The organism is Neoroseomonas marina, from assembly GCF_012927745.1.
GTDB lineage: Bacteria > Pseudomonadota > Alphaproteobacteria > Acetobacterales > Acetobacteraceae > Neoroseomonas > Neoroseomonas marina.
In genome coordinates, this window is the sequence record NZ_JABBKX010000013.1 from 1 (window position 1) to 55,016 (window position 55,016).

Below are 55,016 nucleotides of genomic sequence, written 5' to 3' on the forward strand. Positions count from 1 at the left end.
CCAGCGAAACCCCGCTTCCTCAGCGGGCCAACGAACCTAAGGCCTCAACCCCCGTCCGTCAACCCCGCCCCACCAGCGGCGTGGCGGGCTTTTACGGGCCTCCTCGAACCATGTCAAACGGGTTTCATGCGGTTTCGTGCAATGCGCTGGACGCATAGGTCGGACTCTTGATCATTCGTCGAATCGCTTCGGCAGCATTACGCCCTTGTCATTCGGACCCGATCCATGCCCCCTGCGCTCTCGCGATCCTAAGCCAGGGAGCCACGTCGACCATGCGGCCACTTCGCGCCAGAACCGCGCTCGTCCTGCCTTTCCTCACGTTCTGCCTCGCCTCCAGCCCCGCCTTGGCCACCCCGCAGGACGCACCTCAGGAGTCTCCGGCGGCCTCCGAAGCCGCCGACTCCGCCCCGACGGAGCGCGTGCTCGTCGTTCGGCGGGGCGACACCCTCGCGGGCCTTCTGGGTAGCGCCGGCATCGATGCCTCCGCCGCGCATGCGGCCATCGCCGCCCTCTCCAGCCTCTACCGGCCCTCGGGGCTGCGTCCGGGCAACGAGGTCGCCATTCGACTTTCGGCCGGCGATGCCCCCGAGCTGCTCGAGATCGAAGTCGAGCCCCAGCCCGGCCGGACCGTCCGCGCCTTACGGCAGGCGGACGGCACCTGGCGGGCCGCCGAAACCGTTGCCCCCCGCAGCCGCTTCCTTGTGCGTGCCGAGGGAACCGTGGATGGGGGCCTCTTCCCGGCCATGACGACGGCGGGCATCCCGCCGGGCCTTGCCTTGTCGCTCATCCGCATCCTGGGTCACCAGGTCGACTTCCAGCGGGACCTGCAGCCCGGCGACCGCTTCTCCATCCTGTTCGATCGCTACCGCGGCAGCGACGGCGACATCCTCGGTCACGGCCAGGTCCTCCAGGCGACGCTGACCCTGTCGGGCCGCAGGCTGGCCGTCTGGCGGCACAAGGATCGCGGCGGCGCCTATGACTGGTATGATTCGGACGGCCGCAGCCTTCGCCGCTCCTTCCTGCGCACGCCGCTCGACGGGGCTCGCGTTTCATCGGGCTTCGGCATGCGGAGCCACCCGGTCCTGGGCTTCAACCGGATGCATCAGGGCATCGACTTCGCCGCGCCGAGCGGCACGCCGGTCTATGCCGCCGCCGATGGCGTCGTGGCGTCGGCGAAGCGCGAAGGCGGCTACGGCCTGATGGTCCGGCTGCGCCACGCCAACGGCACGGAGACACGCTATGCGCACCTCTCGCGCTTCGGCCGCGGCATCACCGGCGGCCGCCGCGTCCGCCAGGGTGACGTGATCGGCGCAGTCGGATCGACCGGCAGGTCGACCGGTCCACACCTGCACTACGAGGTCATCGCGCGGGGCCGCGCGGTGAACCCCTCGCGGCATGTGCAGCCCGCGACGCGCCTCGCGGGCGCCGAACTCAACGCCTTCCGCACGCGCCAGCGTTCGCTCGACCGCATGGCGACCAACCTCCGCACCCGCGAAGAAGTCGCGATGGCGCCGGATTGAGGCGGACAGGGCCGGCGCGCATCGCGCCGGCCCGTCGTTGCTTCAGGCCGCCGCGGCCAGACCCGGCCTCACTTCGAGGCCATCCTGGGACGCCGTCACCCCGACCGTGTCGCCATCCTTGATGCTGCCTTCCAGCAACAGCCCGGCCAGCCGGTCCTGCAGGTTCCTCTGGATGACCCGCTTCAGCGGCCGCGCGCCGTAGATCGGGTCATAGCCCGCCTCGGCCAGCCACTCCCGCGCCTTCTCGTCCAGCTCCAGCGTGACCTTGCGGTCCTCCAGCAGCTTGCGCAGCCGCTGCAGCTGGATGTCGACGATCGAGGCCATGTCGCCGCGCGCCAGGCGCCGGAACAGCACGATCTCGTCAAGGCGGTTCAGGAACTCGGGCCGGAACCGCTCGCGCACCGCCCGCATCACCGCCGGGCGCGCCGTATCGACATCGGCATTCTCCGGCAGTTCCGCGATCGCCTGGCTGCCGAGGTTGCTCGTCAGCACGATGATCGTGTTGCGGAAGTCGACGGTCCGCCCCTGCCCGTCCGTCAGCCGCCCGTCGTCGAGCACCTGCAGCAGGACGTTGAAGACGTCGTCATGCGCCTTCTCGACCTCGTCGAACAGGATCACCTGATAGGGCCGGCGCCGCACCGCCTCGGTCAGCGTGCCGCCTTCCTCGTAGCCGACATAGCCCGGCGGCGCGCCGATCAGGCGGGAGACGGCGTGCTTCTCCATGAACTCGCTCATGTCGATGCGCGTCATCGCCCGCTCGTCGTCGAACAGGTACTGCGCCAGCGCCTTCACCAGCTCGGTCTTGCCCACGCCCGTCGGGCCGAGAAACAGGAACGACCCGATCGGGCGATGGGGATCCTGCAGCCCGGCCCGCGCCCGCCGCACGGCCTTGGAGACCGCTTCGAGCGCCTCCTCCTGGCCAACGACGCGCTTGCGCAGCTCGTCCTCCATCCGCAGCAGCTTGGCGCGTTCGCCCTCGAGCATCTTCTCGACCGGCACGCCCGTCCAGCGCGACACGACCGCCGCGATGCCTTCCTCGGTCACCGCCTCGTTCACCAGCCGCGCATCGCCCGAACCCGCGTCGGCGAGCTTCTTCTCGAGCTGCGGGATGGTCGCATAGAGCAGCTCCGACGCCTTCGTCAGGTCGCCCTTGCGCTGCGCCAGCTCCACTTCGGTCCGCGCCTTGTCGAGCTGCTCCTTCAGCTTCTGGCTCTCGACGACCTTGCCCTTCTCCGCTTCCCAGCGCTGCGTCATCTCGCGCGAGCGCTCCTCGAGGTCGGCGAGTTCCTTCTCGAGCTTCTGCAGCCGGTCCCTGGAGGCCGCGTCCTGCTCCTTCTTCAGCGCCTCGCGCTCGATCTTCAGCCGCATCAGATCGCGGTCGATCGCGTCGAGCTCCTCGGGCTTCGAATCCACCTGCATGCGCAGACGCGACGACGCCTCGTCGATCAGGTCGATCGCCTTGTCGGGCAGGAAGCGGTCGGTGATGTAGCGGTTCGACAGCGTCGCCGCCGCCACCAGCGCGCTGTCCGTGATGCGGACGCCGTGGTGCAGCTCGTACTTCTCCTTGATGCCGCGCAGGATCGAGATGGTGTCCTCGACGCTCGGCTCACCCACGAAAACGGGTTGGAAGCGCCGCGCCAGCGCCGCGTCCTTCTCGACATGCTTGCGGTATTCGTCGAGCGTGGTCGCGCCGATGCAGTGCAACTCGCCGCGCGCCAGCGCCGGCTTCAGCAGGTTGGACGCGTCCATCGCGCCATCCGCCTTGCCCGCGCCGACCAGCGTGTGCATCTCGTCGATGAACAGGATGATGTCGCCTTCCGCCTGCTCCACTTCCTGGAGCACGCCCTTCAGGCGCTCCTCGAACTCGCCGCGGTACTTCGCACCCGCGACCATGGCGCCGAGGTCGAGCGCCATCACCTTCTTGTCCTTCAGCGCCTCCGGCACGTCGCCCTTGACGATGCGCAGCGCCAGGCCCTCGACGATCGCCGTCTTGCCGACGCCGGGCTCGCCGATCAGCACCGGGTTGTTCTTCGTGCGCCGCGCCAGCACCTGGATCGACCGGCGGATCTCCTCGTCGCGCCCGATCACCGGGTCGAGCTTGCCCTCGCGCGCCGCGGCGGTGATGTCCCGCGCGTACTTCTTCAGCGCGTCGAAGGATTCCTCGGCGTTCTGGCTGTTCACGGTGCGTCCCTTGCGCAGGTCGGCGACCGCCTTCTCCAACCGCTGCGGATCGGCCCCCGCGTCGCGGAAGGCGCGTCCGGTCTCACCCTCGCTCGCCGCCAGCGCGACGAGCAGGCGGTCCTGCGCGACGAACTGGTCGCCGGCCTTCGTCGCCTGCTGCTGCGCGGCATCGAGCACGCGCACGATGTCGGGGGTGAACTGCGGCTGGCCCGCGCCGCCGCCCGATACCTTGGGCAGCTTCGCGAGGATCGCCTCGAGCGCCTGCTTGACGCGCGCCGGATCGGCGCCGGCGGCGCGGATCAACCCGGCGGCGGCGCCCTCGGCATCGTCCAGCAGCGCCTTGGCGAGATGCGCCGGCGTCACCTGCTGGTGATATTCGCGAATGGCGATGGTCTGTGCGGCCTGCAGGAAACCGCGGGCCCGGTCGGTAAACTTCTCGATGTCCATGCGTCCCTCTCCAGAGCGGACAGGCGGTAGCCTACCCCCGATCGGGCAGCAGGCACGCCTCTATCGGACACCCATGTGGTATGCGTCCTTGATCTGCTTCAAGGGGCCGCCATGCGCATCGAGACGATCTATCGCTACCCGGTGAAGGGCCTGACGGCCGAGGCCATGGAAGAGGTGACGCTGACCCCCGGCGAGACCCTCCCCCACGATCGCCGCTTTGCCCTGGCTCAGGGCGACTCCCCCTTCGACGCGGCCGCCCCGGCCTGGCTGCCGAAGCGCAACTTCGCCTGTCTGATGGTCAACGCCCGCCTCGCCCTCGCCCACTCGGCCTTCGACGGCCGGACCGGCGAACTCGCCATCCGGACCCCCGGCGCGCCACCGTTCCTGGGCGACACGCGCAGCCCCGAGGGCCGCGCCGCCATCGCCGCCCACCTCGCCGCCTTTATGGGCGAGGAAGCTCGTGGCACCCCGCGCTTCGTCGAGGCTCCCGGCCATTCCTTTTCCGACGTCGCGAAGAAGGTCGTCTCCATCATCGGGTTGTCGAGCCTGCATGCGCTCGAACAGGCGACGGGCACGACGCTCGACCCGCTGCGCTTCCGCGCCAATGTCTACGTCTCGGGTGGCAGCCCCTGGGCCGAGTTCGACTGGATCGGCCGGGAGATCCTGCTCGGCCAGGCCAGGCTGCGCATCGTCAAGCGCATCGTCCGCTGCCCGGCGACCGAGGTGAACCCCGCCACGGGCGAGCGCGACGCCGAGCCGCCGCGCTGGCTGCGCCAGCATTTCGGACATGCCGACCTCGGCGTCTATGCGGAGGTGATCGCGGGTGGGCGTATCGCCGCGGGCGACGCGTTGCAGCTGCACGACGACGACGCGCCCTGAGCGCCCGCGTCCCTACCGGCCGGCCTTGCCCTCAGCCGAACAGGCGCCAACCCTTGCGGCCGCTGTCCAGATAGCCCTCCCAGGCCGGCGGCACCGGGAATGCACGTTTATGGGCCGCCTGCTCGGCCGGGCTCAGCGCCGCATCACGCTCGCGCACCTGGAAGAAGTGGGCCTCGCCGCCCACGCGCCAACCGATCGAATCGCTCGGCCAATCAGGCCGCACCATCCATGGCGGCGGGAATGCAGCCGGATCGAGGCTTCGGGACACGGGAAGGCCGCGACGGATCGTATCGCGCAGCCTTCGCCCGCATGCCGCCAGCCGGGCGACCGCACGCCCTGCCGCCGTCACGCGGGTGTGCCCGGATTGGGCTCACCCGAGGGCCGTGACACCCGCCTGGGCGGCGACCGATGTCGCCGCCGGCCAATCACGCGGGTTCGCGGGCCTCGCCCTCGGCGCCTTCCGCCTCGGGCATCTCGGTCGGCCCGGGGCTGGCCATCTCCACGGCCTCGCCCTGCGCCTCGCCCTCGCCGGGCTGCTCCTGCCCCTGGTAGCGCCGCTGCTGGGGCTGCTGCTGCTGGTGCTGCGCCGCCGCCTGGTTCATGGCGTTGAGGATGCGGAAATAGTGCTCCGCATGCTGGAAGTAGGATTCCGCCATCACCCGGTCGCCGCCGCTCGTCGCGTCCCGGCCGAGCTGCAGGTACTTTTCGAAAAGCTGCTGCGCCGTCCCGCGGAGCCGCATGTCCGGCCCATTCGAGTCGAAGACGTGGTTCCGGTTGAGAGGCTGGCGGTCACCGCCACCCCCACTCCCGCCGCCGCTATGGCGGAACTGCCCGCCGCCCCCGTGGCGATGGCCGCCACGACCGCGCATGCGCTTCATGTTCATCGGTGTGCTGTTTCGCTGTCTCGCATCCGCGCCGCACCGGCTGAAACGACCCCTTGAGAGGGCCGAGGGAGCCAGCACGCATCCGGTTTCGTTGCATCCACGCGGCCCCGGATCCTTCGGGCGGGAGGACCCGCCACGGGGCCGTCCGGATCTTGGGGAGGGTTCCGACCTTCCCCGGCCGCTTCCGCAACCTAGCCGCGACCGTCCGGGCAGCCAAACTGTTTTTTGGGGCCCTACTGCGCTGCCAGAACGAGCGCCCGCTCCACCCCGCCCAGGTCCTCCCGCGCGCCGAGCGACCGAAGCCCCTCCGCCGCCGCGATGGCCTCGACCGCCGACCGCTGCCCGATCCCGAGTTCCAGCACCGCCCGCCCGCCCGGCGCCAGCAAGGCCGGCAGCCGCGCCGCGATCCGCCGATAGGCGTCAAACCCGTCCGGCCCGCCGTCGAGCGCCAGGCGGGGCTCGTGCCGCGCCACCTCCGGCATCAGCCCGGCGATCTCGTCGGACGCGATATACGGAGGGTTCGACAGCACCAGGTCGAACCGCCCCGCCAGCGCCGAATCCCAGTCCCCCGCCAGGAAGGCCGCCCGCCCGCCCAGCCCGTTCGCCGCCGCATTCCGGGCCGCCAAACCCGCCGCCGCGGGCGAGAGATCGACCCCGACGCCCCACGCCCCCGGCGCCTCGGCCAGCACCGCCAGCAGCAGCGCCCCCGTCCCGGTCCCGAGGTCCAGCACCCGCCGAATGGCGTCGACCCGCGGAAATGCCGCCAGTGCCGCCTCCACGATGGCCTCCGAATCCGCGCGGGGGATCAGCGTGTCGCCCGAGACCTCCAGGTCCAGCGTCCAGAACCCCTGCCGACCCAGGATATGCGCGACGGGCTCATGCGCCGCACGCCGCCGCAGGGCCTCCCCGAAAGCCGCCGCCGCCCCGCCCGGCACGGCCGCCCGCGGATCGCGCAGCAGGTCCTCCTCCCGGCAGCCCATCGCATGGGCCAGCAACCGCCGCGCCTCGAGCCTCGGCGCCTCGATCCCCGCCGCCCGCAGCACCTGGCCCGCCTGGCACAGGAAGGCGCCGACGGACCCGCCAGGATCCGCGCAGCCGCTCACGCCGCCTCGGCCGCCAACCGCGCCGCCTGGTCCTCGGCGATCAGCGCGTCGAAGATGTCGTCGAACTCGCCCAGCATGACGCGGTCGATCTTGTGCAGCGTCAGCCCGATGCGATGGTCGGTCACCCGCCCCTGCGGGAAGTTGTACGTGCGGATCCGCTCGGAGCGATCGCCGGTCCCCACCTGGGACTTCCGGTCCGCCGCCCGCGCGCTGTCGGCGGCGGTCCGCTGCGCATCGTACAACCGTGCCCGCAGCACCTTCATCGCCTTGGCGCGGTTCTTGTGCTGCGACTTCTCCTCCTGCATCGCGACCACGATCCCCGTGGGCAGATGCGTGATGCGCACCGCGGAATCCGTCTTGTTGACGTGCTGCCCGCCGGCACCTGATGCACGATACGTGTCGATGCGCAGGTCGCCCTCATTGACCTGCACGTCCACCTCCTCGGCTTCCGGCAGCACGGCCACGGTCACCGTCGAGGTATGAATGCGCCCCTGCGTCTCCGTGGCCGGCACGCGCTGGACCCGGTGCACACCGCTCTCGAACTTCAGCCGCGCGAAGACGCCGCGGCCGGCGATCTCCGCGGTCGCGCCCTTCACGCCGCCCAGGTCGCTCTCGTCGTAGTCAAGTACCTCGAACCGCCAGCCGCGCCCCTCGGCATAACGCTGATAGGCGCGGAACAGCTCCGCCGCGAACAGCCCTGCCTCGTCGCCACCCGCCGCCGGCCGCACCTCGAGGATCGCGCTCCGCTCATCCGCCGCGTCGCGCGGCAGCAGCAGCAGGCGCAGCTCGCGCTCGAGCACCGGCACACGCTCCTTCTGCTCGAGCCATTCGGCCTCCGCGAGGTCGCGCATCTCCGGATCGGCCATCAGCGCCTCGGCCTCGTCGCGGGCTCGCTCGGCGGTGCGCAGCTCGGCGACCTTGGCGACCAACGGCTCCAGTTCCGCCAATTCCTTCGACAGCGCGCCGATCTCCGCACCCGGCGCGGTCTCCAGCGTGTGGCGGATTTCCTCCGCGCGCGTCAGCAGGCGGTCGAGGCGGGACGGAAGGCTCATGCGAAGCGGTCCAGGCAGGTCGGGGGAGGAGAACCTCCCCCGATCCCCCTCCCTTCTTTGGATACCTGGTTCCAAAGAAGGTTGAGGGGGGTGTGGGGGGAGAAGTTCCCTTCTCCCCCCACCTCTTCGATCCCCGCGATCACCCAAGCCGCCCCGGCACCTCCGACAGAGGCACCTTCTCCTGCGTCCCGGCATCGAGGTCGCGCAGCTGCGCCACCCCTGCCGCAATCTCCTCCTCGCCAAGGATCACGGCGGCCCGCGCCCCGATCCGGTTCGCCCGCTCCATCCGGCGCTTCAGGTTCCCGCGATAGGCGATCTCGGCCACCACGCCCTGCCGCCGCAGCGCCTGCAGCACGTCCAGCGCCGGCCCTTCCGCCGCGTCGCCCACGGGGATCACCGCCACGGGCCGCGCGGCCGCCGGCGCGACGGGCAACAGCATCGCCAGCCGCTCGATCCCCGCGGCCCAGCCGACCGACGGCGTTGCCGGCCCGCCCATCTCCTCGACCAGGCCATTGTACCGCCCGCCCGCCATGACGGTGCCCTGGGCACCCAGCCGGTCGGTCACGAACTCGAAGGCCGTGTGGCTGTAGTAGTCGAGCCCCCGCACGATCCGCGGATTCTCGCGGAACGGCACGCCGAAACGCACCAGATGCGTCTTCACCGCGGTGTAGAAGGCTGCCGCGTCCGCCGTCAGATGGTCGCCGATCACCGGCGCTCCCGCGACGATCGCCCGGTCCTTCTCGTCCTTGCTGTCCAGGATGCGCAGCGGGTTCTTCTCCAGCCGCACGCGGCTGTCGTGGCTCAGCGCGTCCTGGTGGGCGGAGAAATACGCCACCAGCGCCGCGCGATAGGCCGCCCGGCTCTCCGCATCCCCCAGCGTGTTGATCTCGAGCACGGTGCCGTCTGACACCCCGAGCGCACAGAGGATGTCCCACCCCGCGGCGATGACCTCGGCATCCGCCAGCGGCTCGGCGGCGCCCAGCACCTCGAGGTCGATCTGGTGGAACTGCCGGTAGCGCCCCTTCTGCGGCCGCTCGTAGCGGAACATCGGCCCGGTCGCGAAGACCTTGCGCGGCAGGTTGGTCTGCGTGAGCCCGTTGCTCACCAGCGCCCGGCACAGCCCGGCGGTGTATTCCGGCCGCAGGGTCAGGCTCTCTCCGCCGCGGTCCTCGAAGGAATACATCTCCTTCGAGACGACGTCCGAGGTGTCGCCCAGCCCGCGCGAGAAGACGCGCGTATCCTCGAAGATCGGCGTCGCCCATTCCTCGAAGCCATAGAGCGCGCTGATCCGCCGTGCCGTCTCCACGACGGCGTGGTGGCGGCGGAAATCCTCGCCGATGAGGTCGCGCGTGCCACGGACGGGCTGCAAGGCTGTCATCACGGTATCCAGTCGAAAGGGCGTCTAGCGGCGCTGCGGCCGGGCCTGCTGCGTGCCGGGGCGGGCCGGAACGGGGCGAAGCACCTCGTCCCGCACCTGGTTCCCGACGCGAGAGGCCATGACCAGCGCACGCCTGTAGGTCTCCGCCTCGCCTTCGTCCAGGCATTGCGCAGCGTCGCCCAGTTCGACCAGCGTCCGCAGCCGGCCCATCCACTGGTCCAGCCATGCGAGCATCTGCAGCGCCTGGGGCCGCGCATCCGTCTCGAAGCCGGCGGACAGGGAACTCGAATGCTGCCGGATCACCAGCGACGCCTCGAAGGCGCGGGCGTTGATCTCGGTGCAGAAGGCCGAGCCTCCCCCGCTGCGGCCGGCCCCACCGTCCGTCGCGTCCTCGCCGCCGGTCTGCGCCGCCGCCGGTTGCACCAGGAGGAGGAAGCCCCCCAACAGGCCGGCAACGGGCGACCGGCGCCACAGGGGCGCCGCCAGACGACGCGGCGGTGGCGTCATTCGGCCGCCTGCCGATCTGCCTCGGAGGCCTCCGCACGCTTCGCCTCGGCCATCGCCTCGGCCTTGGCCGTCACCAGGCCGACGATGTGCTCCACCATCTCCTCGGTGCGGATGGTGTGGTCCGTCTTGCCGGCGGCATAGACCATGTGCGTGCCGGCACCGCCGCCTGTCAGCCCGATGTCGGTCATCAGCGCCTCGCCGGGCCCATTCACCACGCAGCCGATGATCGACAGCGTGATCGGCTCCGAAATGTGCGCAAGCCGTTCCTCGAGCGTCTCGACCGTGCGGATGACGTCGAAGCCCTGCCGCGCGCAGGACGGGCAGGAAATGATCTTCACCCCGCGATGGCGCAGGTGCAGGGATTTCAGCAGGTCCCAGCCGACCGCGACCTCTTCCTCGGGCTCCGCGCTCAGGGAGACGCGCAGCGTGTCCCCGATGCCTGCCCAGAGCAGCGACCCGAGCCCGATCGCGCTCTTGACCGTCCCCGCGCGCCGCCCGCCGGCCTCGGTGATGCCGATATGCAGCGGATGGTCGCAGGCCTCGGCGAGCTGCTGATACGCCGCGACGGCCAGGAAGACGTCGGACGCCTTCACGCTGATCTTGAACTCGTCGAAGCCTTCCTGGAGCAGGTGGTCGGCGTGCCACAGCGCGCTCTCGACCAGCGCCTCCGGGTTGGGCTCCCCGTACTTCTCGAGCAGATGCTTCTCGAGGCTGCCCGCATTCACCCCGATGCGGATCGAGCAGCCATGGTCGCGCGCGGCCTTCACGACCTCCTTCACGCGCTCCTTCGACCCGATGTTGCCGGGGTTGATGCGCAGGCAGGCCGCGCCCGCCTCGGCGGCCTCGATGGCGCGCCGGTAGTGGAAATGGATGTCGGCGACGACCGGGACATTCACCTCGCGCACGATCTCATGCAGCGCGGCGGTGCTTTCCTCGGTCGGGCAGGACACCCGGACGATGTCCACGCCTGCGAGCTCGCAGCGGCGGATCTGCTCGATTGTCGCCTTGGCGTCCTCGGTCGGCGTGTTGGTCATGGTCTGAACCGAGATCGGCGCATCCCCGCCCACGCGCACCTTGCCGACGCCGATCTGCCGCGACGCGCGGCGCAGGATCTGCTGGTACGGGCGATAGGACATGCAGGCCTTCCGATCTCGGGCAAACGCCCCTGGCAATATGGCCCGTGGTGCTGGCGGCCGGAAGGCCGGAACGCGCCTTTAGGGCCGGGCGCCCTGCGGTGCCGGACGTGGCGCAGCATCCGGCGTCGCCGGGCGGAGCTGCGGCGCAGCCGCCGCCGGTCCGGCCGCAGGCGCCGCCGGCGTCGTCGCCGCGGCCGCCGGTCCCGCCGCACGCAGGCGCTCGGTATCGAGCGCCAATCCGCGGCGCACGCCGGTCGCGCCGACCAGCACCGCGACGACCTGCCCATCCAGCAGAACGTCGAGGTTCTCGGCCTTGCCCGTGGTCAGGACCATGCCGTCGCGGGGCGGCACCTGGTAGGTGTCTCCGGCACGCAACACGCGGTCGAGCACGGTCTGGTTCTGCCGGCTGTCGCGCACCTGGACCCAGGTCTCGCCCCGCGCGCGCAGCACGACGCCCGCCATGCCCGGCGGGACGGGTGCCGCGGCCGGGGCGGGTGCGGGCTGCGCCGCAGGTGCGACGGACGCCGCCGGTCCGGCGGGCGCGGCCGCAGCCTGCGTCGGCGCGCCGGGCGTCCCCGGGGCGGCGGTCTCGCGCGGTCGCTGCGCCTCCGGCACGGCGGGATCCAGCCGCGCGGGCACCGGCGGCACCGCATCGACGACCCGGCTCCCGGATCCGCTCCAATTGTACCAGGCGACATAGGCGCCGACCGCGAGCACCGCGCCCACAGCCACCAAGGCGCCCGCCGGGACGCCGCGTGACGGCACGGGCTCCGGGAAGACCAGTTCGCCGTTCTTCGTCGCCGCCCCGCCTGTCACGTCGCGGAACCGCCGCACCGCCTCATCGGGATCGAGCCCGAGCGCGGCGGCATAGGACCGGACGAAGCCGACGGCATAGGCGGGGCCCGGCAGGTCCTTGATCCGCCCTTCCTCGAGCGCATGGATATAGCGCCGATTGATCCGCAGCCGTTCCGCCATGTCCTCGACGCTGGCGCCCAGCGTGAGCCTCGCTTCACGGAGGTCTTCCCCCACGCGGGCAGCTTCGGCGGCGGTCAGGTCGGGGCGGGGAGTCCGTTTCATGAGCTCTCGGTATCGACCCGCGGCTTCTAAACCTGCGGGCCGTGCCCGCAAAGGCCCTTGGCGCGGTCAGGCGCCCTTGTTGCGACGAGCGGCGATGGCCGCCGCCGCCTGGTCCACCAGCTCCGCAATGATCTCGGCGGCGGGCTGTTCCTTGGTCACCATGCCGACCGACTGACCGGCCATGACGGACCCGCTCTCGACATCGCCGTCGATCACCGCGCGGCGCAGGGCGCCGGCCCAGAAATGCTCGATGTCGAGCTGCGCGGCCTCCTTGTCGAGCTCGCCCGCCTTGAACCGGCGGATGGTCTCGGCCTGGTGCTCCAGGAAGCGCTTCGTCCCCTGGTTCTGCAGGGCGCGGACCGGGATCACCGGGAAGGCGTCATCCAGCTGGATCGTCGGCATGGCGTCGCGCGCCTGGCCGCGGATGAAGGCCTGCTTGAAGTTCGGGTGCGCGATGCACTCGCTCGCGCAGACGAAGCGCGTGCCGACCTGCGCACCCGCCGCCCCCATCTCGAGGTAGGACAGGATCGCCTCCCCGCGCCCGATCCCGCCCGCGACGAAGACGGGGACATCGGCGATGTAGGGCAGGATCTCCTGCGCCAGCACGTTCAGCGACACGGGGCCGATATGCCCGCCCGCCTCGGAACCCTCGATCACCAGCGCATCCGCCCCGCTGCGGATCAGCCGCTTCGCGAGCACCAGCGCGGGGGCGAAGCAGACGACCTTCGCCCCACCCTCCTTCGCCTTCTTGATCGCGGAGCCCGGCGGAATGCCGCCGGCGAAGACGATGTGCCCGACCTTCGCCGCGAGGCACACATCCACCAGCTGATCGAGCCGCGGATGCATGGTGATCAGGTTCACGCCGAAGGGCTTCTGCGTGAGCGCCTGCGTCCCCGCGATCTCCTCCGCGAGGCGGGGCGGCTCCATCGCCCCGCAGGCGATCACCCCGAAGGCGCCCGCATTGGACAGCGCGGCGACCAGGTGCCGCTCGCTGACCCAGGACATGGCCCCGCCCATGATGGCGTAGCGGCTGCCGAGGAACCCGGCGCCGCGCGCCATCAGGCGGTCGAACTCGGCATAGGCCCAGTCGGGCGCGCGGTCGGCGGCCTGGCTCACGCGGGGGCGTCCAGCCCGTAGGCGGTGTGCAGCGCCCGCACCGCGAGTTCCGTGTAGTCGGCCGCCACCAGCACCGAGACCTTGATCTCCGAGGTCGAGATGACCTGGATGTTGATCCCCTTCTCGGCCAGTGCCTTGAACATGGTGTTCGCGACACCCGCATGGCTGCGCATGCCGATGCCCACGACCGAGATCTTCGCGACCTCGGGGTCGGCCAGCACCGCCTCGTAGCCGATCTCCGGCTGTGCCTTGCCCAGCACGTCCTGCGCCCGTGCGAGGTCCGCCTTGCCGACCGTGAAGGTCATGTCCGTGGTGCCGTCGGCGCCGATGTTCTGGACGATCATGTCCACGTTCACGTTCGCCTTGGCCATCAGGCCGAAGACGCTCGCCGCCACGCCCGGCCGGTCCGGCACGCGACGCAGCGTCACCTTGGCATCGTCGCGGGAATACGCGATGCCGGAAACCACGGGCTGTTCCACGATCTCGTCCTCATCCACCACGAGCGAGCCGGGCTTGTCCTCGAAGGAGGACACGACCTGCACCCGCACGCCGAGCTTCATCGCCAGTTCGACCGACCGGGTCTGCAGCACCTTGGCGCCGACCGAGGCCAGTTCGAGCATCTCCTCGAAGGAGATGCGCTCCAGTTTCCGGGCCCGCGGCACGATGCGCGGGTCGGTCGTGTAGATGCCGTCCACGTCGGTGTAGATGTCGCAGCGGTCGGCCTTCACAGCCGCGGCGATCGCGACCGCCGAGAGATCCGACCCGCCGCGCCCGAGCGTCGTGATCCGGTGCCGCGTGTTCTCGATGCCCTGGAAGCCGGCGATCACCGGCACCTGGCCCGCTTCCATCCGCTCGATCAGCACCGCGCCGTCGATCTGCTCGACCCGCGCCTTGCCATGCGCCTGGTCGGTGACGATGGGCACCTGCCAGCCCTGCCAGGACCGCGCATCGACCCCGATGGACTGCAGCGCGATGGCGGTGAGGCCGGTCGTCACCTGCTCCCCCGTCGCGACGACGGTGTCGTATTCGCGCGCGTCGTGCAGCGGCGAGAGGTCCTGGCACCATTTGACCAACTGGTTGGTCACGCCGGACATGGCCGAGACCACGACGGCGACCTGGTTGCCGGCGTCCACCTCCCGCTTCACGCGGTTGGCGACGTTGCGGATGCGATCGAGATCGGCGACGGAGGTGCCGCCGAACTTCATGACAATACGAGCCATCGGCGGCGGTCGGTCCCTGGGGCCGGGCGGGGCGGAAAGGTCACGCCGGCGGCGCTGCCGCACGACGGGGCCGGACAGATACAGACCGCCCGGGGGCCGCGCAACCCGCGACGGGCCCCTCCCCCCTCGCCTCGGGGCGGAAAACCCGGCATGTGGTCCCCATCTCGACCGGATGCCCCCGATGACCGCTCTCGGCGCAGAGATCGCCAAGTTCGACGCCCTGGCCGCCCGCTGGTGGGACCCCGACGGCCCGATGAAGCCGCTGCACCGGATGAATCCGCTGCGCATCGGCTGGATCGCCGACCGCCTGGCCCGCCGTCACGGCCGCGACCCGAAGGCGCCGGACGCCCTGACCGGCCTCGCGATCCTCGATGTCGGTTGCGGCGCGGGCCTCGCCTCGGAAGCCCTGGCCCGCCGCGGCGCCCGCGTCACCGGCCTCGACGCGGCGGGGGAGGCCCTGGACGCCGCCCGCGCGCACGCCGCCGCCGCGGACCTTTCGATCGACTACCGCGAGGGCCTTCCGGAGGACCTCCCCGAGGGCGAGACCTTCGACGCCGTGGTCGCGCTCGAGGTCATCGAGCATGTCTCGGACCGCCAAGCCTTCCTCGCCGCCCTCGCCCGGGCGGCGAAGCCCGGCGCGCCGCTCTTCCTCTCCACGCTGAACCGTACGCCTCGGTCGTTCCTGATGGCGAAGCTCGGCGCCGAATACGTCCTGCGGATGCTCCCGGTCGGCACGCATGACTGGCGGATGTTCGTCACCCCGGGCGAACTCGGGGACGGCCTGCGCGCCGTGGGCTTCCGGGTCACCGACATCGCCGGCATGACCATGGACAAGCTCACGGGGCGCTGGCGCGCGACGCGCGACGTCGGGGTCAATTACATCGTGATGGCGGAGGCGCGCTGAGCCTGCCTCAGAACGAGAACCGCGCCCGCGCCGCGAAAACCTGGGAATTGTAGCCCGCGCCCGCCTGCCCGTCGTAGGAGACCTGGATCACCCCCGCGACCAGCGGCACCCGCACCCGGATGCCCCATTGCGCCGCCCAGCCCTCGGTCTGCGGCCCCGCCAGGTTCACCTGGCCCGCCCCCGGCACGGTCGCGAAGATCGCGTTCATCGAGGCATCCGTGTCGCCCCAGATGTTCATCGCCCGGACATAGACGCGCGGCTCCACGCGGAAGTTCCACACCTCGTATTCGTCGCGCCACACCGCGCCGAGCCACATGCGCTGTCGCTGTGCCGATCCCGAAAAGCCCTGCAACGCCAGCGGATTGCCCGTCTCGGTGAAGCCCTCGTTCTCGACCCGCGCATACTGGTAGCCGAACTGCGGCGTGATCGAGGTGCCGATCAGCCGCTTGAGGTCGAAGGAGAACTGCCCCCCGCCCGTCGCGGTCGTCAGCCCATAAGAGGCCGAGGCCACCCCGCCCACCTCCTGCGACCCGTTCCGCGTGCTGTTGTCGCCCCGGCCCATCACGCCGAGCAGCGCCACCGTGACGTCGCCCAGGCGATAGGCCCCGAACGGCCCGGTCTTCATCAGGTCGAGCCGACTCGATTCCGGCGCGAAACTGTCGTTGGTCGACATGTCGACGCGACTGACATCGGCAATCCAGCCCAGCATCAGCCCCGGCAGCGGCGCACCCGCGACACCGCCCGTCACGCCGCCGAAATCGCTCCGCGCCCCGGGCACGTACTGCCCCGGATTGGCGTTGAGGAATCCATAGCCGCCGTAGGCCTCGGCGAAGACCGTCCAGGGCCGGTCGCCGATGTCGAAGAATCCGGGATCGCTCGCCTCCCCCAGGATCCGGTCGGTCAGCCGGTCGAGGTCCTGCAGGGCGCCGATCCGGCCCAGGGGATGGGCGGTCCCGATCCGCACCACGGGCGTCCCGGTCACCTGGTAGAGGTCGGTCGTCGCGGTCAGGATCGTCTGCGGCGTGTTGGTGTTCACCAGGGTGAAGCCGCCGCCGATCGGCACATTCGCCACGTTCGCGTTGTTCTGGCAGCCCGCCGGCAATGCCCCGCCGCTGCCCAGCACCCCGGACACGCCCGCGCTGCCGCAGACACCACGATCCCCGATCGCGATGGCCAGCGGCTGGAAGGTGCTGGGGTTGGTCCCGGTGACCGTCACCTGGAACGGCGCCCCGTTGATCACCTGCTGCGTCGTTGTCTGCCCGACCAGCAGCGGGTTCGACAGTTGCACCCGGACCGGCGCGGCCGCGTTGGTGATGGCAACCCCGGTCTGCGCGACGGCCGACTGACCGGCCGCGCTGCCGATCGTGTCACCGAAGGTCGTGGTGAAGACCGTGCCCGGCTGGCCGCCGATCACCCCGTCGATGCGCGTGGTGGAGCCGCCATTCTGAAAGGTCTGCGTGACCGAGGAAGAGGTAAGGTCGAGCGGCGCCACCTGCGCACGGGCGCCAGGTGCGGCTGCGGCCAGCACCGAGGCCGCCAGCACCCCAGCCCGGAGCGAATCGCCGAATCGCACCACCTGCCGCCTCCTTCCCCAGAGCAGACCGAATCTCGGCTTTCGGGGGGCGCCGGCGCAAGCATCCCGGCGTGCGCGGGATCACGCGTCGGACGGGGGCACCCAGGGAATGCGCGCGACCTCGATGCCTTCGTCGCGCAGGGCCTCGGTCTCGGCGTCGGTCGCCTCGCCGAAGATGCCGCGGCGCTCGGATTCGCCGTTGTGCATGCGCCGCGCCTCCTCGGCGAAATCGGCGCCGACGTAGTCGCAGTTCCGTTCCACTTCCTGCCGGAGGCGTTGCAGCATGGCGCGCATCTGCGCCGGCATGGGCCCGGCCGCCGCCTGGCCGGTCGGCTGGCCCGAGGACTCCGCGGGCGCCCGGGGCGCCTCGACCGGCGGCGCCGGCATGGGCACCACGGCATTGCGGGCCGGGCGGCCCTTCTTCGGAATGGCCGGCGCCATCAGCGCGCGCGCGACCTCGGTCCCGCCGCAGACCGGGCATTCCACCAGGCCAGCCGCGGCCAGGGTGTCGAAGGCGGCGCTGTCCTTGTACCAGCCGTCGAAGGCGTGCTCCTCGGCCGTGCTCGTGCAGCGCAACTGATAGTGGATCATTGCTCCGTATCCTCGGCCCGCCGTCTCCGCGGCGCAGCCTCTCCCCTGGATCTGGCACTCATCGGCCGAGACTGCCAGAGGGCGGCTTACGCCGCCAGCAGGGCATCCAGCTTGCCGGCGCGGTCGAGCGCCGCGAGGTCGTCCGACCCGCCGAGCGCCTGCCCGTTCACGAAGACCTGCGGCACGGTCGTCCGCCCGCCCGAGCGTTCGGTCGCCTGCCGGCGCGCCTCGGACCCGTTGGGCGCGTAGATTTCCTCATAGGCGACGCCCTTGCGGTCGAGCAGCGCCTTGGCGCGCGCGCAATAGGGGCAGAAGTCCTGAACGTAGATCTCGATCTTGGCCATGCCGGAACAGTTGGCACGACGCCAGCCATGGTCAAGCCGCAGCCCTCAGGCTCAGCCATCCCTCAGGCGCGGATCGGGCACGCGCGCCACGGCGAGCACATCGACCGCCGCCGCCCCCGCCGCGAGCAGGACCTGCGCGCAGGCCTCGGCCGTGGCGCCCGAGGTCATCACATCGTCCACCAGCAGCACCTGCCGCCCGGTGACCAGCTGGCGGTCGTGGCGGCCCATGGCGAAGGCGCCATCGACCGTCGCCGCCCGCTCGGCCGCCCCCTTCTGCCCCAGAGGCGGGGTCCGCCGCGTCCGCCGCAGCAGGTCCGGCACGACCGGCCGTCCGGCGATCCGCCCGACGGCCTGGGCCAGCAGCGCCGCCTGGTCGTAGCGCCGCCCGATCAGCCGCCGCCAATGGGCGGGCACCGGGACGACAAGCTCCGCCCGCGCCAGCAGCCCCGCCCCGGCCCGGGCCATCTGCCGCGCCAGCGGCAGCGCCAGATGCGTCCGGTCGCCATGCTTGAAGGGCAGGATGAGCCGTTTCGCGCCCTCGTCGTAGCGCAGCGCCGCGCGGGCCTGGCGGAAGGCCGGCGGCCGGTTCCGGCAGCGCGGGCAGGTCCCCGCCTCGGTCCCGGCCTGGGCGGCATGGGCAAAGGGCACCCCGCAGCGCGTGCAGAAGGGCGCCGTGATGACCGATAGCCCCCCGAAGCACGACGGGCAGAGCGTGCCCTGCTGCGCCACCTCCGCCTCGCAGCCGAGGCAGCGCGGCGGCAGCAGCACGTCGAGCAGGCCGCCCCCCGCCCGGCGCAACCGGGCCGTGAGGCGCCCGAGGGGCTCCGGCTGCACCCCGCCCGTCAGACCCAGAGGCCGAAGGGCGCGTCCCCGTCCTTCTCGACCTCATGCACGAGGTCGATTTCCCAGGAGAGGTATTCGCGCATCGCCTCCTCGATCCCGGAATTGCGGTCATAGGGGCGGAGGTAGAAATCGGCGCAGTCCGCATCCGCCGGCACGGTGCGGTCGGCTTCGAGCGGGAAACCCGCCGCCTTCCACGCCGCCGTCCCGCCCGACAGCACCTTTACCGGCGCCTTGGCGAAACCGAGCAGTTCCTTCGCCGCCAGCCGCGCCTGCGCCTCCTCCGGCGCCGCCACCACGACCTGCCGGTCGCCCGCGATCTGCCCCGCGAGCCGGTCGAGCCGCGTCCGGATGCCCCACATCGCGCCGGGGATATGCCCGTCGCGGAAGTCGATGGACCGCGCCAGGTCCACCACCTGCGCCGCCCCCTCGGCCGCGAGCACGGCGAGTTCCGGCGCCGTCACGTGCGGAACCTTCACCGCATCGGCTTCCGGGCAATCGGCCTTCCAGAACCCCTCCTCGAGCCGACCGTCCAGGCCGTCGGCGAGGACATGGACCTCCCAACCCCCCAGTTGCCGGAGCCAGCCGCCGGTCATGCGCGCACGCACGCCGGTATCGTCCACCAGCACGATCCGCGCCCCGCGCACCGCCACCCACTGGTCCGTCGCCTGCACCAGCTGCCCACCCGGCGCCGAGCGGCTGCCGAGCAGATGCCCCGCCGCGTATTCCGCCGGGTCCCGGACATCGAGGACATAGGTCGTCCGCTTCGCATCGCCGCGCATCTTCTCGAGCTCGGCGCGCGTCGTGACCTGCACGCCGTTGCGGCGGGCAAAGCGGTCGGCCCGCGCGAAGGCGTCGTCGAGGCCCGTCGGCGTGCCCTCCGGGTAGCGCACGTCACGGCCACGGTCGCAGGCGAAGCCCGCGAGTTCCCAGCCCATGGTGCCGTTGCGCAGCGCCACGACCTTGTTCGGGATCCCCGCGCTGCGCAGCGATTCCGCGCCCAGGATGGATCGCGTCCGCCCCGCGCAGTTCACCACGACCGTCGTCTCCGGCCGCGTCACGAATTCCCCGATGCGATAGACCAGCTCGCCGCCCGGGACGTTCACAGCCGTCGGGATCGTCATGCGGCGGAATTCGTCGATCGGCCGGCTGTCGAGGACGACCATGTCGGTCCCGGCATCCATCATCGCCTTGAGCTCGCCCGGATCGACCGAGGGCGTCTCGTAGTGATGCTCGACCCATTCCCCGAACGCCTTGGACGGCACGTTCACGCCCGAGAAGGCGACATATCCGGCCGCCACCCAGGCCGGCGTCCCCCCGGTCAGCACCGAGACCTTCGTGCAGCCGATCCCCTCGAGATAGGCCGCGAGCCGCGCGGCGTACCCCTCCCCGCCATCGACGCAGACGACCGGCACGTCGCGCCGCGGCAGCAGGGTGCGGGCGCGCATCTCCATCTTCGACAGCGGGCAGGGCACCGCCCAGAACAGGTGCGACCTGCCGAACTCGCCTTCCTCGCGCGCGTCCAGCACCGCGAGTTCCTGCCCTTCCTGAATCAGGCGCTTGAGCGTCGCGGCGTCGATCTGGCTGGCCATGCTTTCCATCCCCTTGTCCAACGCCACCTGTACTCCCGCTTGATACGCGGCGGAACCGGGCGCATGTCGCGCCCAGCATGTCCGATCCCGTCCAGGTCTTCGACCGCCGACTTGTCCGCCTCCGCCGCGACCGCGCCGCGTCCACGATCGACCGGGTCGCCCCGGTCCTCGAGGATGTCGCAGACCGGCTGCTCGACCGCCTGGACGACACGACGCATCGCTTCACCCGGGCCCTCGACCTCGGCGGCCGCGGCATCGTGGCCCCGCGCCTCGCCGCGCGCGGCATCCCCTTCGTCGTCTCCGCCGACCTCGGCCCCCGCATGGCCGCGCGCGCCGGCGGCCTGCCCGTCGCCGCCGACGAGGAATGGCTCCCCTTCGCCGAGGGCGCCTTCGACCTCGTCGTCGCCGCCTTCTCGCTCCATTGGGTCAACGACCTTCCGGGTGCCCTGGTGCAGATCCGCCGCGCCCTCGCCCCCGATGGCCTCTTCCTCGCCGCCCTGCCTGGCCTGCCGACGCTCCAGGAGCTCCGCGGCGCGCTCGCCGAAGCCGAAAGCGAGATCCGCGGCGGCCTCGCCCCCCGCGTCTCTCCCTTCCCGGAACTGCGCGACGGCGCGGCCCTGCTGCAGCGCGCCGGCTTCGCCCTGCCCGTCGCGGATGCCGAGGACATCGACCTCCGCTACCGCACCCCGCTTGGCCTCATCGCGGACCTCCGGGCCGCCGGCGAGACCAGCGCCGTCCTCGCCCGCGACGCGCGCACCCCGCCGCGGGACCTCTTTCCGCTCGCCGCCGCCCGCCTGGCGGGGTCGGACGCCGGCATTCCCGCGACCTTCCGCCTGCTGGTCCTGACCGGCTGGTCGCCCTCCGCCACGCAATCGAGGCCCGCCCGGCCCGGCAGCGCGACGGCGCGCCTCGCCGATGCGCTCGGGACCGTGGAACGCAGCGCCGGCGAGAAGACGGGCCACTGACGCCACACACGATCGACCGCCGCCTTCCCCCGGCGGCCTCAGGTCAAACCGTTGGCGGCCCGGCACGACACCCGCACCGCTTGCAACCGCCGGGTGCGAAGCGCATCTTCGGCCCTTCAACGAACGCCGCTATCCGGACCGGACCCTCATGGATCAGCAGGGCGGCGAAGCCCGCCGCATCATCATCCATCGCCCCGAGGACTTCGAGGGCATGCGCAAGGCCGGACGCCTGGCCGCCGAGACGCTCGACATGATCGCCGAGCACATCCGTCCCGGCATCACCACGGGCGAGATCGACCGCATCTGCCACGACTTCATGGTCGCCCACGGCGCCGTGCCGGCGACGCTCGGCTATCGCGGCTACACCAAGTCGACCTGCACCTCGGTCAATCACGTCGTCTGCCACGGCATCCCGGGCGACCGCGTGCTGGCCGACGGGGACATCGTGAACATCGACGTCACCGTCATCCTCGATGGCTGGTACGGCGACACGAGCCGCATGTTCGTGGCCGGCACGCCCTCGACCAAGGCACGCCTGCTGATGGACGTGACCTACGAGGCGATGATGCGCGGCATCGCCGTCATCAAGCCCGGCGCGACGCTCGGGGATATCGGCCACGCCATCCAGACCTTCGTGGAACGGCATCGCTTCAGCGTGGTCCGCGACTTCTGCGGCCATGGCATCGGGCGCCATTTCCACGCCCCGCCGAACGTCCTGCACTACGGCCGCCCCGGCGAGGGCCCCAAGCTCAAGCCCGGCATGTTCTTCACCGTCGAGCCGATGGTGAATGCCGGCCGGCCGGAGGTGAAGATCCTCGACGACGGCTGGACCGCCGTCACGCGGGACCGCTCCCTCTCCGCCCAGTTCGAGCACATGGTCGGCGTCACCGAGACCGGCGTGGAGATCTTCACCCTCTCCCCCGCCGGCCAGCACCGCCCCTACCACCAGGGCTGACGAAACCCCTTCTCAACTATCGGTAGAATTCCCTAACCTGCCCGCGGCCGGCGCCATTCGCCGGCGCGGGACAGCATGGGCAGGAAGCCGGGGCTGGCCGAGGCATCGCCCGGCCTGCTCGCCATCATCGACAGCGACGCCGCCAGCACGGCCGAGGCCGCACCGCCCGGCCATCTCGGCCATCGTGCCCGCATGCGCGCCAAGCTGCTGACCGCCGGCGCCGACGCGCTGCTCGACCACGAACTGCTCGAGATGGTACTGTTCCTCGCCCTGCCGCGGCGGGACACCAAGCCGATCGCCCGCGCCCTGCTCGCCCGCTTCGGCTCCTTCGCCGGCGCCCTCGCCGCGCCGCCCCAGGAACTCGGCACCATCGAGGGCCTGGGCGAGGCCGGCATGGCCGCGCTCAAGACCGTCCAGGCCGCGGCGCTGCGCCTCGCGCGCGCCGAGGTCATCGACCGTCCCGTGCTGAACAACTGGGACCGCCTGCTCGCCTACCTGACCGCCGCGATCGCCCGCGAACGAATCGAACAGTTCCGCATCCTGTTCCTCGACACCCGCAACCGCCTGATCGCCGACGAGGCGCAAGCGCGCGGCACGGTGAACCACACGCCCGTCTACCCGCGGGAGGTCGTGAAGCGCGCCCTGGAACTGCAGGCGACGGCGCTGATCCTCGTCCACAACCACCCCTCGGGCGATCCGACACCCTCGCGCGCCGACCTCGAGATGACGCAGGAGATCAAGGCGGCCGCGGGCAGCCTCGGCATCGTGCTGCACGACCACCTGATCGTGGGCAATGGCCGCCACGTCTCGTTCCGCCGCGAGGGCCTGCTCTGAAGCACTTCGCGTCGGGACGCGGCGCGCACGCAGGTGCCGTTGACCGCAAGGCCCGCACATCGGCACCTTTCGCCCATGCGCAACGCGACCCCCGTTCTCGTACTGGCGGCAGCCCTCGCGGCCGGTTCCGCCGCGGCCCAGAAGCCGGGTGCGTCCGGGGGCTCGCTCGGCAACCTGCCGTCGCCCCCGCCGCCCCAGGCCTCACCAGGCTTCCGCCCCGGCCCCCAGGTCAACCTGCCGCGCGACAAGCCGCCGCCACTCGGCGCCACGCCGCGGCCCTTCGGGCAGGGCAACGACCGCCCGCCGGGGCCGGTCGCCTCCCTGCCGCGCGACAAGCCGCCGCCACTCGGCGCCGGACGCCCCGGCCCGCCGCGCCCCCCCGGCGAGCAGCGCCAGGTTTCCTCCGGCACCGGCTTCATCGTCGCGCCGCGCCAGATCATGACGAATCACCATGTGGCCGAAGGCTGCGCCGCGATGCGCGCACGGCTGAACTCCGGTCAGGAGATCGACGTCACCATCGTCGCCGTGGACGCCCAGCGCGACCTCGCGCTGCTGCGGGCCGAGGCGGATCCGGGACCGGCACTGATCTTCCGCCGGGCGACCGACGTTCGTCGCGGCGAGAACGTCGTGACCTACGGCTTCCCCCTCGCCGGCCTGCTTTCCTCAGGCCCGACGCTGACCACGGGTGACGTCTCCGCCCTCGCCGGGCTCGGCGACAACCCGCGCCAGATCCAGATCAGCGCGCCGGTGCAGCAGGGCAATTCCGGCGGGCCGCTCCTCGACCTGCGGGGTCACGTCGTCGGCGTCATCGTCTCCAAGCTGAACGCGCAGCGCATCGCGCAGGCGACCGGCGACATCCCGCAGAACGTCAACTTCGCGGTGAAGCACACCGAGGCCGTCGACTTCATGCGCGAACACGGCGTCCAGCCGGTCCTCGACGATGCCGGCACCGTGCGCACCGCCGCCGAGGTGGGCGAGCTCGCCCATGCCTCGACAGTCTTCCTGCGCTGCATGCGCTAGGCCGAAGCGCCCTACCGACCGCGGACGGCGTGGATGGCGCCGGCGGCGAAGGCCGGCGCATCGGCCGGCGCCGGCGTCCGCGCGGCCATCGTCACCTGGATCTTCACGAAGCGCCCCTGCGCGCCGCCGACGCACAGCGTCCGCGCCACGGGCGCGCGACCGAAGGACCCTTCCATCCGCGCGCAGCGCAAGCCCGCATCGGTCAGCGTGACGCGCTCCCGCTCGGTCAGGCGACGGCCGGTGCGGCCCGCGGGTGCCTCCGTCACTTCCATCACCGCGGCCGACAGCTCGCGATCGATCTCGGGTGCGGACGCGTCCTCGGGCGCCGCGCGGCCGCGGGTCTCATAGACCAGCACGGTCGCGACCGCCGCGCGGTTCGCCGTCGCATAGTCCATCGACAGGATGGGTCCGGGGCGCTGGGCCGTCTCGCCCAGCACGAAGCCGGCAATCTCCCGCGGCATGCGCGCCTCGATCTCGTCGAGGGAAGGCCGCTGCGAATCCATCACGCCCGCACAGGCCGCCAACAACACACCCGCCGCGATCGCGGCGCTCCGGGCCAGGCGTCCCGCCAGGGGGCGGCCAGGGCGACGCATCCGCGCCGCCTCGGCCAGGGCGGGGCCTTCCGCCCCGTTCGCTCGCTGCCTCATGGGCGCAGACATAGCGCACCCGGCTGAGGAAGAAACGTGGCGGGCCCGAGACACAACCAAGGCCGGGCCCGCCGGTCGCATCTCAGCTCGCCGGCCGGGGCCGCATGGCATCGCGGATGACGCCGGCCACGAGGGTGATGACGGAGGTGTATATGACCATCTGCATCACCGTTGCGCCGACCCACAGCCAGACCGGGAAGACGCCCGCGATGGCCGGCGCCAGGAACCCGAGCGGCAGGAACAGGTAGGCGTAGGCCTCGGGCACCTCGCTCGTCACCTGGTGCGTGCCTTCGTAGATCATGTTGAAGGCGACGTAGAGGATCACCAGCAGGCCGACCCACGCGATCCAGCGATGCTTGTTGAGCAGGTTGGCGATCAGCGTCGCCGCCACGCCCATCAGCACGACCGAGAAGGCGAGCCCGACGATGAGGATGTAGGGATGGTCCTTCGCCGCGCCGGCCACCGCCAGCACGTTGTCGAGGCTCATCGAGACGTCGGCGACCAGGATCTGGGTGATCGCCTGCCGGAGCGTCTTGCGCGGCGCCCCGGGCGTCGCCTGTCCACCCAGCGCGGCCGCGCCCTCGTGCTGCTCGGTCGAATCCGCGTCGTCATGCCCGCCGTCGCGCAGCTCGCGATACATCTTCCAGCAGACCCAGAGCAGCAGCACGCCGCCGGCCAGCACGATGCCGACGATCTGCAGCAGCTGCACCGTGATCGACGCGAAGGCGATGCGCATCACGGTGGCCGCGATGATGCCCCAGAAGATCGCCTTCTTGCGCTGATCGACCGGCAGGCCGGCCGCAGCCATGCCGACGACGATCGCATTGTCGCCGGCGAGGACGACGTCGATGAACAGCACCATGGCGAGCGGCTGAAGCCACTCGGGCAGCATTTCCAACATTTGGTCTCAGCCCCGCAACGCGTTGCAAGAAGTTAATCCCAAGCGCAATACCGGGGCGCCCGGATACCCGCAACCCTCAATGCGGCCCCGGCTTGCGCCGCGACGCGGCAGGCCCCAAACCCCGCCCCGTCAGTCCCTCCCCGGAGCCGCCCGCATGGTCCCGCGCTATTCCCGCCCGCAGATGGAGGCGATCTGGTCGCCCGCCACCCGCTACAAGATCTGGTTCGAGATCGAGGCCCTGGCCGCCGAGGCCATGGCCGACCTCGGCACTATCCCCGCCGAGGCGGCGCGCGCGATCCGGGACAAGGGCGCCCCCCGTGCGGCCGCGATCGGCGATGCCGAGGTCGCCCGCATCGACGAGATCGAGCGCGTCACCCGCCATGACGTCATCGCCTTCCTGACCTTCATGGCGGAGGGCATCGGGCCCGAGGCGCGCTTCATGCACCAGGGCATGACCTCGTCCGACGTGCTCGACACCTGCCTCGCGGTGCAGATGGCCCGCGCGGCGGACCTGCTGATTGCCGACATGGACGCGCTGCTCGCCGCCCTGAAGGCCCGGGCGATCGAGCACAAGACGACGCCGACCATCGGCCGCAGCCACGGCATCCATGCCGAGCCGACCACCTTCGGCCTCAAGCTGGCAGGCCATTACGCCGAGTTCATGCGCGGGCGCGAGCGCCTGGTCGCCGCGCGGCGGGAGATCGCGACCTGCGCCATCTCCGGCCCGGTCGGCACCTTCGCCTCCGTGGACCCGCGCGTGGAGGCCTTCGTGGCCGAGAAGCTCGGCCTCGCGGTCGAGCCGGTCAGCACCCAGGTCATCCCCCGCGACCGCCATGCCGCCTTCTTCTGCGCGCTCGCCGTCGTCGCCTCGGGCATCGAGCGCCTGGCGACCGAGGTCCGCCACCTGCAGCGCAGCGAAGTCCGGGAAGCCGAGGAATACTTCCACCCCGGCCAGAAGGGCTCCTCCGCGATGCCGCACAAGCGGAACCCGGTGCTGAGCGAGAACCTGACCGGCCTCGCGCGCCTGGTGCGCGGCTATGCCGTCCCCGCGCTCGAGAACGTCGCCCTGTGGCACGAGCGCGACATCAGCCATTCCTCGGTGGAGCGCGTCATCGCCCCCGACGCCACCATCGCGCTCGATTTCGCCCTGGCCCGGCTGACCGGCATGATGGAGAAGCTCACCATCTATCCCGCGCGCATGACCGCGAACCTCGAATCGCTCGGCGGCGTGGTGCACAGCCAGAAGGTGCTGCTGGCCCTCACCCAGGCGGGGATGAGCCGCGAGGACTCCTATGCCGCCGTGCAGCGCGCCGCGATGGCGACCTGGACCGCGCTCGGCACTCCGGACGGCCGTTCCTTCCGCGACAACCTGCTCGCCGACGCGACCGTCTCGGCCCTGCTGACGCCCGCGGCGCTCGACACCGCGATGGATCCGCGTCGGGACTTCGCGCAGGTCGACACGATCTTCCGCCGCGTCTTCGGCGACTCCTGAGCATTGGTAAAGAAATTGTGAGAATCGCGCCGTCTTTCCGCCGCAAGGCGTTACTACAACGTCGAGCCTAAGGAGGAGGGACTCACATGCGCCCCCTGACGTTCGTCGGTACGGTCGCCATCGCCGCGATGGCCGGCCTTTTCGCCACCCAGGGCCAGGCCGTGGCCGACCCGCCCTGGCGTGGCGGTGGCGGCCCGCCCGGCCATGGCTGGGGCCACCCCGGCCGCGGTTGGGGCCCGCCCCCGCGCCCGGTCTACGTGGCGCCGCCGCCGGTCTACTACGCCCCGGCCCCGCGCGTGTACTACGCGCCGCCCCCGCCGGTGTATTACGCCCCGGCGCCGCGCTACTATTACTACGCGCCGCCGCCTGTCTATTACGGCCCGCCCGGCGTCTCGCTGAACTTCCGCTTCTGACCCCCATTGCCGGCGGGCGCGGGCGACCGCAGCCTGCCGGCATGTGCACCGTCATCCTGCTGCGGCGGCCCGGCCATCCCTGGCCCCTGCTCCTCGCCGCCAATCGCGACGAACGCCTCGACCGCGCCTGGGATTCGCCGGCCCCGTGGTGGCCCGATCTTTCAGGCGTGACAGGCGGGCGGGACCGAACCGCCGGGGGGACGTGGATGGCCCTGGGTTCCACCGGCGTCGTCGCCGCCGTGTTGAATCGCCCCGGAAGCCTTGGCCCGGCGGCTGGCAAGCGATCCCGCGGCGACCTGCCCCTCGCCGCGGCCAGCGCCACGACCGCCGCCGCGGCCGCAGATGCCATCGCCGTCCTGCCCGCGGAGGACTGGCGCCCCTTCAACCTGGTGATTGCCGATTCGCAGGATGCCTACTTCATCCGCGGCCTGGGCATCGGGCGCCCGGAGATCCTGCCCCTCCCCGCCGGCCTCTCCATGGTCACGGCCCACGACCCGAACGACCTCACGAGCCCGCGAACACGCCGCCACCTCCCGCGCTTCGCCGCCGCCCCGCCGCCCGATCCCGACGCGCCCGACTGGACCCTCTGGTCCACCCTCCTCGCCGACGACGCCTACGACCCCGCGACCGGCATCGCCGAAACCCTCAACGTCCCGCCCGTCAACGGTTTCGGCACCGTCTGCTCGAGCCTCATGGCCCTCGCCCCGGACGGCCGCCGCCACTGGCTCTTCTGCCCTGGCCGTCCCGGAGAGGCGCATTTCGCGCCCGTCCCGCTCCCCGCCGCCTGACGCACACCAGCCCTGGCCGGGGGGCAATGGCCCTCCCCGCCCACGCTTGCTATACGCCCCCGGACACACCGCCAGGCACCCCGGCCCGGCGGCCCGAGGGATTCCAACCGCCATGGCACGTCGCCGACAGCTCTACGAAGGCAAGGCCAAGATCCTGTTCGAGGGCCCGGAACCCGGCACCCTCGTCCAGTACTTCAAGGACGACGCCACCGCCTTCAACGCGCAGAAGAAGGGCACCATCACCGGCAAGGGCGTGCTCAACAACCGCATCAGCGAATACCTGATGACGCGGCTGACCGAGATCGGGATCCCGACCCACTTCATCCGCCGCCTCAACATGCGCGAGCAGCTGATCCGCGAAGTCGAGATCATCCCCCTCGAGGTCGTCGTCCGGAACGTCGCCGCCGGCTCGCTCGCCACCCGCCTCGGCATCCCCGAGGGCCAGCGCCTGCCGCGCTCGATCATCGAGTACTACTACAAGAACGATCAGCTCGGTGACCCGATGGTCGCCGAGGAACACATCACCTGCTTCGGCTGGGCCTCCACCCAGGACCTGGACGACATCGTCGCCCTGACGCTGCGCGTGAACGACTTCCTCACCGGCCTCCTCCTCGGCGTCGGCATCACCCTCGTCGACTTCAAGCTCGAATTCGGCCGGCTCTGGGAGAACGAGGAGATGCGCATCGTCCTCGCCGACGAGATCTCCCCCGACAATTGCCGCCTGTGGGACGCCAAGACCGGCGAGAAGATGGACAAGGACCGCTTCCGCCGCGACCTCGGCAAGGTCGAGGAAGGCTACCAGGAAGTCGCCCGCCGCCTCGGCATCCTGCCCGAGGCCGGCGCCCGCGACATGAAGGGCCCGGAGAGCATGCAATGACCTCCGATCGTCGGAGGGCGGAGACGGCGCGCGGAGAGCGCGCTCTCCGCGTGGCGTCGAGCACCGGAAACGTGAATCGGATGTCCCATCGATGAAGGCGCGTGTCTATGTGATGCCCAAGGCCGGCGTCCTCGACCCCCAGGGCAAGGCCATCTCCCACGCCCTCGAAGGCCTCGGCTTCGCCGGCGTCAACGACGTCCGCGCCGGCAAGGTCATCGAGCTCGACCTGGCCGAGACCGACCCCGCGAAGGCGAAGTCCGCCGCCGAGGACATGGCCCGCAAGCTCCTCGCCAACACGGTGATCGAATCCTTCCGCGTCGAGCTCGCCTGACATGATCAAGGCCAGCCTCGTCGCGATGATGGTGCTCACCTTCCTCATCGCGACCGGGCTGCGCTGGCGGGAAGACCGCCTCGCCACCTCGCGCCCCACCCCCCGCCTCGACATCATCACGCGCGGCAAGCGCACGGTGAACCGCTGGGTCACCGCCGCCGCCATCGCCGCCGGCGCCACCATGATCGTCCTCGGCGGGATCCACTGGCTCCGCCTCGCCATCGGCTGACCCCAGGAAGCACGCCATGAAAGCCGCAATCGTCGTCTTCCCCGGCACCAACCGCGAACGCGACATGCGCATCGCGCTCAAGCGCGTCACCGGCCGCGACCCGCTGATGCTCTTCCACCGCGAGGAGTTGCCGAAAGGCCTCGACCTCGTCGTCCTCGCCGGCGGCTTCTCCTACGGGGACTACCTGCGCTGCGGCGCCATGGCTGCGCAGTCCCCCATCATGAAGGACATCAAGGACTTCGCCACGAAGGGCGGCCACATCCTCGGCGTCTGCAACGGCTTCCAGATCCTGATCGAGGCCGGCCTGCTGCCCGGCGGCCTGCTCCGCAACGCCTCGCTGCGCTTCCTGTCGATGGACTGCCACATGCGCGTCGAACGCGCCGGCACGGCGTTCACCTCCCGCTGGCAGAAGGGCGCCGTCTTCCGCGCGCCCATGGCCCATGGCGACGGCAACTACTTCGCCGACGACGCGACGCTCGACCGCCTGGAAGGCGAAGACCTGGTCGCCTTCCGCTACACCGACGAGAACGGCACCGTCACCGAAGCCGCCAACCGCAACGGCTCGGCCCGCAACATCGCGGGCATCCTCTCCCCCAACCTCCGCATCTGCGGCCTGATGCCGCACCCGGAAGACCTGGTGGATCCGCTGATGGGCGGCACCGACGGCCTGCCCATGTTCGAAAGCCTGGCGGACACCTTCGTCTCCGCCTGACGCCCCCAAAGGCGACGGCGGGCCGCCCTCCCGGACAGCCCGCCCGCCCGGCTCAGCCCTTCAGCTTCGCCGCGATGCCGGCCACGTGCCGGCCCTGGAACTTCGCACCGGCCAGTTCATTCGCGCTCGGCTGCCGCGACCCGTCGCCATTCGCGATGGTGCTCGCGCCATACGGCGACCCGCCCGTGATCTCCGAATTCGTCGTCTGGCCCTGGAAGGAATAGGGCAGCCCCACGATCACCATGCCGTGGTGCAGCAGCACCGTGTGCGTCGACAGGATCGTGCTCTCCTGCCCGCCATGCTGCGTCGCCGTCGAGGTGAACACGCTGCCTGCCTTCCCCACCAGCGCGCCCTTCATCCACAGCCCGCCGGTCTGATCCAGGAAGTTCTTCATCTGCGCCGGCATGTTCCCGAACCGCGTCGGCACGCCGAGGATGATCGCGTCGTAATCGGCGAGCTCCGCCACCGTCGCCACCGGCGCCGCCTGGTCGAGCTTGAACCCCGACGCCTTCGCGACCTCCTCCGGCACCAGCTCCGGCACCCGCTTGATCACCGCCTCGGCACCGGCCTCGCGCACGCCCTCCGCCACCGCGGAGGCCATCTGCTCGATATGGCCGTAGCTCGAATAGTACAGGACAAGGACCTTCGTCATCGCAGTCTTCCCTCGGATCGTGGTGCGGGCCCACGCCGTTCCCGGCCGGGCCTCGCGTCACCCCGGAATCTGCACCCCCGGACCCGCCCGCATCCAACGGAGGTCGCAAATGGCGACCATCACGCCTCGCAATGCAGCATGACCTTGCATGCTGGCCTACGACCCCATCGCACCCGGCCCTCAGGCCCGGCACCGGCCGCGGCCACGGGCTGTGACCGCGGCCCGCCCCGTCACCGCGTCGCCATCTCCAGGTTGTTCGGGTTCAACCCCAACGCCTGCGCCGTCACCGGATTGATCTGCCCGGTCGCCTCGATCCCGCGGCCCCGCTGGAACCGCTCCAGCGCCGCCTGCGTCCCGGCACCCCAGATCCCATCCGCCGGCATCTGGTAGAAACCGAGCGCCCGCAACCGGGTCTGCACATTCCGCACCGCCCGCGGGCTGAGCGGCACCGCGACCGCCGGCGCCGCCGCCGGTTCCGCCCCCACCGGCGGCATCAGCCGCGGCATCCCCACGCCGAGCGCCTGCGCCGTCGCGATGTTGATCGACCCCGTGACCGGCATGCCGCGCGCCTGCTGGAACCGGTCGAGCGCGGCCTGGCTCTCCGGCCCCCACACGCCATCGGCCGCACCCATGTAGACCCCGGCCTCCCGCAGCCTCTCCTGCACCGCCGAGGTCGCGGACGGCGTCAACGGCTGCACGAAGGCGAGCGGCGCCGGCGCCTGGGCCCACACCGGCCCGGCCGCCGCCACCGCGAGGATGAACGCCACGCCAACCACCCGAGACGTCCTGCGCATCGGTCTGTCCTCCGACTGTCCTGGGACCAGAACGAGGAGAACAGGGCCGGAGTTGCACGGGGCGGCGGAGGACCCGGCGACAGGGCGACGGCAACGACGACGCGACGCTCGACCGCCTGGAAGGCGAAGGCCTGGTCGCCTTCCGCGACACCGACGAGAACGGCACGGTCACCGAGGCCGCCAACCGCAACGGCTCCGCCCGCAACATCGCGGGCATCCTGTCCCCCAACCTGCGCATCTGCGGCCTGATGCCGCACCCGAAAGACCTGGTGGACCCGCTGATGGGCGGCACCGACGGCCTGCCGATGTTCGAAAGCCTGGCTGACGCGTTTGTTTCCGCCTGAGGCTGTGGTGACGCAGGGGCTCTGCCCCTGCACCCCGGCAGGAAACTCAGTTTCCTGCACCTTCGTTGTGTTCATCGTCCAACCCGCTGATAGCCGTCAGCATGGTTTGGCACTTCCCAAAGCATAAATTGGCCGATTATAATTTCACTCAGTCTCGCGCAGTCTGGATAAGCCCATGATTTCCGTAGCGTTTTTTAATAACAAGGGCGGCGTCGGGAAAACGACCCTCCTGTGTAATGTGGCCGCCTTTGCCTCTCTTCATTTGGGCAAGAAGATCTGCGTCGTTGATGCTGACCCTCAATGCAATGCGACACAGTACTTATTTGATGAAGCCACTTTGGAGAACATTTACGGACAAGATTGGTATACAATTAACAAATTTGTTCGCCCCATCACCGAAGCTGGCGCCTTAGATGAAAAGATACTTATAACAAAATCCCCTGAATTTTCTGTTGATGTACTCTGCGGAAGCCCTGATTTAGCATTGACTGAAGATTTCTTAGCGCAAGATTGGTCATCTGCCCGCAGTGGTGATATTAGAGGCATTAAATCTAATCTTTTTTTTGCGGAACTTCTTCAAAGATTAGCTGGATATGACTATGTTTTTGTTGATGCGAGTCCCTCTCTTGGGGCCATAAATCGATCCGTTCTTCTAACTTGTGACTTTTTTGTAAGCCCCATGTCGATTGATATCTTCTCACTAACTGCATTCAAGAATATCTCGCAGTGGATCTCCGAGTGGTGGTCGGACTGGTTACGGGGTATTCGGAATGTAAAGGACCAATCAAGACTTCCCGCCTTAAAGTATGGCCGATCAAGATTTCTAGGTTACGTAACTCAGCAGTATTTAGCAAAGCGCGACTCGGCAGGCGAGCGGCGCGGTGTCAAGGCGTATGAGGCAATCCGGAGCCAGATTGACCAAGTGATCATTGATTCCGGCCTAAACCAGTATATTTCAAATGAACCATTCGAGATCGGTACCGTTCCGAATCTCTTTAGCTTAATTCCGATGTCCCAATCGGCAAATAAGCCCGTGTTTGAACTTCGGGCCCCAGATGGAGTTGTTGGGGCGCACTTCGCGAAGGTCAAGGATGCATATGGCATTTTCGGAGAAGTAACAAAAGAAATACTAGAGCGCTGCAATGGTTGATTGGCCGACTCCTCTTGTTCGTGATATTGCGCGGCGCCGATGTGTAATAGTTGTCGGTTCGGGAGTTTCTCGTCACGCCAAGGGCGTTAACGGTGAAATTCCACCAACCTGGGATAAATTCCTTACGGAATGCAATACTGAACTCAGAGGCGGACCACAAAATCATATATCTGATGCAATTGCACAAGGCGATTTACTGCATGCTTGTGAATGGCTACACCGCGCATACGATGCGGAATGGAGCGCAAAATTACGCGCAAAGTTCAGCGCACCAAAATATGCAATATCTGATGTTCATCGACTCATCTGCCGCCTCGATGCCAGGGTAATTTTTTCATTGAATTTTGATGATATTATAGATCGCGCAGCCCAAGAGATATATTCCGGTACATCCATAAAGAAAACATATCAAGATCCCGATGTATCGGAGTTTCTTCGGGGAACAGAGCGTTATTTAGTTAAGGTTCACGGCTCTCTTGATAACCCAATTCACATGATATTTACACAGAAACAATATGCGCGCGCCAGAATTGCCGCCTCGGCGTTCTACAATGCATTTGACAGTGCCCTTATGACGCATACATTTCTATTTTTGGGAGCTGGATATAGAGATCCAGATATAAATCTTATATTGGAAAATCAGAATTTTACTTATAGTGAGTCATACCCTCATTATTTTTTATCTTCGGCAGGAATGCACGATGATCTGAAACTATCATTGCGTAGTAACAGAAATCTTCAGGTCATCGATTACGACAAGATTGATGATGATTACTCAGGATTCAAATTAGCAATAGAGAATTTGCTCGGTCTGGTTGAGGTTCAGCGAGGTCAGATTGCTTCGTCTCAGGAATGGTAGGCACGATCCCGCCCTTTGTCGGCGGGATCATCTTCCGATTTGGGTATGGGAATTTCTTGCTATTTTTTGTGCCCCGTGGTAACTAGGGCGGCATGCAGCCCCTCACCCCCACCCAATTCCACGCCCTCCTCCCCTACATCCTCCCCCGCTCCCCCGCCGGCCGTCAGATCGGCGACCTCCGCGCCCGTATGGACGCCATATTCCACCTCACTTCCACCACCGCCCCCTGGCGCGCCCTCCCGCCCGAACACGGCAAGCCCGACACCGTCTCCCGTTACTTCCGCCGCCTCACCCATGCCGGCCTATGGGAGAAACTGCTCGAAGCCCTCAAGGACAATGATCCCAAGCACCCGTTGAATGAGATCGCGCCCCTCATCTTCCGCGCCTGCCGCCGGGCCATCCGCCTCCGAGGGCTCAAATTCATCGCCCTCATCCGCCGCCTCGGCTTCCTCACCGCTTTGAACGGACCGCCCGAAAAGGTCCCGAACCCCAATTTGTCCGAAAACATGCGGCGCAACCTCCGCCTGCCGCCCGCACCGCAGAACAAGGTGCAGGACGGCATCTTCATCGGCCTCCTGCGATCCCTCCGCAGGCTCCATCGCCGCTGCGCCGGGGTCCGCTACCTCCCCCGCGCGCTCCGCCTGGGCTGGTCATGACAGGCCCCGCGGCGAAGCCTCTGGACAGCGCGGCCCGGCCGGTCGACATGGCGCACATGACCGCCGCCGCCCCCGTCTCCCTCGACCCCGCCCGCGCCGCCCAGCTCGCCGCCGAATTCGGCCTCAAGCCGGATGAATACGAACGCTGCCTGGCCATCCTCGGCCGCACGCCCTCCCTCACCGAGCTCGGCGTCTTCAGCGTGATGTGGTCGGAACACTGCTCCTACAAATCCAGCCGGGTCTGGCTGAAGGAACTGCCCACCAAGGCCCCCTGGGTCATCCAGGGCCCGGGCGAGAATGCCGGCGTCATCGCCATCGGGGATGGCCTCGCCGCCGTCTTCAAGATGGAATCCCACAACCACCCCAGCTGGATCGAGCCCTACAACGGTGCCGCCACCGGCGTGGGCGGCATCCTGCGCGACGTCTTCACCATGGGTGCGCGGCCCATCGCCAACCTCAACGCGCTGCGCTTCGGCGCCCCCGACGCGCCGCGGATGAAGCAGGTGATCGACGGCGTGGTCCGCGGCATCGGCGGCTACGGCAACTGCGTCGGCGTCCCGACCGTGGGCGGGGAGGTCAACTTCCACCCCGCCTACAACGGCAACCCGCTGGTCAACGCCATGACCGTGGGCATCGCCAAGGCCGACCGCATCTTCACCGCGGCCGCCACCGGCGTGGGCAACCCCGTGGTCTATGTCGGCTCCAAGACCGGCCGCGACGGCATCCACGGCGCGACCATGTCGTCAGCGGAATTCAGCGCGGACAGCGAGGAAAAGCGCCCCACCGTCCAGATCGGCGACCCCTTCGCGGAAAAGCTCCTCATCGAGGCCTGCCTCGAGCTGATGGCCACCGACGCCATCGTCGCCATCCAGGACATGGGCGCCGCCGGCCTCACCAGCTCGGGCGTCGAGATGGCCGGCAAGGGCGGCATGGGCGTCGAGCTCGTGCTGGACAACGTCCCCCAGCGCGAAGAAGGCATGACCGCCTACGAGATGATGCTCTCCGAGAGCCAGGAGCGCATGCTCATGGTCCTCAAGCCCGGCCGCGAGGCCCTGGCCGAGGCCATCTTCACCAAGTGGGAACTCGACTTCGCGGTGATCGGCCACCTGACCGACACCGGCCGCATCGTCATCCGCCACAAGGGCCAGGTAGAAGCCGACATCCCCCTCGCCCCGCTGGAATCGGAAGCCCCCCTCTACCGCCGCCCGACCGAGGAAACCCCGAAGCAGCCCGTCCTCGCCCCCGGCGCGGTCGCGAACCCGACCACGATCGAGGACGCCCTGCTGCGCCTGGTCGCCACGCCCGACCTCTGCTCCCGCCGCTGGATCTGGGACCAGTACGACAGCCTGGTGAACGGCCTGACCGTGAAGCGCCCCGGCGGCGCCGACGCGGCCATCGTGAAGATCGAGGACCACGACCGGGCGCTGGCCATGACCACCGACTGCACCCCCCGCTACGTGGTCGCGGACCCCGAGGAAGGCGGCAAGCAGGCGGTCGCCGAGGCCTGGCGCAACATCACCGCGACCGGCGCCCTGCCGCTCGCCATCACCGACAACATGAACTTCGGCAACCCCGAGAAGCCGCGGATCATGGGCCAGTTCGCCGCCTCGGTGCGCGGCATGGCCGCGGCCTGCAAGGCCCTCGACTTCCCGGTCGTGAGCGGCAACGTCTCCCTCTACAACGAGACCGAGGGCCGGGCGATCCTGCCCACCCCCGCGATCGGCGGCGTCGGCGTCATCGACGATGCGGCGGACGCGATCGGCCTCGGCATGCCCCACGGCGCCGACCTGATCCTCATCGGGGAAACCGAAGGCTGGCTCGGCCAGTCCCTCTGGCTGCGCGACATCGCCGGCCGCGAGGAAGGCGCCCCGCCGCCCGTGGACCTCGCCGCGGAACGTCGCAACGGCGACTTCGTCCGCGCCCGCATCCTCGCCGGCGAGGTTCTCGCCTGCCACGACTGCGCCGATGGCGGCCTGCTGGTCACCATCGCCGAGATGGCCATGGCGACCGGCATCGGCGCCACCCTCGCCGCCCCCGCGACCAAGGCCCCCGAGCACGCCTTCTGGTTCGGCGAGGACCAGGGTCGCTACGTCCTTGCCGTCTCCGACCCGGCTGGCATTCTCGCCGAGGCCGAGGCCGCCGGCGTGCCTGCCGCCCGCATCGGGCGTTCCGGCGGCGGGGCCTTGGTAATGGCCGACGGCCGGTCCATATCGGTTGCGGCTCTGCGGGAAGCGAACGAGGCGACGCTCCCCGCGCTGATGGGAGGGAAGGCCTGATGGCGATGCAACCGGCGGAGATCGAGGCGCTGATCAAGGCAGCCCTCCCCGATGCCGATGTGACCATCGAGGATCTCGCCGGCGACGGCGATCACTACGCGGCCAAGGTCGTCTCGGAATCCTTCCGCGGCATCTCCCGCGTGAAGCAGCACCAGATCGTCTACGCCGCGCTGCAGGGCCGCATGGGCGGCGTCCTGCACGCCCTCGCGCTCCAGACCTCCGCTCCGGAATAGGACCCCGACCCGATGTCCAACCCGACCTTCGACCGCATCCAGGCCACCGTCACGGAGAACCCCGTGGTGCTCTTCATGAAGGGCACCCCGGTCTTCCCGCAGTGCGGCTTCTCCGCCCGCGTCGTCCAGATCCTCAGCCACATGGGCGTGCCCTTCGCAGGCGTGAACGTCCTCGAGGACATGGAGATCCGCGAGGGCATCAAGGCCTTCACCAACTGGCCGACGATCCCCCAGCTCTACGTGAAGGGCGAGTTCGTCGGCGGCTGCGACATCGTCATGGAGATGTTCCAGTCCGGCGAGCTGGCGACCCTGCTCGCGGAAAAGGAAATCCCCCACAAGGCCGAGGCCTGATCGCTGCGCCGGGCGCTATCGCCCGGCCAGCTTGGCGACGTTGATCGCCCGCGCGTAGGCGAGTCTCGCCTCCGCGGGCGCGTCGCCCTGCACCTGCACCAGGATGCGGTTGTCCACCAGCATCTGGACATTGCCGTCCGTGCCCTGGATCGCGCGCTGGTCGCCGATCCGCACCAGCCGCCCCATCGCCCCGGCCAGCATCGGGTTCGACATCACCGCGCCGAGCTGCGCGATCATCGGATTGTCGCTCATCACCTGGATCTCGACCGACTGATCCTGCGCATTGGTGTAGCGACGCGAGGCGTTCGCCCCGCCGAAGAATCCGGCGGCACCCGTGGCGGAGGAGCTCGCCTCCTCGGCCGTCCAACCCGGCAGCGCATCCGGCAGCGCGGCGGCAAGGTTGGCTGCGGCGCGCTGGGCCAGCAGCTGCAGCGCTTCCTGCAGCGCCGTCTGCGCTGCCTGGATACGCCCGCCCTGATAGGCGCGCTGCGCCTCGGTGATCGCATCGGCGACATCGTCCGCCCGCGCCGGGCCGACGGCGAGCAGCGTGACGACGGTCGTGGCAAGCAGGATCGATCGGCGCATGGCGGCCCCCTCCGGTTGGTGGCGGCACCATAGGCGCACGGCGTCCCGCCACCCATGCGCGACTTCATGGCGCCGGGCCGCCGCGTGACGCAGGTCGCTCAGACCTCCCGCAGGATGCGCAGGATCTCCGCGCCGTAGCGTTCGACGCGCGACCGCCCCATCCCCGGCACCTCGAGCAGCGCATCGATCGTCGTTGGCCGCCGCGCCGCGATGCCGGCAAGGGTGCGGTCATCGGCCACGACATAGGCCGGGATCGACTGCTCCTGCGCGACGCCGCGCCGCCAGAGGCGCAGCGCTTCGAAGCACGGATCGTCGGACCCCACGCGCGCCTCGGCCGATCCGCCGCGACGCGGCGTCGGCTGGACCGCCTCCTGCCGCATCATCACCGGCGTCTCGCCACGCAGGACGGGACGCGCGGCTTCCGTGGCGACAAGCTCGCCGTGGTTCTCCACCGCGACGTCGAGCGCCCCGCGCGCGACGAGCTGTCGCGCGACGCCGCGCCAGGCGCTGTCGCTGAGGTCCTTGCCGACGCCGAAGGTCGGCAGCTTGTCATGGGCGAACTGCGCGACCTTGTCGGTCAGCCGGCCGCGCAGCACGTCCACCACATGGCCCACGCCGAAGCGCTGGCCGGTCCGCACCACGGCCGACAGCAGCTTCTGCGCCGCCACCGTGCCGTCGAACATCCGGGGCGGCGTGCGGCAGACGTCGCAGGCGCCGCAGTCGTCGGATGCGGGTTCCTCGCCGAAGCAGCGCAGCAGCAGGGCGCGGCGACAGGTCGCGGCCTCGGCGATCGCGATCATGGCATCGAGGCGCGAGCGCTCGACGCGCTTCTGCTCCTCGCTCGCGGGGCTTTCGGCGATGCGGTGGCGGGCGATCGCCATATCGCCGGCGCCGAACAGCAGCAACGCGCGGGCGGGCAGCCCGTCGCGCCCCGCGCGGCCGATCTCCTGGTACCAGCTCTCGGGGCTGCGCGGCAGGTCGAGATGCGCGACCCAGCGGACGTCCGGCCGGTCGATGCCCATGCCGAAGGCGATGGTCGCGGCCATGATGACGTCGTCGCCGCGGGCGAAGCGGCGGTGCGCCTCGCGCTTCGCACCCGCATCCATGCCCGCGTGGAAGGCGAGCGCGTCATGGCCGTCGGCGCGCAACCATTCGGCGGTGCTCTCGGTCTTGGCGCGGCTGCCGCAATAGACGATGCCGCAGCCGCCGACCTCGCGGATCAGGGCGCGCAGCTGGCCGCGCTCGCTGTCCCGCGGCGCCGCCGAGACGAAGATGTTCGGCCGGTCGAAGGAAGCGCGGAAGACCGGCGCCTCGGTGAGGTCGAGCTGGAGGCGGATGTCCTCGACCGTGCGCGGGTCCGCGGTCGCGGTCAGCGCCAGGCGAGGCACGCCGGGGAAGCGTTCGCCCAGCACGCCGAGGCCGCGATACTCGGGCCGGAAGTGATGGCCCCACTGGCTGACGCAATGCGCCTCATCCACCGCGAAGAGTGCGATGGGCATCTCGTCCAGCCGCTGCAGCGTGCCGTCGAGCGTCAGTCGCTCCGGCGAGACGTAGAGCAGTTTCAGCCGCCCGCCATGCAGGTCGCGCAGCACGGCGCGCGCCTCGTCCGGCGGCAGGTCGGAATGCAGCGCCGCGGCCGCGACGCCCTGCTGGCGCAGGGCGGCAACCTGGTCCTCCATCAGCGCGATGAGGGGCGAGACGACGACGCCGACACCCGGCCGGCAGAGCGCCGGCACCTGGAAGCAGAGGCTCTTGCCGCCACCGGTCGGCATGAGAACGAGACCCGATCCGCCCGCGGTCGCGTGACGGATGATCTCCTCCTGCCGGCCCCGGAAGGCCTCGTAGCCGAAGACCCGGCGGAGGACCTCCGGAGGGTCCTCCAGGAGGTCCATCACCCGGCGATGCGGATCTCGACGCGGCGGCTTTCGGTCGGCATGTCCTGGAACGGCACCGGGCCGCGCGGCACGATGCGGATGCGATCGCGCGCCACGCCGTTGGCGGCGAGCAGGTCGGCCACGTGCTGCGCACGGGCCTCGGACAGGGCGCGGTTGTAGGCCGCGCCACCGGCGGGGCCGGCAAAGCCGAGCACCGTCACCGGACCGGTGGCGGAGGTCGCCCGACGGGCGGCGGCCTTCACCACGTCCTGCGCCTCCGGGTTCAGCGTCGCGCTGTCTTCCATGAAGAAGACCGTGATGGCCGGCGACGCCGGCTCATTCGCGCAGGCGGCGGCCAGCAGGACGGGGGCGGCAGCGAAGAGGGAGCGGCGGCGCATCGGGGATCGACTCCGGTTCGAAGGCCCTTCTTGGTCGCGCGAAGGGGCCTGTGTCGTCAACCGTGAGTCGAGGCCTCTAGCGCGAGCAGGCGGCCCCGCCGAGGACGCAGAATGTCGCGCAATGCGGATGGTTGAGCGAAACGGGCCGCGACGCCTCGGCAAGGGTCGCGCCGACTTCGAAAGCGGGATCGTAGGGCAGCAGGGTGCAGGCGACGACCGTGGGTGCCGCGGCGCCGCGCCGCTTCACCACCATGCGGGCCGAGGCGCACATCATGCTGTCGGGCGATTTGCGCAGGATCCCCCAGCAGGCCTCGGTGATCTCGGGTACGTCGGCTTCGGCGTCCATCTCGGGGAACAGCATCAGGGCCACCGGATCGGCGGCGTCGACCGGGATGCCGTGGGCGGCGAAGAGCGCCGCATAGCCGCGGCGCATCTCGGCCTCGTCCGCCCCGCCGAAGGCGGCGCGGCCGGCGACGTGGAGACCGAAGCCGTGCCGCGACAGCCAGTCGAGGCCTTCCATCGTCCTGTCGAAGGTGCCCTCGCCACGTTCGAGGTCGTGCAGGGCGGCCTCGTGGTGGTCGAGCGAGACGCGAATCGTCAGCCGGTCGCCGAACGCGGCACGCAGGTCGAGCAGCGCCGCCGCGTGGTTCATCATCGGCTTCATGGCATTGGTCAGCACCAGCGCACGCAGTCCACGGCCGAGCACGTCGCGGAGCATGGCGGGCAGGTCGCGGTTGAGGAAGGGCTCGCCGCCGGTGAAGCCGACCTCCTCGAGTGGCGTGCCGAGCGCGGCGGCCTCATCCAGACAGGCCGCGACCTCCTTCGCCGCGATGAAGGCGAGCGCGTCGTTGCGCGGGCTGCTCTCGATGTAGCAATTGCGGCAGGTGATGTTGCAGAGCGTACCGGTGTTGACCCAGAGCGTCCGGAGGCCGGTGAAGGCAACGACGGCACGTCGCTCACCCTTGGACGTCACGTCGGGGTCCTGGAACTTGGAGGGATCGAGCCGCTTGGGCGCGGCGGGAACGAGACCCGTCACGCAGCGGTGTCCGGTCCGATTGATCCGGGGCCATGCAGGCGGGCATGCCGATGCCCAGATGCGAAGCATCCGGCCAGGCCGGGTGACGACCCGGTGGGCCCTTTCGTCAGGAGGGATGACGTCATGGTCTCGCGTATTCCCATGTCTCCATCCGGGTCTTCGCCGGATCTCTTTGGAACGTTACAGCGCGAAGTGAACCGGGTGTTTGACCAGATGTTCGGTGGGGGTGGCGGCTTGGCAAGGGCCGGCGGCTTCGCGCCCTCGCTCGAGATGAAGGACACCGACACGGGCCTGGTCATCACGGCCGAGTTGCCGGGCCTCGAGGAGAAGGATGTCGAGTTGTCGCTGGAAGGCGATCTGCTCACGCTTTCAGGTGAAAAGCGCCGCGAGACGGCCGAGGACAAGGGCGGATTCCACCTGTCGGAACGCAGCTATGGCGCTTTCCGCCGCAGCGTGCGCCTGCCCTGGGCGGCCGACCCGGCCAGGGCGAGCGCCAGCTTCGACAAGGGCGTGCTGACCGTGACGCTGGAGCGGCCGCCCGAAGCGAAACCGGTGACGAACCGCATCCCGATCGGCGGCGCCAAGCCGCCGGCCTGAACGCCCCTCAGCCGGTGGCCGGGATGGCCCGTCCCCCGGCAAGGCGCAGGATGCGGGTGGGGCGTTCGACGCCGATCAGGTGATGGAGGATGAGGATCACGCTGCGGCCGGCCGTCGCTTCGTCCAGTGTCTGCAGGAAGGCGCGTTCGGTATCGGCATCGAGGCCGGCGGCCGGTTCGTCGAGGATCAGGACCGAGGCGGGCGAGAGCAGCGCGCGGGCGAGGGCCAGGCGCCGCCCCTGTCCCCCTGAGAAGCGCGTTCCGGCTTCGCCGCACAGCGTCTGCAGCCCATCCGGCAGCGACCGGACGAGGTCCCCGATCTGCGCGCGGTCGAGGGCACGCCAGAGTTCGGCATCGGTCGCGCCCGGCGCGGCGAGGCGCAGGTTCGCCGCGATGGTATCGTCGAACAGACGTGCATCCTGTGTCAGCCAGGTGATGCGACGGCGAACCTCGGCGGCCGGCAGCGAGGCGATATCGACACCGCCGAGCGTGATCCGCCCGGCCTGCGGTGCGGCGAACTTCAGCAGCAGCGCGGCCAGCGTGGACTTGCCGGTGCCCGAGGGGCCGAGCAGCGCGATCCGGGCGCCTTCGGGCACGTCGAGTTCGAGGTCCTCGAAGACCAGGCCGCGATCGTCGGCCCAGGCGAAACGCAGGCCGGTCACCTTGAGGGCATGGCCGGACGGCGCCGCTGCGGGCGCGGCCGGATCGGGGACGGGTTCGGGCGTGTCGGCGGCTTCGAAAAGGCGCCGCGCGCCGGCCCCGGCTGCCGCGAGCGCGGCCCCGGCGCGTGGCATGAGGCCGAGCGCCTCGGAGGCCGCGATGGCGAGGAAGACCGCCATCAGCCCGGCCGTCGCACCCGAGGGGCCGGCCGTGATGGCCCAGCCCAGGCTGCCGAGCAGCGCAGCCTGGACGAGCAGCGAGCCCGCCGCGCCACCCACGGCCGCCCGGCGCGACAGCGCCCGCTGCGCGGCGGCAAGCCCCGCGCCCTCCGCCGCGACGCGTGCGGCGGCGCGCGCTTCGCCATTGGCGGCGAGGGTGTCCTCGATGCCGGTCAGCGGGTCGACCACGGCGGCGCGGAGCGCGCCCTGCGCCCCGGCGGCAGCCTCACCGGCGCGCGCGGCGGCGGGAGCGAGCAGCAGCGGCAACAACAGCGCGGCGATGAGCGGCAGCGCCAGCACCGCCGCGAGCGCCGGTTCCGCCTCGCCGATGACGAGCGCCAGCGACAGCACGACCGCGAGCGCCGCCGTCCCGGGGACGATCACCCGCAGATAGAGGCCGTCGAGCGACTCGACGTCTGCGACCAGGCGCCCGAGCAGGTCGCCCGCGTGACGCAGGCCGAGGCCGCTCGGCAGGCGCTCCGCGAGGCGCGAGAAGAACCAGACGCGCATGTCGGCGAGCGCCCGGAACGTCGCCTCGTGCGTGACCAGGCGTTCGAGGTAGCGCGCCACGGGGCGGAACAGCATGACCGGGCGCAGCCAGAGCAGCGCGGCGAGCGCCCCGCCAGCCAGCAGCACGGCACCGCTCTGGCCATGCGCGACGGCGCCGGCCACGACGCGCCCGGCCAGCGCCAGCAGCGCGACGCCCGCCAGGGCTGAGAGCGCCGCCACCAGCAGGCCGCCGACAAGCCAGACGCGGCGCGTCTGCCACAGGCCAAGGACGCGGAAGAGGTCGCGACGCATCAGTTCCCCGCCATCCGGTCCGAGACGGCGCGGCCGCCCGACATTTCCAGGACGCGGCCGAAATACCCGCGCGCCGCCCGCGCATGGGTCGCGACGATGGCCGTCCGCCCGACGCAGAGCCGCCGCAGCGCATCGAGCACGGCCGCCTCGGTGCCCGGGTCGAGATGAGAGGTCGGTTCGTCGAGCAGCACCAGGGGCGTGTCGCGCAGGAAGGCGCGCGCGACCGCGACCCGCTGGGCCTGGCCACCGGACAGGCCGAAGCCGCCCTCCCCCACCAGCGTGTCGAGACCCTGCGGCAGGTCGGCCGCGAAATCCATCACCTGCGCCGCGCGCGCGGCGGCTTCGATGGCGGCGTCGTCGGCATCGGGGCGGGCGAAGCGGATGTTCTCGCGGATGGTGGCGCGGAAGATGTGCGCGCGCTGGCCGACATAGGAGGAGAGGCGGCGGAGTTCGGCGGGCTTCAGCAAGGTGATGTCGTGGCCGTTGATGGCGACGCGCCCGCCATCGGGGCGGCGGAAGCCCATCAGGATCCGCAGCACGCTCGTCTTGCCGGAGCCCGAGGCGCCGGTCAGCAGCAGCGTCTCGCCCGGCAGGACGCGGAAGGACAGGCCGTCCAGCGCCGGCGGGCGGGAGGGATCGTAGGTCAGCCGGGCCTCGTGGAAGGTCACGGTGACCTTGGGGGGGATTTCCTCGAGCAGCAGGCCGGTGGGCTCCTCGCCCTCGAGCAGCGGGGCGAGGTCGGCCGCGGCGCCGCGGGCGGCGAGCTGTTCGTGATAGGCCGCGGCGAAGGCGCGCAGCGGCTGGAAGAAGACCGGCACCGCCAGCAGCGTGAACAGCGCCGCGACCGGGGCCGGATGCGTGCCGGCGACGAGGTGGCCGTGGCGGTAGGCGAGCGAGGCGATCGCCGTCGCCGCGATGAGTTCCATTGCGCCCGCGGAGAGGAAAGCGACGCGCAGCACGCGCATGGTGCGGACGCGCAGTTCCTCGGCGGCTTCGCGCAGGCGGCCGGCCTCGGCCTGCTGCTGGTTGAACAGCACGAGGGTCGGCAGGCCGCGCATGCGGTCGAGGAAGCGGCCCGACAGGCGCTGCAGCGCGGCGAACTGGCGGCGGCTGGCCGCGCCCGCGCCGATGCCGCTCATCGCCTGGGCAACCGGGACCATGATCCCGGCACCGAGCAGGATCAGGCCGCTGACGGGGTCGGCGACGGCGGCCGCACCGGCGACGAGCAGCGGGCCCAGGACCGCGAGCGCGGCGGCCGGGAGCCAACGGGCGAAGTAGCCTTCCAGGGCCTCGACGCGCTCGACGACGAGGGCGCTTTTCTCGCCGACCGCGCGGTCATCGGCTGGGCCGGCGGCGAGCAGGCGGCCGAAGGCGGCGGCGCGGAGTCGCGCCTTGGCGTCCTCGCCGGCCGCGACCTGGGCGCGTTCCTGCGCGACGCCCAAAGCCGCCATCAGCAGGGCGAGGACCGCCGCCGCGGCGAGGTCGGCCCAGCCGGCGTCGGCCCGCCCCAGCAGGGTCGCGAGCAGGCGGGCAATGAGCCAGGCCTGCGCAACGCCGCAGGCGGCGATGCCGAGACCGAGCAGGATCGGAGCCAGGAGGCGGGCGCGCTCGGTGCGCGCTTCCCGGCGGAGGAGCTGCGCGGCACCGGCCTCCACGCCCCGCGGTGGGGAAGCCATGCCGCTCTCTTAGGCGAAAGCCCGCCGCACCGCCACGGCCCCCGTCTTGCTGGAACGGCAGGTCAGCCCCATCAGGGGCGTTGCAGGAGAGATACGATGCTGCCGACCCATGGGCGCTACGACTACCACCCCTGGCCGACCCGCCGCGCCTATGCCTGGCCGGGGGATGCGCGTCTCGCGGTCTATCTCGGCGTCAATCTTGAGCATTTCGCCTTCGGGGAGGGGCTGGGCGCGGAGCTGGCGCCGGGAGGGCCCCACCCCGACGTCCTGAACTTCGCCTGGCGGGACTACGGGAATCGCGTCGGTGCCTGGCGGCTGATCGAGCTGCTGGACGAATTCGCCCTGCCGGCGACCGTGCTGCTGAACAGCGCGATGTACGACTACGCGCCTGCGCTCGTCGCCGCCCATCGCGCGCGGGGCGACGAGATCGCGGGGCATGGACGGACCAATTCCGAGCGGCAATCCGTCCTGCCGGAGGAGGAGGAGCGTCGCCTGATCGCCGAAAGCACGGCGGCCATCCTGCGGCACGAGGGCCGGGCACCGCGCGGTTGGCTGTCGCCCTGGATCGCCGAGAGCCACGCGACGCCGGACCTGCTGGCCGAGGCCGGCTACGCCTACACGCTCAACTGGTGCGCTGACGACGCGCCGATCTGGATGCGGACGAGCAGCGGCCGGCTGCTCGCCATCCCCTACCCGCAGGAGATCAACGACGTCCCGGCGATCGTCGCGCGCAAGGATGCCGCCTCGCAGTTCGCCGACATGATCGTCGACGATTTCGAGGAAAGGCTCCGGCAGGTGCGCGACGGCTTGCCGCAGGTGATGGGCATCGCCCTGCATCCCTATCTGGTCGGCCAGCCGCATCGGCTGCGACCGTTGCGCCGCGCCCTGACGCATCTTTCCGCGTGCCGGGGCGTTGTCTGGATCACCACAGCGGGCGGGGTGCTGGACCATGTGGCCACGCTGCCGCCCGGAACCATACCGGGAGACTGACATGCGCCTGGGGATCGCTGCCCTCGCCCTGCTCGCCGCTGCCTGCACGACCGAACCCGGTCCCGGCACGCCGCGGACGGTCGGGTCCGTCGACCTCCAGCGCTATGCCGGCACCTGGCACGAGGTCGCGCGCTTCCCGACCTCCTTCCAGGACAATGCGCGGCTGCGCTGCGAAGGCGTGACCGCGACCTACACGCTGCGGTCGGATGGCAAGCTGGAGGTGGTCAACCGCTGCCGGAATGCGCTCGACAACGGGCGGGAGAAGGTTGCGAACGGCGTCGCGTACAGCGCCGCGCCGACGAATGACCGGCTGCGCGTGTCGTTCTTCTGGCCCTTCTACGGGGACTACTGGGTGATCGGGCTCGACCCGGACTACCGGTGGGCCGTCGTCGGGGCGCCGGACCGCGACTACCTGTGGATCCTCTCGCGCGACGCGGCGATGTCGACGGCCGACTACACGACCGCCGTCGCCATCGCGCGGCGGGAAGGCTTCGACGTCAGCCGCCTGCGCCGCTCGGCGCCCTGACCCGTCTCAGCGGCCGCGCGACGGCGTCAGCAGGACGTCGAAGGCACCGGCGCCCGAGCCGATGACGGAGGCGCGGAGGAACAGGTTGCCCTTGCGGTCCGACGGCACGACCAGGCGCGATGCCAGGCCGTCCCCGCCGTCGTCGTCCTCCGCCAGCACGCGGCCCGCTTCGTCGATGATCTCGAGCACGGTGTCGGTGCCGTCGCGAAGGTTCTCGGTGACCGCGACATGGTCACCAGGGGGCAGCCGGAAGACCGCCGCCTCGCCGCGCCGCAGGCGGACCGGCACGCGAACGCCGCGTTCCAGCGGCGGCGCGGCCAGCGCCTGCGCGATCGACAACGGCACGGGCGCGCCCGAGGAAGCATCCGCCTCGACCACGAGATCGAAGCCGCCCGTCGCATCCCCGAGCAGGCTCGCCCGGATAAAGAGCGGCCGCCGTTCGCTGGCCGGCACTTCGAGGCGGGAGGCGAGGCCGCCGCCGCCATCGTCGTCGTCCGCGATCTCCTGCCCCTCGGCATTGATCAGCGAGAGGACGGTGTCGGCCCCGCGGCGAAGGTTGCGGGTCAGCACCGCGATGTCCCCATCGGGCAGCCGGTAATAGGCCGCCTGGCCGCGGCGGAGCAGCAGCGACACGGACTGGCCGACCTCGAGCGCGGGCGCGGCCGATGCCTCGCGCAGGCTGCGCGGGAAGGGCGGCGTGGCCGGGGTCGTGTCGGGCAGCACCACGACCTCGAAGACGCCGGCGCCGCCGGCGATCGACCGGGCGCGGAGGAAGACCGGGCGGCGCTGGCCGGCCGGGATCTCGACGCGCGAGGCGAGGTTTTCCTCCCCGCTGTCGTCGTCCTCCGCAATGTCGCGGCCGTTGGCATCGAGCAGGGTCAGGGTCGTGTCGGTGCCCGGCTGCAGGGCGCGTGTCAGCGCAACCAGGTCCTGGCGCGCGGCCGGGAGCCGGAAATAGGCCTCCTGCCGGCCCCGGAGGGTGACGGAGACAGCCTGCCCCACGATCAGTTCGGGCCGCGTCGCCGCTTCGGCGAGGGTTCGGGCGGGGGCCGAGGGATCCACGGGCGGCGCGGCCTCGAGCACCAGTTCGAAGCGGCCGGCCGCATCCTCGAGAATGCCGACGCGCAGGTAGAGGGGGCCACCCTGATCCGCCGCGACCTCGAGCCGCGAGGCGAGCGTCTCGTCCCCGCCGTCATCGTCCTCCGCCAGGATGCGGCCCTGGGCATCGAGCAGCGCCATGACCGTATCGGTCCCGCGCGCCAGGCGCCGGGTCTGCGCGATGACGTCGCCGCCGGCCTCCGGCAGTCGGAAGAAGGCCGACTGGCCCGGGCCGAGATCGACGTCGACGGTCGCGCCGAGCGCGAGCGGCGGCAGCAGCGCGGCATCCGCGAGGTCGAGCGCAAACGGTGCCGCGGGGCTTGCCTGCGCCGGCTGGGGGGGCGGTGCCGCGCGCTGGGCGAGCGCCGGCGGCGCTGCCAGCAGGGCTGCGCCGAGGAGCGCGAGGCCGGTGCGACGGAGCGTGCGAAGCCGCCGGCTGGTCTGGTCGTGCATCGTCGCGGCATCCCTCGTCTGGCGCGGCCGCAGGGCTAGCCCCGGCGCGTGAAGCCGGTCAACCGCGCAGCCGAGTCTCAGCCGAGTTCGAAGGTGGTGATGCCGTAGATGTGCACCAGCGGCAGGTCCGGCGCGGGGCCGGCATACATGCGCGCCGTCTCGAAGGCCGGGGCCATGCCGGCGGCCGTCGCCATGGCGATGGCGTCCGCATTGGGCTCGGGCAGGTCGAGGAAGACGGGACCCGGCGGGGCGGCGTCGAGCAGCGCAGAGAACAGCGCGCGGGCCGCCGCCGGGGTTTCGGCGAAGAGCGGCCCGATCTTCGATCCGTCCCGGCAGGGACGCAGGACCCCGTAGCCCAGCAGGCCGGCAGGACCGGTCGCCGCGACGGCGACATGGCCGGGTGCGGTGATCCAGGCGCGCAGGAAGGAGTTGCGCGGGGCGGGGAAGAAGCGGCGGTCGTAGGCCGCGAGTGTCGCGAAGGGGATCGCGGCAAGCGCGACGATCGGCGGCGCGTCCTCGACCGGTGGCGCAACAGGCGCGGCCGCGCCGTAGCGGACGTTGCGATGGACCAGGGTGAAGCCGGATGTCCGGTAGTTCGCCTGCTGCGCCACCACGCCGTCGAGCCCGACCACGCCCGGTTGCAGCCTTGCCATCGCCGCCCGCCACAGCGCCATGCCATGGCCGCGGCCACGGAATTCCGCACGCACGATGTAGAAGCCGAGGAAGCCGAAGCCGCCCGGATAGCGCACGGCCGAGACGCAGCCGGCCGGCGTGCCGTCGACCTCCCCGACCAGGAAGCCGTCCGGGTCCGCCGCGTGGAAGCATGCGGCGTCGGCGAGGCCGGGGTTCCAACCCTCGGCGGCAGCCCAGTCGAGGGCGAGGGCCAGGTCCTCGCGCGTCATGCTGCGGATCTGCATCAGTGCATCACGTCCCCGCCATTCGGCGACAGGCAGGCGCCGACATAGAAGTCGCCGCCGCGCCCGGCGAGCAGCAGCGCGGTGGCGGCGATGTCCTCGGGGCGGCCGAGCTTCCCGGCGGGCAGCGCCGCCTCGATCGCCGCGCGCCATTCGGGGCCGCGGGACCGGGTGAGGTCGGTGTCGACCGGGCCAGGGGCGATGCTGTTCACGCGCACGCCGCGCGGCGCCGCTTCGAGCGCGAGGGAACGGGTGAAGGACAGGATCGCCCCCTTCGCCGCCGTGTAGGGTGTCAGGTTGGGCGAGCCCTTGAAGGCGAGTTGCGAGGAGATCGTGATGATCCGCCCCCGCCCGCGCGCCGCCATGCCGGGATAGACCGCCTGCGCGGCGACGACCGTGTGCATGAAATGGACGTCGAGGATGCGGCGGAAGGTCTCCTCCGGCAGCGTCTCGAAGGCGCCGCGCAGGTTCATCCCGGCATTGGTGACGAGGATGTCGACGGGACCGAGCGCGGTTTCGGCGGCCGCGACGAAGGCGCGCAGCCGCGCGGTATCGGCGACGTCGAGCGATTCGGCATGGCAGCGGCGGCCGAGCGCGGCGAGGTCCGCGGCGACGGCCGCCGCGCCCTCGGCGTCGTCGAGGTGGCAGAAGGCGACGTCGGCGCCGGCCCGGGCGAAGGCGCGCACGATGGCCGCACCGATGCCACGGCTGCCGCCGGTGACGATCGCGACCTGGCCGGCGAGGTCGGTCATGCACGCTTCTCCTGTTGCCGTGCCCGAATCCATCGCGCATCGGGGGCGGGGCGGCAACGGCGCGCATGGCGTCGGCCGCCACGCTGCGGCAGCATGGCGGCAGCCTGCCGGAGGAACGACATGGACGACGCGGCGCCCGCACCGGGCGCGATCCAGGACATCGTGCATCGCGGCGTGCCGCTGGCCGCGGCCTGGGGGATCGAGGTGGTCTCGGCCGCCGGCGGCAGCGCGGTGTGCCGGCTGCCCTGGCGGGAGGAACTGCTGCGGCCGGGCGGGACGGTCTCGGGGCCTGCGCTGATGGGGCTCGCGGACGTCGCGATGTGGGCCGCGCTGCTGGGAGAGACCGGCGGGCGGGACGAGAGCCTGACCTCCAGCCTGTCCATCCACTTCCTGCGGCGGCTCGATCCCGGGCCGGTGCTGGCCGAGGCCCACGTGCTCAAGCGCGGGCGGATCATCTTCGGGGAGGTGACGATCCGCAGCGAGGGCGTCGAGACGATCGCGGCGCATGTCACGACGAGCTGGGCCTCGGTGACGCGGCGCGGATGATCAGCGCTTCGGCGCGCCCCAGGCGATGAAGGGGCCGTTGCGCCAGCCGGTCGCGGCCTTGCCGTAGCGGAAGGGATCTCCGTCCGGGGTGACGACGGCGCCGCCGGCCGCGGCAAGGACTGCCTGGCCGGCCGCGGTGTCCCACTCCATGGTCGGGCCGAAGCGCGGATAGACGTCGGCCTCGCCTTCGGCGAGCAGGCAGAACTTCAGCGAGGACCCGACCGAGCGCAGGCCCGCGATGGGGCGGTCGGCGAGGAAGGCGTCGGTGGCGGCATCCCGGTGGGAACGGCTCGCGACGGCGACGAGGCCGTCATCTGCGGGGTGCCGGCAGCCGATCGGCTGCGGCGGAGCGTCGCCGTGGGATGCCTCCGCGCCCGCGCCGAGCGCGCCCAGCCAGAGCCGGCCCAGCGCCGGGGCGTAGACCACGCCGGCGACCGGCACGCCGTCCTCGATGAGAGCGATGTTCACGGTGAACTCACCGTTTCCTGAGAGAAATTCCCGCGTGCCATCGAGGGGATCGACGAGGATGAAGGGACACTCCGGCGCGGCGGCGGCAAGGGCCGCGTCTTCCTCGGAGATGACGGGGAATTCGGGGCAGCAGGCCCTGAGGCCCTCGAGGATGGCCTCGTGCGCGGCAAGGTCGGCCGCCGTCAGCGGGCTGCCATCGGCCTTCTGTTCGGCCGTCGTGGTCCCATAGATTGCCATGATGCGCGCCCCGGCCTCCCGCGCCACGGCGACGAACCGCCGGGCCAGGTCCTGTCGCATCTCGGGGGTGGTTCGCATCGTCTCGGTCGTCCGTCTCGGGCAGGGCACGGAACTTGCGCAATGCCAGGCGCCATGGGAAGACCCGGACCATGCCGGAAGGCCATTGAAACCCGGCAAATTCCGCCCGTGAGGGATCCTTGACCATCGCCAGCCCACGATCCCCGCTCACGCCGCACCTCGCGCGGCTGGAAGCGGAATCCATCGCCATCATCCGGGAGGTCGCGGCCTCCTTCCGCAAGCCGGTGATGCTCTACAGCATCGGCAAGGATTCCGGCGTGATGCTGCACCTGGCGCTGAAGGCCTTCGCGCCGGGCAAGCCGCCCTTCCCGCTGATGCACATCGACACGACCTGGAAGTTCCGGGAGATGATCTCCTTCCGCGACGCCATGGCGAAGCAGGTCGGGATGGAGCTGCTGGTCCACACCAATCCGGACGGGATCGCGCGCGGCATCAACCCGATCGCCTCGGGGTCCGCGCTGCATACGCAGGTGATGAAGACCGAGGCGCTGAAGCAGGCGCTCGACAAGTTCGGCTTCGACGCCGCCTTCGGCGGGGCGCGACGCGACGAGGAGAAGTCGCGCGCGAAGGAACGCGTCTTCTCCTTCCGCGGGCCGGGGCATTCCTGGGATCCGCGCGCGCAGCGGCCGGAGCTGTGGTCGCTGTTCAACACCCGCATCCGCGACGGCGAGAGCATCCGCGTCTTCCCGCTGTCCAATTGGACCGAATACGACGTGTGGGACTACATCCTCGCCGAGGACATCCCGGTCGTGCCGCTGTATTTCGCCAAGCCGCGGCCGGTCGTGAAGCGGTCGGGCACCTGGATCATGGTGGATGACGATCGCTTGCCGCTCGAACCCGGCGAGACGCCCGAGATGCGCATGGTCCGCTTCCGCACCCTCGGCTGCTATCCCTTGTCTGGCGCGGTCGAGAGCACGGCGGCGAACCTGCCCGACATCATCGCGGAGATGCGCGCGGCCAGGACCTCCGAACGCCAGGGCCGGCTGATCGACACGGACGAGGACGCGTCGATGGAGAAGAAGAAGCGCGAGGGGTATTTCTGACATGGCCGCCCGCGCGCAGCACGAACTCCTCCGTTTCCTCACCTGCGGGTCGGTCGATGACGGCAAGTCGACGCTGATCGGGCGGCTGCTCTACGACAGCCAGCTGATCTTCGAGGACACGCTCGCCGCCGTCGCCCGCGACAGCCGCAAGCACGGCACGACGGGGGAGGACATCGACCTCGCGCTGCTGGTGGACGGGCTCGAGGCCGAGCGGCAGCAGGGCATCACCATCGACGTCGCCTACCGCTTCTTCGCCACGCCCCGGCGGTCCTTCATCGTCGCCGACACGCCGGGGCACGAGCAGTACACGCGCAACATGGCGACGGGCGCGTCGAACGCCTCGCTGGCCGTCATCCTGATCGACGCGCGCAAGGGCGTGCTGACGCAGACGCGGCGGCATTCCTACATCTGCTCGCTGCTCGGCATCCGCGACATCGTCGTCGCGGTGAACAAGATCGACCTGGTGAATTTCGACGAGGCGACCTTCGAGCGCATCGTCGGCGACTACGTGACCTTCGCGGCCGAGCTCGGCTTCCGGTCCATCGTGCCGATCCCGATCAGCGCACGCTTCGGCGACAACGTGACCGCGAAGTCGGGGAATACGCCCTGGTATCACGGGCCGACACTGCTCGCGCATCTCGAGGGCGTGGACGTCTCGCAGGACCTGTCGGCGAAACCCTTCCGCTTTCCCGTCCAGTGGGTGAACCGGCCGAACCTCGACTTCCGGGGTTTCGCGGGGACCATCGCGAGCGGGACCGTGGCACCCGGCGACCAGGTGGTGGTCGCGGCTTCGGGAAAGGCGACGCGCGTCGCGCGCATCGTCGCCGCCGAAGGTGACCTCGACCGCGCCGAGGCGGGCCAGGCGGTGACGCTGACGCTGGCGGACGAGGTCGATGTCGCGCGCGGGGACGTGCTCGCGCGCCCCGCCGAGCGGCCCGCCGTCGCGGATCAGTTCGCCGCGCATCTGCTCTGGATGGATGAGGAGCCGATGCTGCCCGGGCGCGGCTACCTCATGCGCATCGGCAATGTCTGGACGCCCTGTTCCGTCACTTCCATCCGGCACCGGGTGGACGTGAACACGCTGGAGCAGCACGCGGCGCGGCGCCTGGCACTGAACGAGATCGGCTTCTGCAACTTCTCCGCCGGCCAGGCGGTGCCCTTCGATCCCTATGAGGAGAACCGCGCGACCGGCGCCTTCATCCTGGTCGACCGTTTCACCAACCGCACCGCCGGCGCGGGGATGATCGCCTATCCGCTGCGGCGGGCGTCGAACATCCACCAGGAACACTTCACCATCGACAAGGCGTCGCGGGCGGCGCTGACGGGCAACCGGCCGATCGTGCTGTGGTTCACCGGCCTGTCGGGGTCGGGCAAGTCGACCATCGCGAACATCGTGGAGCAGGCGCTGCACCGCGCCGGGCGCGCGACCTATGCGCTCGACGGCGACAACATCCGCCACGGGCTGTGCCGCGACCTCGGCTTCACCGCCGAGGACCGCGTCGAGAACATCCGCCGCGTCGGCGAGGTCGCCAAGCTGATGGTCGATGCAGGGATGATCGTGATGTGCTCCTTCATCTCCCCCTTCCGGGCGGAGCGACGGATGGTGCGCGACCTGCTCGGGGCCGGCGAATTCGTCGAGGTCTTCGTCGACACGCCGATCGAGGATTGCATCGCGCGCGACCCGAAGGGCCTCTACGCCAAGGCGCAGGCCGGTCAGATCAAGAACTTCACCGGCATCGACAGCCCCTACGAGCCGCCCGAGGCGCCGGAGCTGCACATCCGCACCGCGGGCCGCGCGCCCGAGGATTGCGCGGCGGAGGTACTCGAGAAGCTGCGCGCCGCCGGCGTCAGGTGCTGACGGAAGGCCAGGCGAAAGGCACGGCGGGGTCGCCCGCATAGGGGTCCGGCCCGTCCGCCAGCAGCGCGGCGAGGCGCGCATCGGCCGCGCGGGCGATGAGGCCGAGCTGCGTCCGCCAGAAGGACAGCAGCTCCGCATCCGGCGCCGCGCCCGCCATGGCCTGGTCGAGCCAGCGGCCGAAGGCGCGCGGCAGTTCGCCGACGAGGCGCAGCACCAGCAACTCGTCGCGCGGCGAAAGACCGATGCCAGAGCGCCATGCGCCATCCGCTGTCAGGCCCGCGGTGACGGTGCCGCCACCCGGCGCGCCGAGGGCGAGTTCCGTGCCCCCTGCCCCGGCCTGGATCGCGAAGGCGAGGTGCGGCTGGGGCGTCGGACCGAGGCGCGCG

56 protein-coding genes and 2 pseudogenes (1 of these 58 running past the window's edge) are annotated in these 55,016 nt (G+C 70.6%); 27 read left to right on the forward strand and 31 right to left on the reverse strand.

Translation table 11 applies throughout. From position 1 onward, the window contains the following. Positions 1–419: 419 nt before the first annotated feature. Complete coding sequence (locus GWK16_RS25655; protein WP_170056407.1) at positions 420–1,520, forward strand: peptidoglycan DD-metalloendopeptidase family protein; 1,101 nt, start codon at positions 420–422, stop codon at positions 1,518–1,520. A gap of 42 nt (positions 1,521–1,562) precedes the next feature. Here GWK16_RS25655 and clpB read toward each other — a convergent pair whose 3' ends face one another. Then, a complete protein-coding gene (gene clpB, locus GWK16_RS23435; RefSeq protein ID WP_170056408.1) occupies positions 1,563–4,148 on the reverse strand; it encodes an ATP-dependent chaperone ClpB in 2,586 nt (861 codons plus the stop codon). 111 nt (positions 4,149–4,259) lie between these two features. On the opposite strand from clpB, the gene GWK16_RS23440 reads away from it, so the two are divergent. After that, positions 4,260–5,027: an MOSC domain-containing protein gene (locus GWK16_RS23440; RefSeq protein ID WP_170056409.1), complete on the forward strand. Its 768-nt coding sequence runs from the start codon at positions 4,260–4,262 to the stop codon at positions 5,025–5,027. Positions 5,028–5,058: 31 nt separating this feature from the next. Here GWK16_RS23440 and GWK16_RS23445 read toward each other — a convergent pair whose 3' ends face one another. The 10 genes from GWK16_RS23445 to GWK16_RS23490 all read right to left on the reverse strand — a co-directional run bounded on the left by GWK16_RS23445 (position 5,059) and on the right by GWK16_RS23490 (position 14,500). Continuing rightward, positions 5,059–5,376, reverse strand: coding sequence for a hypothetical protein (locus GWK16_RS23445; RefSeq protein WP_170056410.1), 318 nt, complete (start codon positions 5,374–5,376; stop codon positions 5,059–5,061). Between the two features lie 76 nt (positions 5,377–5,452). Further along, positions 5,453–5,911 (reverse strand): DUF4167 domain-containing protein, encoded by a 459-nt coding sequence (locus GWK16_RS23450; RefSeq protein WP_170056411.1) that lies wholly within the window; start codon positions 5,909–5,911, stop codon positions 5,453–5,455. Between the two features lie 233 nt (positions 5,912–6,144). Next, positions 6,145–7,014 (reverse strand): peptide chain release factor N(5)-glutamine methyltransferase, encoded by an 870-nt coding sequence (prmC, locus tag GWK16_RS23455; RefSeq protein WP_170056412.1) that lies wholly within the window; start codon positions 7,012–7,014, stop codon positions 6,145–6,147. Then, the gene (prfA, locus tag GWK16_RS23460) at positions 7,011–8,066 is read right to left on the reverse strand and encodes a peptide chain release factor 1 (RefSeq protein ID WP_170056413.1); all 1,056 of its coding nucleotides are present in this window, start codon (positions 8,064–8,066) and stop codon (positions 7,011–7,013) included. The genes prmC and prfA overlap by 4 nt, the downstream gene beginning before the upstream one ends. Before the next feature lie 139 nt (positions 8,067–8,205). Continuing rightward, a complete protein-coding gene (gene hisS / locus GWK16_RS23465) occupies positions 8,206–9,444 on the reverse strand; it encodes a histidine--tRNA ligase (protein ID WP_170056414.1) in 1,239 nt (412 codons plus the stop codon). 24 nt (positions 9,445–9,468) lie between these two features. Then, positions 9,469–9,951 carry a hypothetical protein gene (locus GWK16_RS23470; RefSeq protein ID WP_170056415.1) on the reverse strand — a complete coding sequence of 161 codons (483 nt, stop codon included), beginning with the start codon at positions 9,949–9,951 and terminating at the stop codon, positions 9,469–9,471. After that, a complete protein-coding gene (ispG, locus tag GWK16_RS23475; protein WP_170056416.1) occupies positions 9,948–11,087 on the reverse strand; it encodes a flavodoxin-dependent (E)-4-hydroxy-3-methylbut-2-enyl-diphosphate synthase in 1,140 nt (379 codons plus the stop codon). The genes GWK16_RS23470 and ispG overlap by 4 nt, the downstream gene beginning before the upstream one ends. 78 nt (positions 11,088–11,165) lie before the next feature. Next, positions 11,166–12,164, reverse strand: a complete 999-nt coding sequence (locus GWK16_RS23480; protein WP_170056417.1) for a helix-turn-helix domain-containing protein — start codon at positions 12,162–12,164, stop codon at positions 11,166–11,168. A gap of 66 nt (positions 12,165–12,230) precedes the next feature. Next, a complete protein-coding gene (locus tag GWK16_RS23485; protein WP_211187680.1) occupies positions 12,231–13,223 on the reverse strand; it encodes an NAD(P)H-dependent flavin oxidoreductase in 993 nt (330 codons plus the stop codon). 53 nt (positions 13,224–13,276) lie between these two features. Continuing rightward, positions 13,277–14,500: an aspartate kinase gene (locus GWK16_RS23490; RefSeq protein ID WP_170056419.1), complete on the reverse strand. Its 1,224-nt coding sequence runs from the start codon at positions 14,498–14,500 to the stop codon at positions 13,277–13,279. A 181-nt stretch (positions 14,501–14,681) separates the two neighbouring features. Between GWK16_RS23490 and ubiG the strand changes: the two genes are divergently transcribed. Then, the gene (gene ubiG, locus GWK16_RS23495; RefSeq protein ID WP_170056420.1) at positions 14,682–15,404 is read left to right on the forward strand and encodes a bifunctional 2-polyprenyl-6-hydroxyphenol methylase/3-demethylubiquinol 3-O-methyltransferase UbiG; all 723 of its coding nucleotides are present in this window, start codon (positions 14,682–14,684) and stop codon (positions 15,402–15,404) included. A gap of 7 nt (positions 15,405–15,411) precedes the next feature. Here ubiG and GWK16_RS23500 read toward each other — a convergent pair whose 3' ends face one another. The 5 genes from GWK16_RS23500 to GWK16_RS23520 form a co-directional block, all read right to left on the reverse strand. Further along, on the reverse strand, positions 15,412–16,980 hold the full coding sequence (locus GWK16_RS23500) for an autotransporter domain-containing protein (RefSeq protein ID WP_170056421.1): 1,569 nt from the start codon (positions 16,978–16,980) through the stop codon (positions 15,412–15,414). Positions 16,981–17,058: 78 nt separating this feature from the next. Next, on the reverse strand, positions 17,059–17,568 hold the full coding sequence (locus GWK16_RS23505; protein ID WP_170056422.1) for a DUF1178 family protein: 510 nt from the start codon (positions 17,566–17,568) through the stop codon (positions 17,059–17,061). Positions 17,569–17,654: 86 nt separating this feature from the next. After that, a complete protein-coding gene (gene grxC / locus GWK16_RS23510) occupies positions 17,655–17,912 on the reverse strand; it encodes a glutaredoxin 3 (protein WP_170056423.1) in 258 nt (85 codons plus the stop codon). A gap of 51 nt (positions 17,913–17,963) precedes the next feature. After that, entirely contained in the window at positions 17,964–18,746 is a 783-nt protein-coding gene (locus tag GWK16_RS23515; RefSeq protein ID WP_338144551.1) for a ComF family protein, read from the reverse strand. A gap of 8 nt (positions 18,747–18,754) precedes the next feature. Next, entirely contained in the window at positions 18,755–20,344 is a 1,590-nt protein-coding gene (locus GWK16_RS23520) for a rhodanese-like domain-containing protein (protein WP_170056424.1), read from the reverse strand. A gap of 77 nt (positions 20,345–20,421) precedes the next feature. On the opposite strand from GWK16_RS23520, the gene GWK16_RS23525 reads away from it, so the two are divergent. From GWK16_RS23525 to GWK16_RS23540, 4 genes are all read left to right on the forward strand, one after another. Then, the gene (locus tag GWK16_RS23525) at positions 20,422–21,309 is read left to right on the forward strand and encodes a methyltransferase domain-containing protein (RefSeq protein ID WP_170056425.1); all 888 of its coding nucleotides are present in this window, start codon (positions 20,422–20,424) and stop codon (positions 21,307–21,309) included. 148 nt (positions 21,310–21,457) lie between these two features. Beyond that, positions 21,458–22,264, forward strand: coding sequence for a type I methionyl aminopeptidase (map, locus tag GWK16_RS23530; protein ID WP_170056426.1), 807 nt, complete (start codon positions 21,458–21,460; stop codon positions 22,262–22,264). A 75-nt stretch (positions 22,265–22,339) separates the two neighbouring features. Then, positions 22,340–23,098, forward strand: a complete 759-nt coding sequence (gene radC, locus GWK16_RS23535) for a RadC family protein (RefSeq protein ID WP_170056427.1) — start codon at positions 22,340–22,342, stop codon at positions 23,096–23,098. Between the two features lie 75 nt (positions 23,099–23,173). Next, entirely contained in the window at positions 23,174–24,118 is a 945-nt protein-coding gene (locus GWK16_RS23540; RefSeq protein WP_170056428.1) for a S1C family serine protease, read from the forward strand. Between the two features lie 11 nt (positions 24,119–24,129). On the opposite strand, the gene GWK16_RS23545 is transcribed toward GWK16_RS23540, so the two are convergent. Both GWK16_RS23545 and GWK16_RS23550 read right to left on the reverse strand, forming a co-directional pair. Then, complete coding sequence (locus GWK16_RS23545; RefSeq protein WP_170056429.1) at positions 24,130–24,765, reverse strand: hypothetical protein; 636 nt, start codon at positions 24,763–24,765, stop codon at positions 24,130–24,132. A gap of 262 nt (positions 24,766–25,027) precedes the next feature. After that, positions 25,028–25,666 (reverse strand): annotated as a pseudogene (locus tag GWK16_RS23550) (TerC family protein); the annotation flags it as partial. A 154-nt stretch (positions 25,667–25,820) separates the two neighbouring features. Here GWK16_RS23550 and purB point away from each other — a divergent pair. The 7 genes from purB to purQ all read left to right on the forward strand — a co-directional run bounded on the left by purB (position 25,821) and on the right by purQ (position 30,508). Further along, positions 25,821–27,158 (forward strand): adenylosuccinate lyase, encoded by a 1,338-nt coding sequence (gene purB / locus GWK16_RS23555; RefSeq protein ID WP_170056431.1) that lies wholly within the window; start codon positions 25,821–25,823, stop codon positions 27,156–27,158. Positions 27,159–27,244: 86 nt separating this feature from the next. Next, a complete protein-coding gene (locus GWK16_RS23560) occupies positions 27,245–27,571 on the forward strand; it encodes a hypothetical protein (protein WP_170056406.1) in 327 nt (108 codons plus the stop codon). 41 nt (positions 27,572–27,612) lie between these two features. Further along, positions 27,613–28,359, forward strand: a complete 747-nt coding sequence (locus GWK16_RS23565; protein ID WP_170056432.1) for an NRDE family protein — start codon at positions 27,613–27,615, stop codon at positions 28,357–28,359. Between the two features lie 112 nt (positions 28,360–28,471). Next, a complete protein-coding gene (gene purC / locus GWK16_RS23570; RefSeq protein ID WP_168044000.1) occupies positions 28,472–29,236 on the forward strand; it encodes a phosphoribosylaminoimidazolesuccinocarboxamide synthase in 765 nt (254 codons plus the stop codon). A 91-nt stretch (positions 29,237–29,327) separates the two neighbouring features. Further along, the gene (gene purS / locus GWK16_RS23575) at positions 29,328–29,567 is read left to right on the forward strand and encodes a phosphoribosylformylglycinamidine synthase subunit PurS (RefSeq protein WP_170056433.1); all 240 of its coding nucleotides are present in this window, start codon (positions 29,328–29,330) and stop codon (positions 29,565–29,567) included. Between the two features lies 1 nt (position 29,568). Then, positions 29,569–29,796 (forward strand): hypothetical protein, encoded by a 228-nt coding sequence (locus GWK16_RS23580; protein WP_168043998.1) that lies wholly within the window; start codon positions 29,569–29,571, stop codon positions 29,794–29,796. 16 nt (positions 29,797–29,812) lie between these two features. Next, positions 29,813–30,508 (forward strand): phosphoribosylformylglycinamidine synthase subunit PurQ, encoded by a 696-nt coding sequence (gene purQ / locus GWK16_RS23585; RefSeq protein ID WP_170056434.1) that lies wholly within the window; start codon positions 29,813–29,815, stop codon positions 30,506–30,508. 52 nt (positions 30,509–30,560) lie between these two features. Here the strand turns inward: purQ and wrbA are convergent, their stop codons facing one another. Both wrbA and GWK16_RS23595 read right to left on the reverse strand, forming a co-directional pair. Next, positions 30,561–31,160, reverse strand: coding sequence for an NAD(P)H:quinone oxidoreductase (gene wrbA, locus GWK16_RS23590; protein ID WP_170056435.1), 600 nt, complete (start codon positions 31,158–31,160; stop codon positions 30,561–30,563). A 230-nt stretch (positions 31,161–31,390) separates the two neighbouring features. Next, positions 31,391–31,954, reverse strand: a complete 564-nt coding sequence (locus GWK16_RS23595; protein WP_170056436.1) for a peptidoglycan-binding domain-containing protein — start codon at positions 31,952–31,954, stop codon at positions 31,391–31,393. Positions 31,955–32,037: 83 nt separating this feature from the next. On the opposite strand from GWK16_RS23595, the pseudogene GWK16_RS23600 reads away from it, so the two are divergent. The 7 genes and pseudogenes from GWK16_RS23600 to grxD all read left to right on the forward strand — a co-directional run. Next, positions 32,038–32,298: pseudogene (locus GWK16_RS23600) on the forward strand (phosphoribosylformylglycinamidine synthase subunit PurQ); the annotation flags it as partial. Between the two features lie 175 nt (positions 32,299–32,473). After that, positions 32,474–33,448 carry a ParA family protein gene (locus GWK16_RS23605; RefSeq protein WP_170056437.1) on the forward strand — a complete coding sequence of 325 codons (975 nt, stop codon included), beginning with the start codon at positions 32,474–32,476 and terminating at the stop codon, positions 33,446–33,448. Next, on the forward strand, positions 33,441–34,307 hold the full coding sequence (locus GWK16_RS23610) for an SIR2 family protein (RefSeq protein WP_170056438.1): 867 nt from the start codon (positions 33,441–33,443) through the stop codon (positions 34,305–34,307). The genes GWK16_RS23605 and GWK16_RS23610 overlap by 8 nt, the downstream gene beginning before the upstream one ends. 92 nt (positions 34,308–34,399) lie before the next feature. Next, positions 34,400–34,963, forward strand: coding sequence for a transposase (locus tag GWK16_RS23615; protein ID WP_170056439.1), 564 nt, complete (start codon positions 34,400–34,402; stop codon positions 34,961–34,963). Positions 34,964–35,010: 47 nt separating this feature from the next. Further along, a complete protein-coding gene (gene purL, locus GWK16_RS23620) occupies positions 35,011–37,239 on the forward strand; it encodes a phosphoribosylformylglycinamidine synthase subunit PurL (protein WP_408903932.1) in 2,229 nt (742 codons plus the stop codon). Beyond that, positions 37,239–37,472 carry a BolA family protein gene (locus GWK16_RS23625; protein WP_168043993.1) on the forward strand — a complete coding sequence of 78 codons (234 nt, stop codon included), beginning with the start codon at positions 37,239–37,241 and terminating at the stop codon, positions 37,470–37,472. The genes purL and GWK16_RS23625 overlap by 1 nt, the downstream gene beginning before the upstream one ends. A gap of 12 nt (positions 37,473–37,484) precedes the next feature. Beyond that, complete coding sequence (grxD, locus tag GWK16_RS23630) at positions 37,485–37,823, forward strand: Grx4 family monothiol glutaredoxin (protein ID WP_168043992.1); 339 nt, start codon at positions 37,485–37,487, stop codon at positions 37,821–37,823. 15 nt (positions 37,824–37,838) lie between these two features. Here the strand turns inward: grxD and GWK16_RS23635 are convergent, their stop codons facing one another. The 4 genes from GWK16_RS23635 to GWK16_RS23650 form a co-directional block, all read right to left on the reverse strand. Then, positions 37,839–38,408, reverse strand: a complete 570-nt coding sequence (locus GWK16_RS23635; RefSeq protein WP_170056440.1) for a hypothetical protein — start codon at positions 38,406–38,408, stop codon at positions 37,839–37,841. Positions 38,409–38,506: 98 nt separating this feature from the next. Beyond that, entirely contained in the window at positions 38,507–40,300 is a 1,794-nt protein-coding gene (gene recQ / locus GWK16_RS23640; protein WP_170056441.1) for a DNA helicase RecQ, read from the reverse strand. Then, a complete protein-coding gene (locus GWK16_RS23645) occupies positions 40,300–40,680 on the reverse strand; it encodes an OmpA family protein (protein WP_170056442.1) in 381 nt (126 codons plus the stop codon). Before GWK16_RS23645 ends, recQ begins: the two co-directional genes overlap by 1 nt. Positions 40,681–40,756: 76 nt before the next feature. Beyond that, on the reverse strand, positions 40,757–41,716 hold the full coding sequence (locus tag GWK16_RS23650) for a radical SAM protein (protein WP_338144552.1): 960 nt from the start codon (positions 41,714–41,716) through the stop codon (positions 40,757–40,759). Positions 41,717–41,839: 123 nt separating this feature from the next. Here GWK16_RS23650 and GWK16_RS23655 point away from each other — a divergent pair, with 123 nt between their 5' ends. Further along, on the forward strand, positions 41,840–42,313 hold the full coding sequence (locus tag GWK16_RS23655; RefSeq protein ID WP_170056444.1) for an Hsp20/alpha crystallin family protein: 474 nt from the start codon (positions 41,840–41,842) through the stop codon (positions 42,311–42,313). Between the two features lie 7 nt (positions 42,314–42,320). On the opposite strand, the gene cydC is transcribed toward GWK16_RS23655, so the two are convergent. Together cydC and cydD are read right to left on the reverse strand one after the other, a co-directional pair. Then, positions 42,321–43,991: a thiol reductant ABC exporter subunit CydC gene (gene cydC, locus GWK16_RS23660; protein ID WP_170056445.1), complete on the reverse strand. Its 1,671-nt coding sequence runs from the start codon at positions 43,989–43,991 to the stop codon at positions 42,321–42,323. Further along, entirely contained in the window at positions 43,991–45,667 is a 1,677-nt protein-coding gene (gene cydD / locus GWK16_RS23665) for a thiol reductant ABC exporter subunit CydD (protein ID WP_170056446.1), read from the reverse strand. Before cydD ends, cydC begins: the two co-directional genes overlap by 1 nt. Before the next feature lie 96 nt (positions 45,668–45,763). On the opposite strand from cydD, the gene GWK16_RS23670 reads away from it, so the two are divergent. Together GWK16_RS23670 and GWK16_RS23675 are read left to right on the forward strand one after the other, a co-directional pair. Beyond that, entirely contained in the window at positions 45,764–46,657 is an 894-nt protein-coding gene (locus GWK16_RS23670) for a polysaccharide deacetylase family protein (protein ID WP_170056447.1), read from the forward strand. Between the two features lies 1 nt (position 46,658). Next, positions 46,659–47,183, forward strand: a complete 525-nt coding sequence (locus GWK16_RS23675) for a lipocalin family protein (protein WP_170056448.1) — start codon at positions 46,659–46,661, stop codon at positions 47,181–47,183. 6 nt (positions 47,184–47,189) lie between these two features. On the opposite strand, the gene GWK16_RS23680 is transcribed toward GWK16_RS23675, so the two are convergent. The 3 genes from GWK16_RS23680 to GWK16_RS23690 form a co-directional block, all read right to left on the reverse strand. Beyond that, a complete protein-coding gene (locus GWK16_RS23680; RefSeq protein ID WP_170056449.1) occupies positions 47,190–48,734 on the reverse strand; it encodes a hypothetical protein in 1,545 nt (514 codons plus the stop codon). A gap of 77 nt (positions 48,735–48,811) precedes the next feature. Beyond that, positions 48,812–49,651: a GNAT family N-acetyltransferase gene (locus GWK16_RS23685; RefSeq protein ID WP_170056450.1), complete on the reverse strand. Its 840-nt coding sequence runs from the start codon at positions 49,649–49,651 to the stop codon at positions 48,812–48,814. Beyond that, a complete protein-coding gene (locus GWK16_RS23690; protein WP_170056451.1) occupies positions 49,651–50,400 on the reverse strand; it encodes an SDR family NAD(P)-dependent oxidoreductase in 750 nt (249 codons plus the stop codon). The genes GWK16_RS23685 and GWK16_RS23690 overlap by 1 nt, the downstream gene beginning before the upstream one ends. A 120-nt stretch (positions 50,401–50,520) precedes the next feature. On the opposite strand from GWK16_RS23690, the gene GWK16_RS23695 reads away from it, so the two are divergent. Continuing rightward, the gene (locus tag GWK16_RS23695; protein WP_170056452.1) at positions 50,521–50,946 is read left to right on the forward strand and encodes a PaaI family thioesterase; all 426 of its coding nucleotides are present in this window, start codon (positions 50,521–50,523) and stop codon (positions 50,944–50,946) included. Here the strand turns inward: GWK16_RS23695 and cysQ are convergent, their stop codons facing one another. Next, positions 50,947–51,729, reverse strand: coding sequence for a 3'(2'),5'-bisphosphate nucleotidase CysQ (gene cysQ / locus GWK16_RS23700; protein WP_248291589.1), 783 nt, complete (start codon positions 51,727–51,729; stop codon positions 50,947–50,949). 119 nt (positions 51,730–51,848) lie between these two features. Between cysQ and cysD the strand changes: the two genes are divergently transcribed. Both cysD and cysN read left to right on the forward strand, forming a co-directional pair. Next, positions 51,849–52,772, forward strand: coding sequence for a sulfate adenylyltransferase subunit CysD (gene cysD, locus GWK16_RS23705; RefSeq protein ID WP_170056453.1), 924 nt, complete (start codon positions 51,849–51,851; stop codon positions 52,770–52,772). Position 52,773: 1 nt separating this feature from the next. Continuing rightward, positions 52,774–54,630, forward strand: a complete 1,857-nt coding sequence (gene cysN, locus GWK16_RS23710; RefSeq protein WP_170056454.1) for a sulfate adenylyltransferase subunit CysN — start codon at positions 52,774–52,776, stop codon at positions 54,628–54,630. Here cysN and GWK16_RS23715 read toward each other — a convergent pair. Then, positions 54,620–55,016, reverse strand: the final stretch of a protein-coding gene (locus GWK16_RS23715) for a hypothetical protein (protein WP_170056455.1). 575 nt of this gene lie beyond the right edge of the window; only the last 397 of its 972 coding nucleotides appear in the window; the start codon falls outside the window, past its right edge — the gene reads right to left on this strand; its stop codon occupies positions 54,620–54,622. The two genes, cysN and GWK16_RS23715, sit on opposite strands and share 11 nt — an antisense overlap.

Excerpts from the sequence above, each read along its gene's own strand:
- clpB (WP_170056408.1), bottom strand. The coding sequence starts at position 4,148 with ATGGACATCGAGAAGTTTACCGACCGGGCCCGCGGTTTCCTGCAGGCC.
- GWK16_RS23440 (WP_170056409.1), top strand. The coding sequence starts at position 4,260 with ATGCGCATCGAGACGATCTATCGCTACCCGGTGAAGGGCCTGACGGCC.
- GWK16_RS23450 (WP_170056411.1), bottom strand. The coding sequence starts at position 5,911 with ATGAACATGAAGCGCATGCGCGGTCGTGGCGGCCATCGCCACGGGGGC.
- prfA (WP_170056413.1), bottom strand. The coding sequence starts at position 8,066 with ATGAGCCTTCCGTCCCGCCTCGACCGCCTGCTGACGCGCGCGGAGGAA.
- hisS (WP_170056414.1), bottom strand. The coding sequence starts at position 9,444 with ATGACAGCCTTGCAGCCCGTCCGTGGCACGCGCGACCTCATCGGCGAG.
- GWK16_RS23470 (WP_170056415.1), bottom strand. The coding sequence starts at position 9,951 with ATGACGCCACCGCCGCGTCGTCTGGCGGCGCCCCTGTGGCGCCGGTCG.
- ispG (WP_170056416.1), bottom strand. The coding sequence starts at position 11,087 with ATGTCCTATCGCCCGTACCAGCAGATCCTGCGCCGCGCGTCGCGGCAG.
- GWK16_RS23480 (WP_170056417.1), bottom strand. The coding sequence starts at position 12,164 with ATGAAACGGACTCCCCGCCCCGACCTGACCGCCGCCGAAGCTGCCCGC.
- GWK16_RS23485 (WP_211187680.1), bottom strand. The coding sequence starts at position 13,223 with ATGGCGCGCGGCGCCGGGTTCCTCGGCAGCCGCTACGCCATCATGGGC.
- GWK16_RS23490 (WP_170056419.1), bottom strand. The coding sequence starts at position 14,500 with ATGGCTCGTATTGTCATGAAGTTCGGCGGCACCTCCGTCGCCGATCTC.
- ubiG (WP_170056420.1), top strand. The coding sequence starts at position 14,682 with ATGACCGCTCTCGGCGCAGAGATCGCCAAGTTCGACGCCCTGGCCGCC.
- GWK16_RS23505 (WP_170056422.1), bottom strand. The coding sequence starts at position 17,568 with ATGATCCACTATCAGTTGCGCTGCACGAGCACGGCCGAGGAGCACGCC.
- grxC (WP_170056423.1), bottom strand. The coding sequence starts at position 17,912 with ATGGCCAAGATCGAGATCTACGTTCAGGACTTCTGCCCCTATTGCGCG.
- GWK16_RS23520 (WP_170056424.1), bottom strand. The coding sequence starts at position 20,344 with ATGGCCAGCCAGATCGACGCCGCGACGCTCAAGCGCCTGATTCAGGAA.
- GWK16_RS23525 (WP_170056425.1), top strand. The coding sequence starts at position 20,422 with ATGTCCGATCCCGTCCAGGTCTTCGACCGCCGACTTGTCCGCCTCCGC.
- map (WP_170056426.1), top strand. The coding sequence starts at position 21,458 with ATGGATCAGCAGGGCGGCGAAGCCCGCCGCATCATCATCCATCGCCCC.
- radC (WP_170056427.1), top strand. The coding sequence starts at position 22,340 with ATGGGCAGGAAGCCGGGGCTGGCCGAGGCATCGCCCGGCCTGCTCGCC.
- GWK16_RS23540 (WP_170056428.1), top strand. The coding sequence starts at position 23,174 with ATGCGCAACGCGACCCCCGTTCTCGTACTGGCGGCAGCCCTCGCGGCC.
- GWK16_RS23545 (WP_170056429.1), bottom strand. The coding sequence starts at position 24,765 with ATGAGGCAGCGAGCGAACGGGGCGGAAGGCCCCGCCCTGGCCGAGGCG.
- purB (WP_170056431.1), top strand. The coding sequence starts at position 25,821 with ATGGTCCCGCGCTATTCCCGCCCGCAGATGGAGGCGATCTGGTCGCCC.
- GWK16_RS23560 (WP_170056406.1), top strand. The coding sequence starts at position 27,245 with ATGCGCCCCCTGACGTTCGTCGGTACGGTCGCCATCGCCGCGATGGCC.
- GWK16_RS23565 (WP_170056432.1), top strand. The coding sequence starts at position 27,613 with ATGTGCACCGTCATCCTGCTGCGGCGGCCCGGCCATCCCTGGCCCCTG.
- purC (WP_168044000.1), top strand. The coding sequence starts at position 28,472 with ATGGCACGTCGCCGACAGCTCTACGAAGGCAAGGCCAAGATCCTGTTC.
- purS (WP_170056433.1), top strand. The coding sequence starts at position 29,328 with ATGAAGGCGCGTGTCTATGTGATGCCCAAGGCCGGCGTCCTCGACCCC.
- GWK16_RS23580 (WP_168043998.1), top strand. The coding sequence starts at position 29,569 with ATGATCAAGGCCAGCCTCGTCGCGATGATGGTGCTCACCTTCCTCATC.
- purQ (WP_170056434.1), top strand. The coding sequence starts at position 29,813 with ATGAAAGCCGCAATCGTCGTCTTCCCCGGCACCAACCGCGAACGCGAC.
- wrbA (WP_170056435.1), bottom strand. The coding sequence starts at position 31,160 with ATGACGAAGGTCCTTGTCCTGTACTATTCGAGCTACGGCCATATCGAG.
- GWK16_RS23595 (WP_170056436.1), bottom strand. The coding sequence starts at position 31,954 with ATGCGCAGGACGTCTCGGGTGGTTGGCGTGGCGTTCATCCTCGCGGTG.
- GWK16_RS23605 (WP_170056437.1), top strand. The coding sequence starts at position 32,474 with ATGATTTCCGTAGCGTTTTTTAATAACAAGGGCGGCGTCGGGAAAACG.
- GWK16_RS23610 (WP_170056438.1), top strand. The coding sequence starts at position 33,441 with ATGGTTGATTGGCCGACTCCTCTTGTTCGTGATATTGCGCGGCGCCGA.
- GWK16_RS23615 (WP_170056439.1), top strand. The coding sequence starts at position 34,400 with ATGCAGCCCCTCACCCCCACCCAATTCCACGCCCTCCTCCCCTACATC.
- purL (WP_408903932.1), top strand. The coding sequence starts at position 35,011 with ATGGCGCACATGACCGCCGCCGCCCCCGTCTCCCTCGACCCCGCCCGC.
- GWK16_RS23625 (WP_168043993.1), top strand. The coding sequence starts at position 37,239 with ATGGCGATGCAACCGGCGGAGATCGAGGCGCTGATCAAGGCAGCCCTC.
- grxD (WP_168043992.1), top strand. The coding sequence starts at position 37,485 with ATGTCCAACCCGACCTTCGACCGCATCCAGGCCACCGTCACGGAGAAC.
- GWK16_RS23635 (WP_170056440.1), bottom strand. The coding sequence starts at position 38,408 with ATGCGCCGATCGATCCTGCTTGCCACGACCGTCGTCACGCTGCTCGCC.
- recQ (WP_170056441.1), bottom strand. The coding sequence starts at position 40,300 with ATGGACCTCCTGGAGGACCCTCCGGAGGTCCTCCGCCGGGTCTTCGGC.
- GWK16_RS23645 (WP_170056442.1), bottom strand. The coding sequence starts at position 40,680 with ATGCGCCGCCGCTCCCTCTTCGCTGCCGCCCCCGTCCTGCTGGCCGCC.
- GWK16_RS23655 (WP_170056444.1), top strand. The coding sequence starts at position 41,840 with ATGGTCTCGCGTATTCCCATGTCTCCATCCGGGTCTTCGCCGGATCTC.
- cydC (WP_170056445.1), bottom strand. The coding sequence starts at position 43,991 with ATGCGTCGCGACCTCTTCCGCGTCCTTGGCCTGTGGCAGACGCGCCGC.
- cydD (WP_170056446.1), bottom strand. The coding sequence starts at position 45,667 with ATGGCTTCCCCACCGCGGGGCGTGGAGGCCGGTGCCGCGCAGCTCCTC.
- GWK16_RS23670 (WP_170056447.1), top strand. The coding sequence starts at position 45,764 with ATGCTGCCGACCCATGGGCGCTACGACTACCACCCCTGGCCGACCCGC.
- GWK16_RS23675 (WP_170056448.1), top strand. The coding sequence starts at position 46,659 with ATGCGCCTGGGGATCGCTGCCCTCGCCCTGCTCGCCGCTGCCTGCACG.
- GWK16_RS23680 (WP_170056449.1), bottom strand. The coding sequence starts at position 48,734 with ATGCACGACCAGACCAGCCGGCGGCTTCGCACGCTCCGTCGCACCGGC.
- GWK16_RS23685 (WP_170056450.1), bottom strand. The coding sequence starts at position 49,651 with ATGCAGATCCGCAGCATGACGCGCGAGGACCTGGCCCTCGCCCTCGAC.
- GWK16_RS23690 (WP_170056451.1), bottom strand. The coding sequence starts at position 50,400 with ATGACCGACCTCGCCGGCCAGGTCGCGATCGTCACCGGCGGCAGCCGT.
- GWK16_RS23695 (WP_170056452.1), top strand. The coding sequence starts at position 50,521 with ATGGACGACGCGGCGCCCGCACCGGGCGCGATCCAGGACATCGTGCAT.
- cysQ (WP_248291589.1), bottom strand. The coding sequence starts at position 51,729 with ATGCGAACCACCCCCGAGATGCGACAGGACCTGGCCCGGCGGTTCGTC.
- cysN (WP_170056454.1), top strand. The coding sequence starts at position 52,774 with ATGGCCGCCCGCGCGCAGCACGAACTCCTCCGTTTCCTCACCTGCGGG.